Annotated in this window: 39 protein-coding genes and 2 tRNA genes; 28 read left to right on the forward strand and 13 right to left on the reverse strand. The window is 72.0% G+C overall.

The annotated features are described in order from the left end of the window. Positions 1 to 220 precede the first annotated feature (220 nt). The gene (locus tag AB0P06_RS30550; protein WP_363613019.1) at positions 221 to 1,558 is read left to right on the forward strand and encodes an MFS transporter; all 1,338 of its coding nucleotides are present in this window, start codon (positions 221 to 223) and stop codon (positions 1,556 to 1,558) included. Between the two features lie 106 nt (positions 1,559 to 1,664). After that, entirely contained in the window at positions 1,665 to 2,300 is a 636-nt protein-coding gene (locus AB0P06_RS30555; protein WP_363613021.1) for a hypothetical protein, read from the forward strand. 99 nt (positions 2,301 to 2,399) lie between these two features. Here the strand turns inward: AB0P06_RS30555 and AB0P06_RS30560 are convergent, their stop codons facing one another. Both AB0P06_RS30560 and AB0P06_RS30565 read right to left on the reverse strand, forming a co-directional pair. Then, positions 2,400 to 3,119, reverse strand: a complete 720-nt coding sequence (locus tag AB0P06_RS30560) for a restriction endonuclease (RefSeq protein ID WP_363613023.1) — start codon at positions 3,117 to 3,119, stop codon at positions 2,400 to 2,402. A gap of 153 nt (positions 3,120 to 3,272) precedes the next feature. Then, positions 3,273 to 4,697, reverse strand: coding sequence for a CCA tRNA nucleotidyltransferase (locus AB0P06_RS30565; RefSeq protein ID WP_363613084.1), 1,425 nt, complete (start codon positions 4,695 to 4,697; stop codon positions 3,273 to 3,275). A 372-nt stretch (positions 4,698 to 5,069) separates the two neighbouring features. On the opposite strand from AB0P06_RS30565, the gene AB0P06_RS30570 reads away from it, so the two are divergent. The 7 genes from AB0P06_RS30570 to trxA all read left to right on the forward strand — a co-directional run bounded on the left by AB0P06_RS30570 (position 5,070) and on the right by trxA (position 15,713). Then, the gene (locus AB0P06_RS30570; protein WP_363613025.1) at positions 5,070 to 7,505 is read left to right on the forward strand and encodes a DUF6049 family protein; all 2,436 of its coding nucleotides are present in this window, start codon (positions 5,070 to 5,072) and stop codon (positions 7,503 to 7,505) included. A 57-nt stretch (positions 7,506 to 7,562) separates the two neighbouring features. Further along, the gene (gene murJ / locus AB0P06_RS30575) at positions 7,563 to 10,058 is read left to right on the forward strand and encodes a murein biosynthesis integral membrane protein MurJ (RefSeq protein ID WP_363613027.1); all 2,496 of its coding nucleotides are present in this window, start codon (positions 7,563 to 7,565) and stop codon (positions 10,056 to 10,058) included. 309 nt (positions 10,059 to 10,367) lie between these two features. Continuing rightward, on the forward strand, positions 10,368 to 12,314 hold the full coding sequence (locus AB0P06_RS30580) for a protein kinase family protein (RefSeq protein WP_363613029.1): 1,947 nt from the start codon (positions 10,368 to 10,370) through the stop codon (positions 12,312 to 12,314). 63 nt (positions 12,315 to 12,377) lie between these two features. After that, positions 12,378 to 13,124, forward strand: a complete 747-nt coding sequence (gene sigM / locus AB0P06_RS30585) for an RNA polymerase sigma factor SigM (protein ID WP_363613031.1) — start codon at positions 12,378 to 12,380, stop codon at positions 13,122 to 13,124. Continuing rightward, positions 13,121 to 14,113 (forward strand): hypothetical protein, encoded by a 993-nt coding sequence (locus AB0P06_RS30590; RefSeq protein WP_363613033.1) that lies wholly within the window; start codon positions 13,121 to 13,123, stop codon positions 14,111 to 14,113. Before sigM ends, AB0P06_RS30590 begins: the two co-directional genes overlap by 4 nt. Positions 14,114 to 14,286: 173 nt before the next feature. Then, positions 14,287 to 15,252 carry a thioredoxin-disulfide reductase gene (gene trxB / locus AB0P06_RS30595; protein WP_363613035.1) on the forward strand — a complete coding sequence of 322 codons (966 nt, stop codon included), beginning with the start codon at positions 14,287 to 14,289 and terminating at the stop codon, positions 15,250 to 15,252. Between the two features lie 134 nt (positions 15,253 to 15,386). Beyond that, positions 15,387 to 15,713: a thioredoxin gene (gene trxA, locus AB0P06_RS30600; RefSeq protein WP_363613037.1), complete on the forward strand. Its 327-nt coding sequence runs from the start codon at positions 15,387 to 15,389 to the stop codon at positions 15,711 to 15,713. A gap of 114 nt (positions 15,714 to 15,827) precedes the next feature. On the opposite strand, the gene AB0P06_RS30605 is transcribed toward trxA, so the two are convergent. From AB0P06_RS30605 to rpmH, 9 genes are all read right to left on the reverse strand, one after another. Next, positions 15,828 to 16,445, reverse strand: a complete 618-nt coding sequence (locus tag AB0P06_RS30605) for a GNAT family N-acetyltransferase (protein WP_363613039.1) — start codon at positions 16,443 to 16,445, stop codon at positions 15,828 to 15,830. Positions 16,446 to 16,568: 123 nt separating this feature from the next. After that, positions 16,569 to 17,684: a ParB/RepB/Spo0J family partition protein gene (locus AB0P06_RS30610; RefSeq protein ID WP_363613041.1), complete on the reverse strand. Its 1,116-nt coding sequence runs from the start codon at positions 17,682 to 17,684 to the stop codon at positions 16,569 to 16,571. Then, the gene (locus AB0P06_RS30615) at positions 17,681 to 18,658 is read right to left on the reverse strand and encodes a ParA family protein (RefSeq protein WP_363613043.1); all 978 of its coding nucleotides are present in this window, start codon (positions 18,656 to 18,658) and stop codon (positions 17,681 to 17,683) included. Before AB0P06_RS30615 ends, AB0P06_RS30610 begins: the two co-directional genes overlap by 4 nt. Positions 18,659 to 18,881: 223 nt before the next feature. Continuing rightward, the gene (gene rsmG, locus AB0P06_RS30620) at positions 18,882 to 19,715 is read right to left on the reverse strand and encodes a 16S rRNA (guanine(527)-N(7))-methyltransferase RsmG (RefSeq protein ID WP_363613045.1); all 834 of its coding nucleotides are present in this window, start codon (positions 19,713 to 19,715) and stop codon (positions 18,882 to 18,884) included. A gap of 198 nt (positions 19,716 to 19,913) precedes the next feature. Further along, positions 19,914 to 20,444, reverse strand: coding sequence for a R3H domain-containing nucleic acid-binding protein (locus AB0P06_RS30625; protein ID WP_363613047.1), 531 nt, complete (start codon positions 20,442 to 20,444; stop codon positions 19,914 to 19,916). An 82-nt stretch (positions 20,445 to 20,526) separates the two neighbouring features. Continuing rightward, the gene (gene yidC / locus AB0P06_RS30630; protein ID WP_363613049.1) at positions 20,527 to 21,684 is read right to left on the reverse strand and encodes a membrane protein insertase YidC; all 1,158 of its coding nucleotides are present in this window, start codon (positions 21,682 to 21,684) and stop codon (positions 20,527 to 20,529) included. Beyond that, positions 21,681 to 22,052, reverse strand: coding sequence for a membrane protein insertion efficiency factor YidD (gene yidD, locus AB0P06_RS30635; protein WP_363613051.1), 372 nt, complete (start codon positions 22,050 to 22,052; stop codon positions 21,681 to 21,683). The genes yidC and yidD overlap by 4 nt, the downstream gene beginning before the upstream one ends. Continuing rightward, a complete protein-coding gene (rnpA, locus tag AB0P06_RS30640; protein WP_363613053.1) occupies positions 22,049 to 22,477 on the reverse strand; it encodes a ribonuclease P protein component in 429 nt (142 codons plus the stop codon). Before rnpA ends, yidD begins: the two co-directional genes overlap by 4 nt. A gap of 18 nt (positions 22,478 to 22,495) precedes the next feature. Beyond that, positions 22,496 to 22,633, reverse strand: a complete 138-nt coding sequence (gene rpmH / locus AB0P06_RS30645) for a 50S ribosomal protein L34 (protein ID WP_030392420.1) — start codon at positions 22,631 to 22,633, stop codon at positions 22,496 to 22,498. Positions 22,634 to 23,077: 444 nt separating this feature from the next. Here rpmH and dnaA point away from each other — a divergent pair, with 444 nt between their 5' ends. The 13 genes from dnaA (at position 23,078) to AB0P06_RS30710 (ending at position 38,580) form a co-directional block, all read left to right on the forward strand. Further along, a complete protein-coding gene (gene dnaA, locus AB0P06_RS30650; protein WP_363613055.1) occupies positions 23,078 to 24,952 on the forward strand; it encodes a chromosomal replication initiator protein DnaA in 1,875 nt (624 codons plus the stop codon). 929 nt (positions 24,953 to 25,881) lie between these two features. Next, complete coding sequence (gene dnaN, locus AB0P06_RS30655; protein WP_363613057.1) at positions 25,882 to 27,012, forward strand: DNA polymerase III subunit beta; 1,131 nt, start codon at positions 25,882 to 25,884, stop codon at positions 27,010 to 27,012. A gap of 166 nt (positions 27,013 to 27,178) precedes the next feature. Continuing rightward, entirely contained in the window at positions 27,179 to 28,054 is an 876-nt protein-coding gene (gnd, locus tag AB0P06_RS30660; protein WP_363613059.1) for a phosphogluconate dehydrogenase (NAD(+)-dependent, decarboxylating), read from the forward strand. Between the two features lie 41 nt (positions 28,055 to 28,095). Continuing rightward, positions 28,096 to 29,229: a DNA replication/repair protein RecF gene (gene recF, locus AB0P06_RS30665; protein WP_363613061.1), complete on the forward strand. Its 1,134-nt coding sequence runs from the start codon at positions 28,096 to 28,098 to the stop codon at positions 29,227 to 29,229. 124 nt (positions 29,230 to 29,353) lie between these two features. Next, the gene (locus tag AB0P06_RS30670) at positions 29,354 to 29,866 is read left to right on the forward strand and encodes a DciA family protein (RefSeq protein ID WP_363613086.1); all 513 of its coding nucleotides are present in this window, start codon (positions 29,354 to 29,356) and stop codon (positions 29,864 to 29,866) included. 257 nt (positions 29,867 to 30,123) lie between these two features. Continuing rightward, positions 30,124 to 32,148, forward strand: a complete 2,025-nt coding sequence (gene gyrB / locus AB0P06_RS30675; RefSeq protein WP_363613063.1) for a DNA topoisomerase (ATP-hydrolyzing) subunit B — start codon at positions 30,124 to 30,126, stop codon at positions 32,146 to 32,148. A gap of 119 nt (positions 32,149 to 32,267) precedes the next feature. Next, positions 32,268 to 34,829, forward strand: a complete 2,562-nt coding sequence (gyrA, locus tag AB0P06_RS30680) for a DNA gyrase subunit A (RefSeq protein ID WP_363613088.1) — start codon at positions 32,268 to 32,270, stop codon at positions 34,827 to 34,829. Positions 34,830 to 35,253: 424 nt separating this feature from the next. After that, complete coding sequence (locus tag AB0P06_RS30685) at positions 35,254 to 35,721, forward strand: DUF3566 domain-containing protein (RefSeq protein ID WP_363613065.1); 468 nt, start codon at positions 35,254 to 35,256, stop codon at positions 35,719 to 35,721. A gap of 267 nt (positions 35,722 to 35,988) precedes the next feature. Beyond that, on the forward strand, positions 35,989 to 37,395 hold the full coding sequence (locus AB0P06_RS30690; RefSeq protein ID WP_363613067.1) for a cyclopropane-fatty-acyl-phospholipid synthase family protein: 1,407 nt from the start codon (positions 35,989 to 35,991) through the stop codon (positions 37,393 to 37,395). A gap of 16 nt (positions 37,396 to 37,411) precedes the next feature. Continuing rightward, positions 37,412 to 37,485 (forward strand) — tRNA-Ile (locus tag AB0P06_RS30695). Positions 37,486 to 37,608: 123 nt separating this feature from the next. Next, complete coding sequence (locus AB0P06_RS30700) at positions 37,609 to 37,923, forward strand: DUF6191 domain-containing protein (protein WP_363613069.1); 315 nt, start codon at positions 37,609 to 37,611, stop codon at positions 37,921 to 37,923. A gap of 264 nt (positions 37,924 to 38,187) precedes the next feature. Continuing rightward, on the forward strand, positions 38,188 to 38,316 hold the full coding sequence (locus tag AB0P06_RS30705) for a DLW-39 family protein (RefSeq protein WP_014137031.1): 129 nt from the start codon (positions 38,188 to 38,190) through the stop codon (positions 38,314 to 38,316). Positions 38,317 to 38,507: 191 nt separating this feature from the next. Further along, positions 38,508 to 38,580 (forward strand) — tRNA-Ala (locus AB0P06_RS30710). 87 nt (positions 38,581 to 38,667) lie between these two features. Here the strand turns inward: AB0P06_RS30710 and AB0P06_RS30715 are convergent. Next, on the reverse strand, positions 38,668 to 39,510 hold the full coding sequence (locus AB0P06_RS30715) for a DUF5324 family protein (protein WP_363613071.1): 843 nt from the start codon (positions 39,508 to 39,510) through the stop codon (positions 38,668 to 38,670). Between the two features lie 289 nt (positions 39,511 to 39,799). Here AB0P06_RS30715 and AB0P06_RS30720 point away from each other — a divergent pair, with 289 nt between their 5' ends. Continuing rightward, on the forward strand, positions 39,800 to 40,705 hold the full coding sequence (locus AB0P06_RS30720; protein WP_363613073.1) for a rhomboid family intramembrane serine protease: 906 nt from the start codon (positions 39,800 to 39,802) through the stop codon (positions 40,703 to 40,705). A gap of 388 nt (positions 40,706 to 41,093) precedes the next feature. On the opposite strand, the gene crgA is transcribed toward AB0P06_RS30720, so the two are convergent. Beyond that, on the reverse strand, positions 41,094 to 41,342 hold the full coding sequence (crgA, locus tag AB0P06_RS30725) for a cell division protein CrgA (RefSeq protein ID WP_350560558.1): 249 nt from the start codon (positions 41,340 to 41,342) through the stop codon (positions 41,094 to 41,096). A gap of 180 nt (positions 41,343 to 41,522) precedes the next feature. Here crgA and AB0P06_RS30730 point away from each other — a divergent pair, with 180 nt between their 5' ends. The 5 genes from AB0P06_RS30730 (at position 41,523) to AB0P06_RS30750 (ending at position 45,348) form a co-directional block, all read left to right on the forward strand. Continuing rightward, positions 41,523 to 42,278, forward strand: coding sequence for a DUF881 domain-containing protein (locus AB0P06_RS30730; protein ID WP_363613090.1), 756 nt, complete (start codon positions 41,523 to 41,525; stop codon positions 42,276 to 42,278). Positions 42,279 to 42,402: 124 nt separating this feature from the next. Continuing rightward, positions 42,403 to 42,579, forward strand: a complete 177-nt coding sequence (locus AB0P06_RS30735; RefSeq protein WP_363613076.1) for a hypothetical protein — start codon at positions 42,403 to 42,405, stop codon at positions 42,577 to 42,579. Between the two features lie 55 nt (positions 42,580 to 42,634). Next, positions 42,635 to 43,297, forward strand: coding sequence for an aminodeoxychorismate/anthranilate synthase component II (locus tag AB0P06_RS30740; RefSeq protein ID WP_363613078.1), 663 nt, complete (start codon positions 42,635 to 42,637; stop codon positions 43,295 to 43,297). A gap of 5 nt (positions 43,298 to 43,302) precedes the next feature. Then, the gene (locus AB0P06_RS30745) at positions 43,303 to 44,487 is read left to right on the forward strand and encodes a class E sortase (RefSeq protein ID WP_363613080.1); all 1,185 of its coding nucleotides are present in this window, start codon (positions 43,303 to 43,305) and stop codon (positions 44,485 to 44,487) included. A 51-nt stretch (positions 44,488 to 44,538) separates the two neighbouring features. Further along, a complete protein-coding gene (locus AB0P06_RS30750) occupies positions 44,539 to 45,348 on the forward strand; it encodes a class E sortase (RefSeq protein WP_363613082.1) in 810 nt (269 codons plus the stop codon). Positions 45,349 to 45,602 lie beyond the last annotated feature (254 nt).

A 45,602-nucleotide genomic window follows, 5' to 3' on the forward strand; every position in this document is an offset into this window, starting at 1 on the left:
TCCACCGCCCACAGTTCGGCGCCCGCGCCGGCGAACGGCAGCGGTCCTTGGAGGTGGACGGGTACGGCGGGGTGCAGGCCGGGGCCCTGGGCCCCGGCACCAGGCGACGGCGGTGCACCACCTCCGTGGAGGGCCCGCGATCGGACGATCGCGGGCCCTCCGGCGTTTCCGGCGAATGTTTCACGTGAAACACCGGCCGGTTCCATGGCAGTCTGGGCGGGTGGCGATCACGGAGAACAGCAGCACCCACCAGTCCGCGCAACGCGCCACACTTCTCGATCTGCTGCGCGGCCGCGACTTCCGCCGGCTGCTGACCGCCCGGGTGCTCTCCCAGCTCTCCGACGGCGTCTTCCAGGTCTCGCTCGCCGCCTATGTGGTGTTCTCCCCGGAGAAGCAGTCCTCTCCCGCCGACATCGCCTCGGTGCTGGCGGTGATGCTGCTGCCGTTCTCGGTGATCGGCCCGTTCGCCGGTGTGCTGCTGGACCGCTGGCGCCGCCGCCAGGTGCTGTACTACGGCAACCTCGCCCGGTTCGGGCTCGGCCTGCTCACCGGCGCCCTCCTCCTGGCCGAGGCCCCGAGTTGGCTGTTCTTCGCCTCCGCGCTGCTGGTCACCGCACTCAACCGGTTCATCCTGGCCGGTCTCTCGGCCGCGCTGCCCCGGGTGGTGCGGCAGGACCAGTTGGTCACCGCCAACGCGCTCTCCCCCACCCTCGGTACGGTCGCGGCGGCCTCCGGCGGCGGCATGGGCTTCCTGCTGCACCAGGTGATGTCCCCCGGGCCGACGGCCGACGCGGCCCTGGTGACCGTCGCCGCGCTGCTCTACCTCTCGGCGGCGCTGGCCGCCCGCCGGATGGACCCCGACCTGCTCGGCCCCGAGCAGCACGCCGGCCACCCGCCGCTCGGCCAGGCCCTGGTCCGGGCCGCCCGCGGGCTGAACTCGGCCCTCCGGCACCTGGTCCGGGACTGCCGGCCCGCGGTGCACGCGCTGACCGCCGTCACCGCGGCCCGGTTCTGCTACGGCGTGCTGATCGTCGTGCTGGTGATGCTCGCCCGCTACACCTTCAACGATCCGGCCGACAGCGCGGCCGGGCTGGTCACCCTGGGGCAGGCGGTCGGCCTCTCCGCCGCCGGGTTCTTCATCGCGGCGGTGATCAGCCCCTGGTGCACCCGCCGGGTCGGGCTGGCCGGATGGATGACGGCCTGTCTGGCGGCGCCGGTGGTCTTCGTGCCCGCGCTCGGCCTGGGCTTCTCACTGGTGCCCTGCCTGATCGCCGCGCTGCTGCTCGGGGTGGTCACCCAGGGCACCAAGATCTGCGCGGACACCATGGTCCAGGAATCGGTCGAGGACGAGTACCGAGGCCGGGTCTTCGCCATCTACGACGTGCTGTTCAACGTCGCCTTCGTCGCCGCCGCGCTGGTGACGGCGCTGGTGCTGCCGCTCTCCGGCCGGTCGGCCGCGGTGGTCTCGGGTGTCGCCCTGGTGTACGCGCTCACCGCCGTCTTCTACCTCCGGGCGGCCCGGCGGACCGGCCCGCTCCCCGGTGACCGGTCCTCCTGAGACCCCGTGCCCCTCAGAACCGGTCGCGTCCGGGCGAGGCGCCAAGGGTCGCTAAGGTACGTCAGAACTGTCGGAGCGACAGCACCCGGTCTCGAGGGACAACCTGATGAGCACTCCACCCCAGCACCCTGGGCAGCCGCCGCAGTTCGGCCCGCCGCAGGGGCCGCCAGGGGCGCAGCCGGTGCCTCCGCAGCACGGTGCTCCGGCTCCGCAGTTCGGCCCGCCACCGGCGTACGGCTATCCCGGCGCGCCCCAGCCCGCCCAGCCCGCGCCCCCGTACGGTCAGCAGCCGTACGGACAGCAGCCGCCGACGTACGGCCCACCGCCCCAGTACGGCTCTCCGACGTACGGCCCGCCGCCCGACCCGGTGCCCGCCGAGCCGACGCCGGGGACCGGCCGGAAGGCCAAGCTGAAGATCGTCGGTGCCGTGCTGGGCGGCCTCGCTCTGATCGTCGGCTACTTCGTCAGCGGGCCGAGCGGCAGCAGCGCCAAGGTCGGCGACTGTGTGAAGGCGACCGGTACGCGCGACGTCGAAATCGTCAAGTGCACTGATTCCCAAGCGAATTACAAGGTCGTGGCGAAGTACAACGACACCACCGACACCGCCCGCTGCCGACAGACGACGGGGTCCACCAGCGCGGTCTCGGGCAAGAGCGGCCGGCGCTGGAACAAGAAGCGGTACGTCCTCTGCCTCGGCCCGCTGACCACCGGCACCGGCGTCCCGCCCGTCAAGAAGTCCTGACCTTCTCAGGCCGCCCACAGCCGACCCGACGCGCTGCGGCGATCGCAGGGGAGTGGCCCCGGAATCCCTCCGGAGCCACCCCCTTTCGCCTGCCCGTCCTCATCGCAGCAGCTCGTCAAGCTCCTCCGGCTCGGCTCCCTCGTCCAGCGCCCGCAGCAGGCGCAGCCGCCGCCGGGCCGCCGCCTTCTCGTCGTCGTCCAGCACGATCCGCTCCAGCCGGTCGACCCGGTCGCCCAGGGCGTCGAGCTTGTGGCTGTTGCGGCCGACCTCGGCCACCAGGGTGTTCAGCAGCGGGGTGACGGAGGTGGCGACGACCTGGCGGACGACCGACTCGGCGATCCGCACCACCGCCGCGTCGATGCTCCCCTCCGGCGGCAGAGGCCCGTCGTCCACAGGCCGGTCGACCGGGTTCTCCACCGGCCCCGGCCGGGCGACCCGCTCGGCGTCCAGCAGGTAGGACCGCACCTGACGTGCGGTTTCGCTGTCCCGCAGGAGCATCGCGACGTTCAGCACGGTGCGCCGGGTGAACAGCGCGAGGGACTTGGCCCGGGTCTTGATTCCACAGACCTCCTTCAAGGAGGCCAGTCGGGCCCCGGTCGCCACCGAGTACCCGTTCATCACCAGCTCGGCGCGGTGATCGATGACGAGCGAGTACACCGCCTTCTCACCCACCCCGAAGTACCGCGCGACGCCCTCCGTCGTCACGTGCACGCCGTCCGGCAGCAGGCTCAGTGCCCGCACCCGGTCCAGCGTCTCCACCCGGTCCGCCACGCTCGCGCGCATCGTGGGGGACTCCAACAGCACCGCTTCGATGGCCATGGCCTCGTCGCTCCTTCCGGAGGGGTACGTCCCCTCCCTCGGACGGAGCAACGAGGCCCTCACCCGAATGCCACGGCCACCCAGGCCGAACCACATCTTCGAGTGAATGTGCTAACGGATGCCTGACGGTTCGAGGCCCGGCCGAACCCGACCTCAGCCCTGCTGGACGTCCCACCAGGCACGGAGCGCGGCGACGGCCTCGTCGTGCTCCATCGGGCCGTGTTCGAGGCGGAGCTCCAGCATGTGCTTGTAGGCCTTGCCGACCTGGGGGCCCGGCTTCAGCCCGAGCAGTTCCATGATCTGGTTGCCGTCCAGGGCGGGGCGGACGGCGTCCAGCTCCTCCCGGGCCCTCAGCTCGTCGATCCGCGTCTCCAGCCCGTCGTAGGTGCGGGAGAGCGCGGTGGCCTTCTTGCGGTTGCGGGTGGTGCAGTCGGAGCGGGTGAGCTTGTGCAGGCGCTCCAGCAGCGGCCCGGCGTCGGTGACGTAGCGGCGCACCGCGGAGTCGGTCCACTCGCCGCCGCCGTAACCGTGGAAGCGCAGGTGCAGCTCGACCAGGCGGGAGACGTCCTCGGTGAGCTCCTTGGAGTACTTCAGCTCGCACATCCGCTTGCGGGTCATCTTGGCGCCTACCACCTCGTGGTGGTGGAAGGAGACCCGGCCGTCCGACTCGAACCGGCGGGTGCGCGGCTTGCCGATGTCGTGCAGCACCGCCGCCAGCCGCAGGGTGAGGTCCGGGCCGTCCTGCTCCAGGTCGATGGCCTGCTCCAGGACGGTCAGCGAGTGCTCGTAGACGTCCTTGTGCCGGTGGTGCTCGTCACGCTCCAGCCGCAGCGCCGGCAGCTCGGGCAGCACGTGGTCGGCGAGCCCGGTGTCGACGAGCAGCCGCAGGCCCTTCACCGGATGGTCGGCGAGCAGCAGCTTGTTGAGCTCGGCCTGGACCCGCTCGGCGGAGACGATCGAGATCCGGTCGGCCATCGCGGTCATCGCGGCGACGACCTCGGGGGCGGGCTCGAAGTCGAGCTGGGCGGCGAAGCGGGCGGCGCGCATCATCCGCAGCGGGTCGTCGGAGAAGGACTCCTCCGGGGTGGCCGGGGTGCGCAGTACCCGCGCCTCCAGGTCCTCCAGTCCGTGGTGCGGGTCGACGAAGCCGCGGCCGGGCAGGTCGACGGCCATCGCGTTGACCGTGAAGTCGCGGCGGACCAGGTCCTGCTCGATGGTGTCGCCGTAGCTGACCTCGGGCTTGCGCGAGGTCCGGTCGTACGCCTCGGAGCGGTAGGTGGTGATCTCGATCAGGAAGGAGCCCTGCGGGGTGTCCTTGCGTGCGCCCACGGTGCCGAAGGCGATGCCGACGTCCCAGACGGCGTCCGCCCAGCCCTTGACCAGCTTGAGCACCTGGTGCGGACGGGCGTCGGTGGTGAAGTCCAGGTCGTTGCCGAGCCGGCCCAGCAGGGCGTCCCGGACGGAGCCGCCGACCAGCGCCAGCCGGTGACCGGCCGCCTCGAAACGGCGGGCGATCTCGTCGGCGACCGGAGAGACCCGCAGCAGTTCTTGCAGCCCGAGGGTCTGCGCCTCGCTCAGGCCTGGGACGACCTGGGTGGCGGTGCTGGAATGATGGGCGCCGGACTCGTGGGCAGTGGGCTCATTGACAGTGGACACGGCTCACAAGGGTACGTGCCCGGGCGGCTCAACCGCCCGCGCGTTTTCGGCGTCTCAGCTCAAGGGCCGCAACACCGCACCCCTGGCAGCATCGTTACCATGCCGGTGGAGCGGGTCGCGGGCACCGGGAAGCGGTTGCCGTGCCGCGTGCCGTCACGGCCGACCGGACGGCGGACGGCCGCGTTCCTCACGGCTACTCCTCACGGCCGCGCGTATCGGCCGGCGGAGCATCCGCAGCACCAAGCAGCGACAGCATCAAGCAGCGAGCGATCGAGAACGGCGAGGGCGAAGCGCGTGGGCGAGCCGGCACGGCACTCGGGCCTGGAGGCGTACGGACAGCCTGGACGGACCGGGCATGCCGCCGACCGGGGGGAGCCGGGGCGCCGCGCGGCGCGCACGGCCCGGCGGTTCGCGGCCGCCGTCGGCGCGGCGCTGGCGCTGCTGTCGGCCGCGCCGGCCGGCGCGCTGCCGAACGGCGGCAACCTCCCGGCCGCCGACTCCACCGTCTCCGCGGAGTACCCGGTGGTGATGACCATCGAGACGATGACCCCCATGGTCACCGCGCAGAACGGCACCGTGACGATCACCGGCCAGGTCACCAACGGTGGCAAGTCGGTGCTCAAGTCCGCGCACGCCGCGGTGCGCAAGCCCTGGTCGGGCAAGCCGCTGACGGCCCGCAGCGAGCTCTTGAACGTGGCCGGCCGGACCAGCCCGACCGGCTCGGACGGCGTCGAGCTGGACAGCCCGCAGTACGCGCTCAACGAGCTGGGACCGGGCCAGACCCAGCAGTACACCCTGGGGGTCGCGGTGAACGACCTCCAGCTCTCCGGAGAGGGCGTGTACGAGCTGGCGGTGGACGTCTGGGGTTCGACCGCGGACAACCAGCGCGACCGGCCGCTCGGCATCGCCCGGACGTTCCTGCCGTACAGCCCGACGCCGGCCGACGCGCAGCCGTCCAAGGTCGCCATCCTGTGGCCGCTGGTGCACGCGCCGGTGCTGGCCGCGCAGACCATCTCCGAGAACGAGCAGACCGTCTCGGTGCTGCGCGACGACAGCCTGGCCGCCGACTTCTCCCCCGGCGGTCGGCTGTACGAGCTGGTGGACACCGGATCCAAGCTGCCGGGGCTGACCTGGGTGGTCGACCCGGACCTGCTGGACACCGCGTTCGCGATGACCAGGCCGTACCGGGTGCAGAAGCCGGGCACCGAGCATCAGGCGGCGAAGGAGGACAACACCGTCCAGGGCACCGGCCAGGCCGCCGCGACGGCCTGGCTGGAGAAGCTGCGCACGGCCGTCGCCAAGCCGACCAGCCAGGTGGTGTCGCTGCCGTACGCCGACCCGGACCTCGCCTCCATCGCGCACAACGGCGCCGACCTGCAGGGCATGGACGCCGCGCTGGGCAAGGCGGCCACGGCGGGCCGGCTGACCGTCGAGGGCCGGCTGGCGGTGGACACCCGCTCCGATGTGGCCTGGCCGTACCAGGGGTATCTGGACCAGCAGATCGCGGGCGTGGCCCAGCGTGCGGGCGCCGGCCTGGTGCTGGTGAACGGGGCGAGCCTGCCGGAGTCGGACGCGCTGAAGTACACGCCGACCGCGGTACGCCCGATCGGCAACGGGCAGACCGGGGTGGTGGCCGACGAGACGATCGCCGGTCTGTTCCAGTCGGACCTGAACACCCCGCAGGCCCAGACCCTGGCGGTGCAGCGCTTCCTGGCCGAGACCTTCGTGATCAGCCGCCAGGAGCCGCAGAACCCCCGTGGCCTGCTGGTGATGCCGCCGCGCGAGCTGACCGCCGACACCGCCAAGGTGCTGGCCACGGCCCTGCAGACGGCGCAGACCGGCAAGTGGGTGGAGCAGGTCAAGCTGGACGTGGTGGCCCAGAGCGCCCCCGACCCGAAGGCGAACGGCTCCGTCCCGGCCGCCGCCGACTACCCGGCCCACGCACGCTCCTCGGAACTGCCGTCCTCGGACCTGACCGGCACCATCAAGATCCAGAGCGATCTGGACCTGCTGATGCGCGTCCTGACCCTGCCGCAGCGGGTGCGCGGTCCGTTCAGCGCGGCCATGGTCCGCTCGATGTCGACGGAGTGGCGGACCCAGGCGCCGGCCGGCAGCACCTACCGCGACGGGGTGTCGACCTACCTCGGCGATCTGACCAAAGCGGTGAAGGTGCCGCAGAAGAACGTCATCACCCTCGCCGGGGACACCGGGGTCCTGCAGGTCAGCGTCCGCAACGACCTCACCCAGCCGGTCACCAATCTCAAGCTGGTGCTGCGCCCGACCCAGCCCAACCGGCTCCGGGTCAGCGATCCGGAGGAGCTGGTCCTGCCCGCCTCGCAGAGCGTCACGCTGCGGTTCCAGGCCGAGGCGCAGAACAACGGGCCGGTCCAGATGACCGCCCAGCTCTGGACCACCGGCCCGGACTCCCGGCCGTACGGCGACGAACAGCGGTTCACCGTGGAGGTCACCTCGGTGACCAACGGCGTGCTGTACGTCTTCGGCGGCGGCCTGGTGCTGCTGCTGCTGGCGGCGCTGCGCTTCTTCCGCCAGCGCAAGCGGCGGGGGACCGACACCGAGGACCCCGACGCACCGCTCTCCGAAGAGCCCGCCCCGGCCGGGGACGCGGGCGACGGGGAGGGGCCCGAACGTGGAGGAGCCGCGCAGACACCGCGCGGCAGCGCCGCAGATGGCCGGGATCAGGCCACCAGTGATGAGAAGGTTGGTCCTTGATACCGCCGACACCCCCCGATTCCGGGGCGGCCTCCCCCACGACAGCGAAGAGGTGACATGACCGGGCGCAGCGAGGAGCGGCCGCCGGGCCGCGGTGAGGGCCGGCCGGCCGCGGAGTCGCCGTCCGGCGACTGGTACGTGGCCGACACCTACGCCCAGGACCCGTACGCGGCCAACGCGTACCAGGGCCACCAGGACGGTCAGGACCCGTACGGTCTGGGGGCCGCCCGGCCCGCCGCGCCGCAGCAGCAGGCCGCCGCCTACGACGTGCCGCCGCAGCTGCCGCCGCAGGGGGGCGGCTACCCGACGCCGGTTCCGCCGGTGCAGCCCGGCTGGGACGCCCCGGCCCAGGCGGGCTGGCAGGAGAACCGGCCCGGCTGGGAGCAGCCGGCCCAGGCCGACAACCAGGCCGACAGCCAGTCCGGCGCCCAGTGGGGCGGCCAGTGGGGCGGCCAGCCGCAGTGGCAGCCCGGCCCGGCGCACTCGGCGTGGGACTCCGAGACCACCGAGTACGTCGGGGTGGACGCGCTGTTCGGCGGCGGCCATGCCGCGGCGGCCCAGCCCCAGCCGCCGCTGGTCCAGCCCCCCGGGCCCCAGGCCTACGCGGCCCAGCCGCCGATGGTCCAGCCGCCGATGGTCCAGCCGTTCATGGGACAGCCCCCGCTGGGCCCGCCGCCCGTCGCACCCGCACCGTTCCCCCCGGGCGGCGGGTACCCGGGACAGCACGGACACCCGCACGACCCGGACGGGCAGCGCCCGTTCGTCCCGCCGATCGAGTTCGACCCGCCGCTCTCCGAGGAGGAGGCCACCAGGCAGGTGGCGGCGGTGCAGCTGCCGCCCGCGGTGGAGCCCCTGGAGGAGCTCGCCGCCGAGGAACGCACCGCCCCGGCGCCCGCGGCCGGTGGCGGCGGCAAGGTCACGAGCCTGCTCAACTCCAGCGCGATCATGGCGGCCGGCACCCTGGTCTCCCGGGGCACCGGCTTCCTGCGCACCATGGTGATCACCAGCGCGATCGGCATCGCCGTGATGGGTGACTCCTACAACGCGGCCTACACCCTGCCGACCCTGCTCTACATCCTGATCGGCGGCGGCGCGCTGAACTCGGTCTTCGTGCCGCAGCTGGTGCGCAGCATGAAGAACGACGAGGACGGCGGAACCGCCTACGCCAGCCGGCTGCTCACCCTGGTGATCGTCGGGCTCGGCGCCGTGGTGCTGCTGGCCGTGGTCGGGGCGCCCCTGCTGGTCCAGCTGATCTCGCACCCGATGATGGAGAACCCGACCCGGGCCGCGACCACCGTGGCGCTGGCCCGGTACTGCCTGCCGACCATCTTCTTCATGGGCATCCATGTGGTGATGGGGCAGATCCTCAACGCCCGCGGCCGCTTCGGCGCGATGATGTGGACCCCGGTCCTCAACAACATCGTGGTGATCTTCACCTTCTCCGCGTACATCTGGGTCTACGGCAGCTTCGGCAGCACCGAGGTCACCCCGGAGACCGTCTCGCCCGAGGGCGTCCGGCTGCTCGGCATCGGCACCATGGTCGGCCTGGTGGTCCAGGCGCTGGCGATGATCCCGTACCTGCGGGCGGCCGGTTTCCGCTTCCGGCCGCGCTTCGACTGGCGTGGCCACGGTCTGGGCAAGGCCGGCCGGCTGGCCAAGTGGACCTTCTTCTTCGTGCTCGCCAACCAGGCCGGCTTCCTGGTCATCACCCAGCTGGCCACCGCCGCCGGCAGCGCCGCCGAGAAGACCGGCCACCGCGGTGTGGGCCTCGCCGCGTTCTCCAACGCGCTGCTGATCTGGCAGCTGCCGCAGGCCGTGATCACCGTCTCAATCATGAGCGCGGTACTTCCCCGGCTCTCCCGGGCCGCCGCCGACGAGGACGCCGGCGCGGTCCGCGACGACCTCTCGCACGGTCTGCGCACCACCGCGGTGGCGGTCGTCCCGGCCGCGTTCCTGTTCCTGGCCCTCGGCCCGGCGATCGGCCGCGCGATCTACGCGGTGGGCGGCGACCGGACCGTCCTGCTCAGCGCCACCAACGTCGGTCTGATGCTCTCCGCCTTCGCACTGGGCCTGATCCCTTACTCGGCGCAGTACGTGATGCTGCGCGGCTTCTACGCCTACGAGGACACCCGCACGCCGTTCTCCAACACCGTCTGGGTGGCGGCCTGCCAGGCCGTCTTCTCGGTGCTCTGCTGGTTCGTGCTGCCGCCCGAGTGGACGGTGACGGGCATGGCGTTCGGGTACGGTCTGGCGTACGCCATCGGAGTGATGGTGGCCGTACCGAAGCTGAAGCGGAAGATCGGCGGCCTGGACACCAAGCGGATCGGCAGGACCTACAGCCGGCTGGCGGCCGCCTGTGTGCCCGCCGCCGTGGTCGGCCTGGCCGTCAGCCTGGCGGTCCAGCGCGTTCTCGGCGGCTGGCCGGGCAGCGTGGTCTCGGTCGTCCTGGCCGGCGGGCTCCAGCTGGCCGTCTTCGTGCTGATCGCGAAGCGGCTGCGGATCGAGGAACTGAACGCCATGCTGGGGATGGTCCGCGGCCGACTGGGCCGCTGACCACACGTACCAACCGGCCGCACCGGCCGCCGCCCTGACCGGGCGTCAACCGGACGGACGGGGTTCTCCGCCCCACCGGGGCGGGCACTGGGCCGCCATCGGCTCCCGGGTCGTCCCGGGCTCCGCGATGGCGGCCCAGTGCCGGATCCGCACCACATCTCTCCACCACCGCGCAACCGCCCGGACCTTTCAGCGGTCGTACCCGGTGGAGAAGAGTGGGCACAATTGTCCTGGAGCGCTGGGCCTGCCCGCCCGCGTGCTCCAGCGACTCTCTCAGGCCGGGGCGACACAAGGGGAGGCAGGACCACGGTGGCTGATGGCACCAAGGCGGTCGTCGACACGTCAGCGGCTGACGGGACGACGGACGAGGCCGCGCTGGCCGCCGCGATCGACGAGCTCGCGGTCGACACGGCCGCCGGGACGGACGACGCCGACGACACCGCCGACCGCTCCCCCGAAACCGCCTCCAGCGGCGAGGAGACCTCGGAGATCACCGCACCGCTGTCGGCCGACGAGATCGCCGCCGAGCTGGCCGCGGGCGCCGCGCGCGCCGCCGCCGCGGACCGGCGCCGAACGGGCCAGGGGGCGGCGAAGCCGTCCGCGGGTGCGCCCTCGGGACACCCCGCCGGCCGCCCTCCGCAGGACCCGCAGCCCACCGTCGACCCCCGCGCCACCGGCACCCTCCCGCGTACCCTGCCGGCCCCCCTGCGGCACAGCGGCGACAAGATCGGCAACCGGTACCGGCTGGAGGAGTGCATCTCCCAGACCGAGACCTTCAGCAGCTGGCGGGCGGTCGACGAGAAGCTGCGCCGGGCCGTCGGCGTCCATCTGATGGCCTCCGGGCACCAGCGGGCCCGCGCCGTCCTGGCCGCCGCCAAGTCCGCCGCGCTGCTCGGCGACCCGCGCTTCGTCCAGGTCCTGGACGCCGTCCAGGAGGGCGAGCTGGTCTACGTCGTGCGGGAGTGGCTGCCGCACGCCTCCGACCTCGCCAAGCTGCTCGCCGACGGCCCGATGGAGCCGCACGAGGCCTACCAGATGGTCCGCCAGGTCACCGATGCCGTGGCCGCCGCCCACCAGCGCGGCCAGGCCCATCTGCGGCTCACCCCGCGCTGTGTGCTGCGCACCGACAGCGGCCAGTACCGGATCAACGGCATCGCGGTGGACGCCGCCCTGCGCGGCCTGCCCGCCGAGGACACCGCCGAGGACACCGAGCGCACCGACACCCGGGCCATCGGCGCCCTGCTGTACGCCGCGCTCACCCACCGCTGGCCGTTCCCCGAGGACCGCTACGACCTCCAGGGGCTGCCGAAGAACCTCCGCGAGGTGCCGCCGGACCAGGTCAGGGCCGGGGTCCACAAGGGTCTGTCCGAGCTGGCCGCCCGCGCCTTCTTCGACCACCCGCCGCACCACGCCGAGCCGATCACCACCCCCGAGCAGCTGGCCAGGGCCATCGCGCTGATGCCCCGCATCCGCCAGCCCGAGCCGGAGCTGCCGGCCTTCACCGCCCCGCCCCGGCACAACACGCACGCGCTGCCCACCGCGCCCAACCCGACCCGGGTGGTCGCCGCCCCCGGCATCGCCCAGCCGCTGGCCGGTCCCCGCCCGGTCCCCGCCCGGCGCACCCGGCGGCGGCTGCGCCGGGTGCTCAAGGTGACGGCCTGGACGGTCGCCCTCGGCGCGATCGGCGTCGCCTCCTGGCAGCTGGTCGACAGCCTGCGCAACAACCAGCCCGCCGTGGCGACCTCCCCGTCCGCGACCGTCACCTCACCGACGACACACGCCACCACCCACACACCGGTGCCGATCCCGGTCAAGGACGCGCAGTCGTACAACCCGCAGGGCGATGGCCCGGAAGGCGCCTACTCGACCGCCAAGGCCTTCGACGGGGACCCGAACACCGCCTGGGTCCCGCAGTGGTACAACGACCCGTTCGGTCCCAAGCCCCTCCTCAAGGAGGGCACCGGTCTGCTGATCGACCTCGGCACGCCGCAGGCGGTCAGCTCGGTGAACGTCCAGTTCCTCGGCTCCACCACGGCGGAGCTGCGGGTGCCGAACGCCCAGGCCGCCGCCGCCCCGCTGAAGGCGCAGCCGGGGGACTACACGGTGCTCGGCAAGCACAGCGGCCCCACGGCCGACTACACCCTGGAGAGCCCGGTCACCACGCGCTACCTCCTGATCTGGATCACCAGCCTGCCGAAGGATCCATCGGACGGCAGGTACCGCGGCGGGATCGCCGAGGTCAAGGTCTCCGGCTGACCGGACCGGCACGGCGGGGGCAGGGCCTGGCACACCGGAGCGCAGGACACGGGAGGGGTGGCGGTGGCGGACGGCGTGGACCGGACGGACGACGACGCGGCGCTGCTCGCCCGGCACGTCGCCGGCGACCGGGACGCCTTCGGCCTGCTGGTCAGCCGCCACCGCGACCGGCTCTGGGCGGTCGCGGTGCGCACCCTCGGCGACCGTGAGGAGGCCGCCGACGCCCTCCAGGACGCGCTGGTCTCCGCGCTCCGCTCCGCCCACACGTTCCAGGGCCGCTCGGCCGTCACCACCTGGCTGCACCGGATCGTGGTCAACGCCTGCCTGGACCGGGCCCGCCGCACCGCCACCCGCCGCACCGGACCGCTCGACGACGACCCCCGGCGGCTGGACGCCCTGGTCGGCTCCGCCGAACCGGCCGACAGCCCGGTGGTCCGCGCCGAGGTGCACCGGGAACTCACCGCCGCGCTGGCCGAGCTGCCGGTCGAGCAGCGGGCCGCCCTGGTCCTGGTCGACATGCAGGGCTATCCGGTCGCCGAGGCGGCCGAACTGCTGGGCGTGCCGGTCGGGACGGTGAAGAGCCGCTGCGCCCGGGGCCGGGCCCGGCTGCTCCCGCTGGTCCGCCATCTGCGCGGCGACGGCGGCGCACCCGCCGTTTCACGTGAAACAGCGCCCGCTCCCGGGACGACGGCACCGGCGGAACGGGGCGCCGCCGCCCCGCCGGGGAACCCCTCGGGGCCCCGTACCGTCCCAGGGACAGGCCTGGGCACCGGCCGACCGATCCTGGAAGGAGACGCGAGCGCGCGATGACGGCCCCCCTCTCCTCCCCCGACCCCACCGGACCGCACCCCGACCCGGACGAGCTCGCCGACCTCGCCGAGGGGCTGGTCGAGTCCGCCGCCACCGCCGGGGCCCTGCGACGGCACCTGGACGGCTGCGCCGAGTGCCGCGAGACGGTCGACGCGCTCGCCGAGGTCCAGGCACTGCTGGGCGCCGTCGAACCGCCGCCGATGCCCGCCGACCTCGCCGGGCGGCTCGACGCCGCCCTGGCCGCCGCGGTCGCCGAGGCCGTGGAGGGCGCCCAGGAGGCCGCTGCGGCCGACGACGGGGCCGGGCCCCCGGCCCGGCCGTCCCGCCCTGCCACGGCGCCGTCCACGGCGCCCGCACCCCCACTCGCACCGCCGCCCGGCCGTCCGTCCGCGGCCACGGCGCCCGCCGGTCCCGGCGCCACCGGAGCGGGCCGCTCCCGCCCCCGCCGACGACGGGCCGGCCTGCTGCTCGGCTCGGCCGCCGCCCTGCTCGCGATCGGCCTCGGCGGCGTCCTGCTGCTGCGCCCCGCGGACCGGCAGTCCGTCGACGGCACCATGGCGAAGGCCGACGCCCCGGCCGCCGCCGCTGCCACCACCGACGGCAGGGCGGAGCACGCCGCCGGCGGCACCGTCTACCGGGACGACCGGCTCACGGCCCAGATCCAGCAGTTGCTCGCCCGGACCGCCGCCGCCACCCCCGCTCCCCCGGCGGCCAAGCCCTCCGTCCCCTCCGGGCCCGCCGACGGAACGCCCGCCGACGGAACGCCCGCCGACGGAACGCAGGGGCTCGGCGGTGGCGGCCGCTCCGCCCCGGCCTGCCCGGCGCCCGCCGACGGACCGCCGCTGGCCACCGACCGCGGCAGCTACGCCGGCGCCCCGGTCGAGGTCCTGGTGTACCCGGTGCCGGACCGGTCCGGGCTGCTCGACGTCTATCTGCGCTCCCCCGGCTGCGGGCCGGTCCTGCTGCACCGCACGGTCCCGGCCCGCTGACCGGCCGTTCCCGAGCGATCCACGCCCAGCACGGCCCGGCGCTCCCGGACTGCGGGCACCTGGTACTGATCCGCCTGGGAATGCGAGACACTGGTCAGTCGTTGTCCCGGGCGGCGGAGCAGGACCGCCCTCCCCGCACCTAACGCGGGTCGCGATGCGAACCAGGAGATGCAGTGAGCGACGTCCGTAACGTGATCATCATCGGTTCCGGCCCGGCCGGCTACACGGCCGCGCTCTACACCGCCCGTGCCTCCCTCAAGCCTCTGGTCTTCGAGGGGGCCGTCACCGCCGGTGGCGCGCTGATGAACACCACCGAGGTGGAGAACTTCCCCGGTTTCCGGGACGGCATCATGGGTCCCGAGCTGATGGACAACATGCGGGCGCAGGCCGAGCGGTTCGGCGCCGAGCTGATCCCGGACGACATCGTCGCGGTGGACCTCACCGGCGACATCAAGACCGTCACCGACTCCGAGGGCAACGTCCACAAGGCCCGCGCGGTGATCGTCACCACCGGCTCCCAGCACCGCAAGCTGGGCCTGCCGAACGAGGACAAGCTCTCCGGTCGCGGCGTCTCCTGGTGCGCCACCTGCGACGGCTTCTTCTTCCGCGACCAGGACATCGCGGTGGTCGGCGGCGGTGACACCGCGCTGGAGGAGGCGACCTTCCTCTCCCGCTTCGCCCGCAGCGTCACGATCATCCACCGCCGTGACACCCTGCGCGCCTCCAAGGCGATGCAGGAGCGCGCCTTCGCCGACGAGAAGATCCGCTTCGAGTGGGACAGCGCGGTCGAGGCCATCCACGGGGACCCGAAGCTGACCGGCGTCACCCTGCGCGACACCACCACCGGCGAGACCCGCGAGCTGGCCGTCACCGGCCTGTTCATCGCCATCGGCCACGACCCGCGGACCGACCTCTTCACGGGCCAGCTGGACCTCGACGCCGAGGGCTACCTCAAGGTCGAGGCCCCCTCGACCCGGACCAGCATCCCCGGCGTCTTCGGCGCGGGCGACGTGGTCGACCACACCTACCGCCAGGCCATCACCGCCGCCGGCACCGGCTGCTCCGCCGCGCTGGACGCCGAGCGCTACCTGGCCGCGCTGGCCGACCTCGAGGCCCAGGCCGCCACCGTCGCGGTCTGACCTCCGCACCACCGACCGCCCCCGGCGGGGGTGTTCCACGTGAAACACCCCCGCCCCGGCCAGGCAGAAACAGAACGGGCCCGCCCGTTGTTCTTCTGGCAGCAGCCCTCTCCGTTCGATCCCGAGGAGTTCCCGTGGCCGGCGCCACCACCACCGTCACCGACGCGACGTTCAAGGCCGACGTCCTGGACAGCGACAAGCCCGTTCTGGTCGACTTCTGGGCCACCTGGTGCGGCCCGTGCCGCCAGGTCGCCCCGATCCTGGAGGAGATCGCGGCCGAACACGGCGACAAGCTGACCATCGCCAAGCTCGACGTCGACAACAACCAGCAGACCGCGGCTCAGTACAACGTGATCTCCATCCCGACGCTGATCGTCTACAAGGGCGGCGAGCCGGTGAAGTCGATCACCGGCGCCCGTCCGAAGGCCGCGCTGCTGCGCGAGCTGGCCGAGTTCATCTAGGTCCGGCCCGACCGGCACGACGAGGGCGGGGCTCCCCCATCGGGAGCCCCGCCCTCGTCGTGTTCCTCCCCCTCGGCCCGGCTCCGGGCGAGCGGCCGGGAACGGTCGGCCGGCTCAGAACGGCCGCAGCGCCGGCTCCTTGCGAGCCCCGCCCAGGAGCCGCTCCAGAGCCCCCTCCACATCGCCCCGCCAGGACAGCGTGGTCCGCGCCTCCAGCCGCAGCCTCGGGTAGCGGGGGTGCGGACGAACGGTCTTGAAGCCGACCGCGAGCAGATGGTCGACCGGCAGCACACAGCTCGGCGGCTGCCGTCCGACCGCGCCGAAGGCCTCGACCGCCCGGACCCCGCGGCCCAGCAGATCCTTGGCCACCGTCTGCACCAGCACCCGACCGATCCCCTGCCGTTGATAGCCCGGCAGTACCCGGCTGATCATCAGCTGGACGGCGTCCGGAGAGACCGGACTGGTCGGGAACGACTGCGAGCGGGGCACATAGGCGGGCGGGGCGTAGAGCACGAACCCGGCGGGCTGGTCGTCCACATAGACGATCCGGCCGCAGGACCCCCACTCCAGCAGCACCGCGGAGATCCACGCCTCCTTCTCCTGCTCGGGCTTGCCGGACTCGACCGCCGCCCGCCCGCTGACCGGGTCCAGCTCCCAGAACACACAGGACCGGCAGGTCGTCGGCAGATCTCCGAGGTTGTCCAGCGTCAGCGGAACGATCCGGCGTCCCATACCCCGCACCTCCTCGTCCACTCCACAGTCGAGCATTCCCCCCGAACGCCGATGGGTGCATGTTTCACGTGAAACACCGCTCACGTGGAACATGCACCCATCGGGATTCGCCTTCGGCCCGGCTCAGCCCTGCGACAGCCGTAGCCCGTCCTCGCCCGGGGCCAGGCTGTCCAGGATCCGGTTCAGGTCCTCGACCGAGCCGAACTCCAGCACCACCTTGCCCTTGCCCAGCTTGCCGCCGCGCTGCGAGACCTCGACCTTGACCCGGGTGTCGAAGCGGTCCGACAGCCGGCTCGCCAGATCGTTGACGGCCGGGGAGATCAGCTTGCCCGCCTTCGGCCCGGACTGGCGCTGCGGCTTCTCCTCGTGGTTCATCACCGTGACGATCTCCTCGGTGGTCCGCACCGAGAGGCCCTCCTCGACGATCCGCCTGGCCAGCCGCTCCTGCCGCTTGCTGTCCGGCACGCCGACCAGGGCCCGGGCGTGCCCGGCGGTCAGCACCCCGGCGGCGACCCGCCGCTGGACCGGCGGCGACAGCCTCAGCAGCCGCAGGGTGTTGGAGACATGCGGACGCGAGCGGCCGATCCGGTCCGCCAGCTCGTCATGGGTGCAGGAGAAGTCCCGCAGCAGCTGATCGTAGGCGGCGGCCTCCTCCAGCGGGTTCAGCTCCGCCCGGTGCAGGTTCTCCAGCAGGGCGTCCAGCAGCAGCTTGTCGTCCTCGGTGGCCCGGATGATCGCCGGGATCTGCTCCAGCCCGGCCTCCCGGGAGGCCCGCCAACGCCGCTCGCCCATGATGAGCTCGAAGCGCTCCGGACCGACCTGGCGCACCACCACCGGCTGCAGCAGGCCCACCTCCTTGATGGAGGCGACCAGCTCGTCCAGCTTCTTCTCGTCGAAGACCTCGCGCGGCTGGCGCGGGTTGGGCGTGATCGCGTCCAGCGGCAGCTCGGCGAACCGCGCACCGGTCACCTGGGCGAGGTCCGCCCCGACGAGCTCAGCCGCCGCCTCGCGCTCCCGGACCGCCTGCTCCCGCAGGCTCTCCGCGGCGGCCTTCGCCGCCACCGTGCCGCGGCCGGTCGGCAGCACCGGCACCGCCGTCGGCGACACCGTCCCCGCGGCCACCACCGAGGCCGGGGCGGACGGGACCACCGCGGGCTCTGCCGCCGCCCCGCCGGCCCCCGGCGTGGCGGCCGGGATCAACGCCCCGAGCCCTCGTCCCAGACCCCTGCGACCACTCACCGATTGTCCTCCGTCGTACCGTGCTGTGCCGTTGGGGCGCCTTGCCCCGTACCGCCGTCGCGCTGCTGGCCCACCGTCGAGCCACCGACCCCGATGCCCACCGCGCGCAGCGCCAGCTCCCTGGCCGCCTCCAGGTAGGAGAGCGCACCCGTCGAGCCCGGGTCGTAGGTGAGCACCGTCTGGCCGTAGCTGGGTGCCTCCGAGATCCGGACCGAACGGGGGATCGCGGTGTGCAGCACCTCCTCGTGGAAGTGCGTCCGGACCTCCTCGGCCACCTGGGCGGCCAGCCTGGTCCGGGCGTCGTACATGGTGAGCAGAATGGTGGAGACGTGCAGCGTGGGGTTCAGGTGCGCCCGGACCAGCTCGACGTTGCGCAGCAGCTGGCCGAGACCCTCCAGCGCGTAGTACTCGCACTGGATCGGGATCAGCACCTCCTGACCGGCGACCAGGGCGTTGACCGTCAGCAGCCCGAGCGAGGGCGGACAGTCGATCAGGATGTAGTCCAGCGGCTGCTCGTACGCGGTGATGGCGCGCTGGAGCCGGCTCTCCCGGGCGACCAGCGAGACCAGCTCGATCTCCGCGCCGGCCAGGTCGATGGTGGCCGGGACGCAGAACAGCCCCTCGACGTCCACCACCGGCTGCACCACATCGGCCAGCGGCTTGCCCTCCACCAGGACGTCGTAGATCGACGGGACCTCCGCGTGGTGGTCGATGCCGAGTGCGGTGGAGGCGTTTCCCTGCGGGTCGAGGTCGACCACGAGGACGCGCAGTCCGTGCATGGCGAGCGAGGCGGCCATGTTGACGGTGGTGGTGGTCTTGCCCACCCCGCCCTTCTGGTTGGCCACCACGATCACCCGGGTGGCGGCGGGCCGGGGAAGGCCCTCGCCCGCTCGTCCGATCGCTCGGACCGCAGCCTGGGCAGCACGCGCGATGGGCGTGTCATCGATCTGGTCGATGGTCTCCGAGTCCTGCATGGGGGTCAGTGTTTCACGTGAAACCGGAGCGGCAACAGTTGCCGCCCGGATAAGGCCGAGCCCGCGGCGGAGCCGGAGGTCAAGACCGTCGGAGAGCAGGGAGCGACGTTTCACGTGAAACACCATGCCCGCTATGTCGGAATTCTGACGGTGCGACACTCCGTCGCGAAGCAGAACGGGCGGGCGGCCCGAAGAGGCCGCCCGCCCGTTCCCACGCGTCCGCTCAGCGGCCGCGGCGCCGTCCGCCGCGGCCCCGCTCGCCGACCCGCGAGGCGTTCGCGTTCCGCCCGGCCCGGGCCGCCTTGGCCCGCCGGGTCGCCGCCTTCACCCCGCCGGGGCTCTCCCCCGCCTTCACCTGGATCACCCGGGTGGAGGTCTCCAGGGTGCCCTCGCCCACCGAGATCACCGACCACTCCACGGCGCCCAGCTTGGTCAGCCCGGCCCGCGAGTCCGCCAGCTCCTGCTCCGCGCTGTCGCCCTTGAGCGCCAGCATCTGCCCGTGCGGGCGGAGCAGCGGCAGGCCCCAGCCGGCCAGCCGGTCCAGCGGTGCCACCGCCCGGGCGGTGACCACGTCCACCGCGAGCTTGCCGACCATCTCCTCGGCCCGCCCGCGCAGGACGGTGACGTTCTCCAGGTTCAGCTCGCGGACCACCTCCTCCAGGAAGGTGGTCCGGCGCAGCAGCGGCTCCAGCAGCGTCACCGAGACGTCCGGGCGGGCCAGGGCCACCGGGATGCCGGGCAGGCCGGCTCCGGAGCCGACGTCGCACAGGGTCGATCCGGGCGGCAGCAGCTCGGCGAGCACCGCGCAGTTCAGCACATGGCGGTCCCAGAGCCGGGGCACCTCGCGGGGGCCGATCAGCCCGCGCTGGACACCCGCCGTGGCCAGCAGCTCGGTGTACCGGACGGCGGCGTCGAAGCGGTCGCCGAAGACCTCCCGGGCCACGGCCGGCGCCTCGGTCAGCCCCTCGGCGGCCGGCCCCTCGACCGCCGGACCCTCAGCGGCCGAATTGCCGGCACCCGTCGCCGGCTCACCGGCAGCCGCGTTCTCCGTGTCCATCTCGACCTCTCCGCTCCCCGGATCCACCGACCCGCGCATCGCACCGTTTCACGTGAAACATCTCTCGCCGGGCTCTCGGCCCGGCGGCCCCGCAGAGGGACAACGACCCCGCCCGCACAAGGCGGACGGGGTCTGTCAGTCGCCATCCGGACAGTCCCGGCGCACCGGCCGTCTCGGCCGGGCACCGCTCTGCCGGTCTCAGGCCGGCAGCACGACCACACACCGCTGGGGCTCTTCGCCCTCCGACTCGCTGCGCAGACCGGCCGCGGCCACCGCGTCATGGACGACCTTGCGCTCGAACGGCGTCATCGGCCGCAGCTTGACCTGCTCCCCCGTGCTCTTCACCTGCTCCGCCGCCTCGGCGCCGAGCGCGGCCAGCTCCGACCGCTTGCGGGCCCGGAAGCCGGCAATGTCCAGCATGAGGCGGCTGCGCTCGCCGGTCTCCCGGTGGACAGCCAACCGGGTCAGCTCCTGCAGCGCCTCCAGCACCTCGCCGTCCTGGCCGACCAGGCGCTGGAGCGCACGGTCGTTGCCATCACTGACGATGGACACCAGGGCACGGTCGCCCTCCACGTCCATGTCGATGTCACCGTCGAGGTCGGCGATGTCGAGCAGACCCTCCAGGTAGTCCGCCGCGATGTCGCCCTCCTGCTCCAGGCGGGTGATGAGGCTCTCGTCGGCGCTGGCGACGGCCTCGGCCTCGATGGCGGAGGTGGTGCCTTCCGTCACTGATGGACTCCTTCGGAGATGGGGCCCAGGTGGTGGGCCGGGAACGAAGCTCTGTGCGCTGCCTTGACAGTCCGGGGGCGGGTCAGGACTTCTTCTTCGGGCGCTGGCCGCCCTGTCCGCCACCGCGCTTCGGCTGCTGCCGGGCGCCCTGCTGCCGGACGGTGCCCGGCTTGGCTCCGGCGGGCTTGGCCGCGCCCTGCTTGGCCGCGGCCGGCTGGTCGGCACCGGACTCGACGGTCTCCTCGGCCGGGGCCGGGGCGTCCTTGGTCAGGCTGGTCGTCTGACCGCCGTGCTGGCGCTGTGCCTTGGTCTGCTTGCGCGGCTGCTGGCGTCGCACCTGCACCGCGTCCTCGACGACGGCCTCGGCGGTCGTGGCCGTCTTCTTCGGGGGAAGCAGGCCCCACATACCGCCCTTGATCACCGAGCCGTCCGGGTTCAGTCGGCCCGCCTTCTTCAGCCGCACCTGGCGCTCGTCCCACGCCTTGCTGCCCGGCGTCGGGTTGTTGCGGATGACGACCAGCTGCTGGCCCATCGACCAGACGTTGGTGGTCAGCCAGTAGACCAGGACACCGACCGGGAAGTTGATGCCCATCACGGCGAACATGATCGGGAAGACGTACATCAGCATCTTCTGCTGCTGCATGAACGGCGTCTTGACCGTGAGGTCCATGTTCTTGGTCATCAGCTGGCGCTGCGTGATGAACTGCGACAGCGACATCAGGATGATCATGACCGCGACGACGATCTTGACGCTGGTCTCGGGGCTGCTCACGAAGGTCGCGGAGAGCGGGGCACCGAAGATGTGCGCCTTGCCCGCGCTGGTCAGCAGGGTGCCGTCGATGACCCCGATCGGCTCGCTCTTGGCGACCTTGGCGAGCACGCCGTAGAGCGCGGTGAAGAACGGCGCCTGCACGATGATGGGAAGGCAGCTGGAGAACGGGTTGGTACCCGCCTCCTTGTACAGCTTCATCATCTCTTCGGACTGGCGCTGCTTGTCGTTCTTGTAGCGCTCCTGGATGGCCTTCATCTTCGGCTGGATCGCCTGCATGGCCCGGGTCGCCTTGATCTGCTTCACGAAGAGCGGGATCAGGCAGATCCGGATGACGACCACCATGGACGCGATGGCCAGACCCCAGGCCCAGCCACCGTCCGGATCGAAGATGTGGCTGTACAGCGAGTGGAACTGGACGATGATCCAGGACACCGCTGTGTACAGGGGGTTCAGGAAGGAGAAGGTCACCGGTCAGGCTCCTTGGACATTGGGATTGGCCCCACAGAGCCAATGGTCGCCGGGCCCTCGGGGTCCGGACCGGCGGGGGGTGCGGTCACCGGCCGGTCGGCGGCGGACCTGCGGTTCAGCAGATCGCGCAGCCGGCGGTGCCACACCGGGTGCTTGCGCGGCGGAACATGATCGACCCCGCCGGGCGTCCACGGATTGCAGCGCAGGATGCGCCACACGGTCAGGCCGCCGCCCTTGACCGCCCCGTGCACTTTCACGGCCTCGTAGCCGTAGTGCGAGCAGGAGGGGTAATAACGGCAGACCGGACCGAGCAGTGGGCTGATGGTCCACTGGTAGACCCTGATCAGACCCATCAGCAGGTACTTCATCGACCTGCTCCCGTCGGCGCCGAGGCGGCGGGCTCCACCTTCAGCAGCCGCTTGAGCGCCGCGTCCAGGTCACGTTCGAGATCCTGGTACGAGGCGGACGCGGCCTGGGGCAGCGCACGCACCACTATCAGGCTACCGGCGGGCAGCCTGAACAGGCGATCACGGACAAGATGGCGCAGGCGGCGCTTGACCAGGTTACGGACGACCGCCGGACCGACGGCCTTGCTCACGACGAAACCCGCACGCGCCGAAGGAGTCCCCTCGGCGACGTGCGGGCGGGAGTCGCTGGTCCGGTCGGCCTGCCCCTTGGGGTCACCGTCTCTGCTGAGATGGACGACCAGAAGGGGCCGGCCGGCCCGGCGACCGCGTTTCACCGCGGTCGCGAAGTCCTGGCGCCGCCGCAGCCGATTCTCGGAGGGCAGCACAACAGACTCTGGCGCGGATCAGGCGGACAGGCTGGTGCGGCCCTTGCCACGGCGGGCGGCCAGGATGGCGCGGCCGGCGCGGGTACGCATCCGCAGCCGGAAGCCGTGGGTCTTCGCGCGACGACGGTTGTTCGGCTGGAAGGTGCGCTTGCTCACTCGGGGGCTCCTGAGGTGAATCGTAGGATGACGGGGGGTCGCTTGGCCGTCACCGTGCGTCCGCGTGATCTCCCCTGATACGGAAATCCGGCCCATCGCCCCAGTTCGGCTGGGGTCTGAGGCAATCCACGGCGCCCGTGCTGCGCGCCTTATGGAGCGGGCGGACCCGCGGACATGCGGCAGCGGCCATCGACAACTCGACCTGGTTACGGTACGCGGGACGGGGCGCGAGGGTCAAACCGGCCGTTCGCATCCGCCCCCGCCGCGGACCTCATGCCTCCGCCGTTGCCCACAGCCTGTGGACAACGACTTGATCCGGCCCTGTTCGCTGACTACCGTTGCAGGACTTGTCTGGTTTGTTCTTCACAACCGACCCATCGATCCACAGTCTCTTGATCCACCACCCCCTGCTGGAGCCGCGGGGAACCGAGAAAGCGTGCACCAGTGGCTGATGTCAACAGCGACCTCGTCCCGGTCTGGGCGAGAGTCGTCGAGCGGCTGGTCAACGACCCGGATGTCGGGGAGATGGACAAGCAGTGGGTGCAGCGCACCCAGCCGATGTGGATGATGCACGACACCGCCCTGCTGGCGACCCCCAACGAGCGGGCCAAGCAGGTGCTGGAGGGCCGGCTGCTGCCGCAGCTGACCGAGGCCCTCAGCCGCGAGCTGAACCGGCCGGTGCGGATCGCCGTGATGGTCGACGCCAACGCCGTGCCCACCACCCCGATGCCCGCCGCACCGGCCGAGCCGTACCCGGGCCCGGGCGGCGAGGACGCCGGCGAGTACGGGGAGCCGTCGTACGAGCGCCCCTACGAGCAGGACTACGAGCGCGGCCGCTACGGCGGCTACGAGCAGCGCCCCGCGCCCTACGGTGGCCCGGGCGGAGCACCGGGCTGGCCGGGCGGCGGCGAGAGCGCCCCGTCCTGGGAGAACCACCCCGGTCACCCCGGCCACTCCGGCTACGGCGAGCAGGGCCCCGGCTACCCCGAGTCCGCGCCCGGCTACCGCGAGCCGGCCGAGCCCGACCGCCCGGCGCCGCGCGAGAACCGCCCGCTGCCCGGGCCGCCGGCGACCACCCAGGGCGACCTCTTCGGCGGCGCGTACGGCCCCGGGCCGGGCGAGCAGCCGCGGGCCGGGGCCGGCCGCCGCTCCCCCGCCCCGCGCCCGGCCCCCGGCCGCCCCGCGGAGAAGTCCGGCGCCGAGCGCGCCACCGACCGCCAGGCCGTCCCCGGTGTACCGGCCCCGCCCGGCGCTCCCCCGGCCGGCGGCTCCCGCAAGGACGAGCCGGCCGCCCGGCTGAACCCCAAGTACCTCTTCGACACCTTCGTCATCGGCGCGAGCAACCGCTTCGCGCACGCGGCGGCGGTGGCGGTCGCCGAGGCCCCGGCCAAGGCGTACAACCCGCTCTTCATCTACGGCGAGTCCGGGCTGGGCAAGACCCACCTGCTGCACGCCATCGGGCACTACTCGCGCAGCCTCTTCCCGGGCACCCGGGTGCGCTACGTGTCCTCGGAGGAGTTCACCAACGAGTTCATCAACTCGATCCGCGACGGCAAGGCGGACGCGTTCCGCAAGCGCTACCGGGACATGGACATCCTGCTCGTGGACGACGTGCAGTTCCTGGCGAGCAAGGAGTCCACGCAGGAGGAGTTCTTCCACACCTTCAACACCCTGCACAACGCGAACAAGCAGATCGTCCTCTCCTCGGACCGGCCGCCCAAGCAACTGATCACGCTGGAGGACCGGTTGCGCAACCGCTTCGAGTGGGGGCTGATCACCGACGTCACCCCGCCGGAGCTGGAGACCCGGATCGCGATCCTGCGCAAGAAGGCGATCCAGGAGCAACTGAACGCCCCGGCGGATGTGTTGGAGTTCATCGCGTCCCGAATCACCCGCAACATCCGGGAGTTGGAGGGCGCCCTGATCCGGGTCACCGCCTTCGCCAACCTCAACCGGGCGCCGGTGGACCTGGAGTTGGCCGGCATCGTCCTCAAGGACCTGATTCCGGGCGGGGACGAGGATGCCGGACCGGAGATCACCGCGCAGGTCATCATGCAGCAGACCGCGGCCTACTTCGGGCTGGGCGTGGACGACCTCTGCGGATCCTCGCGCAGCCGGGTGCTGGTGACGGCTCGTCAGATCGCCATGTACCTCTGCCGGGAGCTGACCGACCTCTCACTGCCGAAGATCGGCGCCCAGTTCGGCGGACGCGACCACACCACGGTGATGCACGCGGACCGCAAGATCCGCTCGCTGATGGCCGAGCGTCGCTCGATCTACAACCAGGTCACCGAACTGACCAACCGCATCAAGAGCTAGGCCGTCCACGGCCGTTGGAGGGCGTCAGGAGCGGTCCTGACGCCCTTTTCGCGTATCCACAGGTGTGTACCGCCGTCCGGCTGGGCAGGGATGCCTGCGACAGACGCTCCGCCAGCCCGCAGGCCGCGCCGAACATCTGACCGGGGATTCGAACCGCCCCGGCGCGCAGGGCCGAAATCCACAGGCTGGACCGGTTCCCCGCCGTCCACAGGGCGGGGAACCGGAAGTTATCCAGAATTCCTCCACAGGCTGAGCGCCGCTACGCTCTTCCGCGCAGGTCAGGTGCCTGTGGACTTGTGCACAACCGTTATCCACAGGGTGTGGACAGTTGGCGGCCCGTCAGTGGGCCGTCCGGGTTATCCACCGGTTGTCCCCAGGGAGGGCGGGGTTATCCCCAGGTTGTCCACAGGCGCGTCCACAGTTCGACAAGCGTGTACCCACGTTCATGCCCTGGTGTGAAAGGCGTCACGAAATGTTGACCGGCGCCCGTGGATAACCGGGGCCGGATCTGGGGACAGCGCTGGGGATAACCTGTGGATACCCAGCGTGCCCTGTGGGTAACGCTCCGCCGTCCACAGCGGGCCGTGTTCGTCCACAGCCGCCGTCCACACATCCTGTGGACAAAAAACCCGGCCTGACCTGCGCGAACGGGGTTATCCACGGTTTCCACAGGCCCTACTACTACTGCTACACCTATAGACCCATCGACTCGTTCAAAAGCGGGTGGGGCCAAAATCTGTGGACAACGGATCCCCGACATCTGTTCGGGTTGCTTCCGCCCGTCTGCCCCGTCTGTCGGTGGAGTACGTCAGACTGTCCTCGGCGACTGGAAGCGGAGCGGCAGAGCTCGGCGGCCAGCCGAACCGACGATCAAGACCAGACGAACCAGACTTGCGAGCGGGAGCGCTCGATCCAGGAGGCGGTTACCGGTGAAGTTCCGGGTGGAGCGTGACGTCCTCGCGGAGGCGGTGGCCTGGGCTGCCCGCAGCCTCCCGGCACGGCCGCCGGTGCCGGTGCTGGCCGGCCTGCTGCTGACGGCGCAGGAGGGCAGCCTGGCGCTGTCCGGCTTCGACTACGAGGTCTCGGCCCGGGTCGAGCTGGAGGCCGACATCGAGGAGGCCGGCACCGTCCTGGTCTCCGGCCGGCTGCTCAACGACATCTCGCGCAACCTTCCCAACAGGCCTGTGGAGATCTCCACCGACGGCCAGCGGGTCAGCGTGGTCTGCGGCAGCTCGCGGTTCACCCTCCCCACCCTCCCGGTGGACGAGTACCCGGCCCTGCCCCAGATGCCGACCGCGACCGGCACCGTCTCCGGAGACGTCTTCGCCTCCGCGGTCAGCCAGGCCGCGGTGGCCGCCGGCCGTGACGACACCCTGCCGGTGCTCACCGGTGTGCGGGTCGAGATCGAGGGCGACCGGATCACCCTGGCCGCCACCGACCGCTACCGCTTCGCCGTCCGCGAGCTGCTCTGGAAGCCCGAGCAGCCGGACATCTCCGCGGTCGCCCTGGTGCCCGCCAAGACCCTGCAGGACATCGCCAAGTCGCTGGGCAGCGGCGACAACGTCTCGATCGCGCTCTCCTCGGGCGGCGCGGGCGAGGGCCTGGTCGGCTTCGAGGGCGCCGGCCGCCGGACCACCACCCGGTTGCTGGAGGGCGAGTTCCCGAAGTTCCGCAGCCTCTTCCCGACCGAGTTCAACGCCATCGCGGCGATCCAGACCCAGCCCTTCCTGGAGGCGCTCAAGCGCGTCTCGCTGGTCGCGGAGCGCAACACCCCGGTCCGGCTGAACTTCGAGGAGGGCGTCCTCACCCTGGAGGCCGGTTCGGGCGACGACGCCCAGGCCACCGAGCGGATCGACGCCTCCCTGGAGGGCGACTCCATCTCGATCGCCTTCAACCCGGGCTACCTGGAGGAGGGCCTCAAGGCCATCGACTCCGCCTACGCCCAGCTGAGCTTCACCACGCCGACCAAGCCGGCCCTGCTCAGCGGCAAGGCCTCGGTGGACGCCGAGGCGGACGAGGCGTACCAGTACCTGATCATGCCGGTCCGCCTCTCCGGCTGATCCCCGCCGGCGCCGCACGCGTTACCCACAGGCTGTGCACAGCCTGTGGAAGGCCTCCCCCGGTCGGCCCGACCGCGGGGAGGCCCTGTCGCTTCAGCGCGTAGGCTCAGGACAGCGCGGCAAGGGCGCCGCCGGCAGGCACGTCACCACAGGTAAGGACTTGGTCATGGAGCTCGGCCTCATCGGTCTCGGCAAGATGGGCGGCAACATGCGCGAGCGGATCCGCCGCGCCGGCCACACCGTCATCGGCTACGACCGCAACCCGGACATCTCCGACGTCGAGAGCCTCCAGGAGCTCGTCACCAAGCTTCAGGGCCCGCGTGTGGTCTGGGTCATGGTCCCGGCCGGGGCCGCCACCCAGGCGACCGTCGACGAGCTCGCCGAGCTGCTCTCCCCCGGCGACGTGGTGGTCGACGGCGGCAACTCCCGCTGGACCGACGACATCAAGCACGCCGAGGCGCTGGCCGCCAAGGGCATCGGCTTCGTGGACTGCGGCGTCTCCGGCGGCGTCTGGGGCCTGGAGAACGGCTACGCGCTGATGTACGGCGGCGACGCCGAGCACGTCGCCAAGGTCCAGCCGGTCTTCGACGCGCTCAAGCCCGAGGGCGACTTCGGCTCCGTCCACGCGGGCGCGGTCGGTGCCGGCCACTTCGCGAAGATGGTCCACAACGGCATCGAGTACGCGATGATGCAGGCCTTCGCCGAGGGCTGGGAGCTGCTGGAGGCCGCCCCCGAGGTGACCGACGTGCGCGAGGTCTTCCGCAGCTGGCAGGAGGGCACCGTGATCCGCTCCTGGCTGCTCGACCTGGCCGTCCGCGCCCTGGACGACGACGAGCACCTGGCCAAGCTCAAGGGCTGGGCCGCCGACTCCGGCGAGGGCCGTTGGACCGTCGAGGCCGCGATCGACCACGCCGTGCCGCTGCCGGCGATCACCGCCTCGCTGTTCGCCCGGTTCGCCTCCCGCCAGGACGACTCGCCGCAGATGAAGATGATCGCCGCGCTGCGCAACCAGTTCGGCGGCCACGCGGTCGAGTCCAAGTAGTCCCACCGGTTTTCCACAGAAGGCGAGCGCAGTCCACAGCCATGCACGTCGCGCATCTGTCGCTCGCCGACTTCCGTTCCTACGCCCGGGCCGAGGTACCCCTCGACCCGGGCGTGACGGCCTTCGTCGGCCCCAACGGCCAGGGCAAGACCAACCTGGTGGAGGCGATCGGCTACATCGCCACCCTGGGCAGCCACCGGGTGGCCACCGACGCCCCGTTGATCCGGCTCGGCGCGGAGCGGGCGGTGATCCGCGCCTCGGTGCTGGCCGGCGCCCGCAGCACCCTGGTCGAGCTGGAGATCACCCCCGGCAAGGCCAACCGGGCCCGGATCAACCGCTCCGACAACGTCCGCCCGCGCGACGTGCTGGGCCTGCTGCGCACCGTGCTGTTCGCCCCCGAGGACCTCAGCCTGGTCAAGGGCGACCCGGGCGAGCGCCGGCGCTTCCTGGACGAGCTGCTGACCGCCCGGGCCCCCCGGCTGGCCGGGGTCCGGCAGGATTACGAGCGGGTGCTCAAGCAGCGCAACGCCCTGCTGAAGACCGCCGCGATGGCCCGCCGGGCCGGTGGCGGCAAGGGTGCCGACCTCTCCACCCTGGAGGTCTGGGACGGCCATCTGGCGCGCGCCGGAGCGGAGTTGACCGCCTTCCGGATCCAGCTGGTGGCTGCCCTGCAGCCGCTGGTGGCGGCCGCGTACGGGCAGCTCGCGCCAGCCGGCGGCGAGATCGGGCTGGAGTACCGGAGCTCCTTCGAGGGCGAGCTGCCGGGCAGCCGGGAGCAGGCCGAGGAACAGCTGCTGCGGGCCCTCCAGGCCGCCCGTAAGCAGGAGGTCGAGCGCGGGCTGACGCTGGTCGGGCCGCACCGCGACGAACTGGTGCTCAAGCTCGGCCCGCTGCCGGCCAAGGGCTACGCGAGCCACGGCGAGTCCTGGTCGTTCGCGCTGGCGTTGCGGCTGGCCTCGTACGAGCTGCTGCGCGCCGACGGCGGGGAGCCGGTGCTGATCCTGGACGACGTCTTCGCCGAGCTGGACGCCTCCCGCCGGGACCGGCTGGCCGAGCTGGTCGCCGGCGGCGAGCAGGTGCTGGTCACCGCGGCCGTCGCCGAGGACGTGCCGAAGGCGCTGGCCGGGGCCCGTTACACGGTGGCGGACGGCGCGGTGCGCCGGGTCGACGCCTGAGGTCCGGCCGCTCCCGTACGCTGGACGGCTCACCGGCGCGCGACCGCGACGGTTGTCCACAGGCTGGGGAAAGGAGATCGCCGTGAGCGAGCCGGCGGAGCACTTCCCGAAGCCCTCCGGCCCGGTGCCGGCCGGCGCCCGGCTGACCGGCGCCGACCTGGCCCGCTCGGCGCTGCGGGCGGCCCGGGCACAGGCCCGGGAGCGCGGCGAGCAGGTCCGGGAGAAGCGCGAGGCGAAGCGGCACGGGCTGCGCAGCGGAGCGCGCTCGGACGGCCGTGACCCGGTGCCGCTGGGCGCCGCGCTGAACCGGCTGCTGACCGAGCGCGGCTGGGAGTCCTCGGCGGCGGTCGGCGGGGTGATGGGCCGGTGGAGCCAGATCGTCGGCCCGGACATCGCGGCGCACTGTGAGCCCACCTCCTACGACGACGCGGCAGCGGTGCTCACCGTGCAGTGCGACTCCACCGCATGGGCAACTCAACTGCGCTGGCTGGCCAGGCAGTTGGTGGCCCGCCTGAACCACGAGCTGGGCCATGGCACGGTCAAGGTGATCAAGGTGCTGGGCCCCGCCGCCCCGGTACGCGGTTACGGACGGCTGCGCGCGCCGGGGAGCAAGGGGCCGGGCGACACCTGGGGCTGAGTCCGGCCGGCCGGGTCGCGAGCGGACCGGGATCCTCCGGAACCCCTGACGGCCCTTCCAGGCGGTCTGGGCCCCCGGGGCGAGTATCGGGACACGTGCAGAGGGGATTCAGGGCGGCGTATCTGCCCTCAGAGGCTGCCAAACGCCCATCTATGTCAGTCGTACCGGTAGACTGAAGGCCAAACACTGTTGCTAGTGGCAACCGAGTCGAAACGCCGTGGTCGCACGCCCGCCCACACGGGGTGGGGATGCGGCCCGTGCTGTGCCAGAGAGGGCGCTTCGTGGCCGATTCCGGCAACCCCAGCCAGACCCCAGACCAGACCGACCAGGCGACCGAGAGCACCTACACCGGTAGCAACATCCAGGTGCTGGAAGGCCTCGACGCCGTCCGCAAGCGCCCCGGCATGTACATCGGTTCGACCGGTGAGCGCGGGCTGCACCACCTGGTGCAGGAGGTCGTGGACAACTCCGTCGACGAGGCGATGGCCGGGTACGCCGACACCATCGACGTCACGCTCCTCGCCGACGGCGCGGTCCGGGTGGTCGACAACGGCCGCGGCATCCCGGTGGACATCGTCCCAGGTCAGGACAAGCCGGCCGTCGAGGTCGTGCTCACCGTCCTGCACGCCGGCGGCAAGTTCGGCGGCGGCGGCTACGCCGTCTCCGGCGGTCTGCACGGTGTCGGCGTCTCCGTGGTGAACGCGCTGTCCACCAGGCTCTCCGTGGAGATCCACAAGGACGGCAGCATCTGGACCCAGGACTACAAGATGGGTGCCCCGACCGGTCCGCTGGTCAAGGGCGAGCCGACCGACCGGACCGGCACCACGGTCACGTTCTGGGCCGACGGGGACATCTTCGAGACCACCGTCTACTCCTTCGAGACGCTCTCCCGGCGCTTCCAGGAGATGGCCTTCCTCAACAAGGGCCTGTCCATCTCGCTGATCGACGAGCGCCCCGAGCACGCGGACGAGGAGGGCAGGCCGCTCTCCGTCACGTACAAGTACGACGGCGGCATCGCCGACTTCGTCGCCCACCTCAACTCCCGCAAGGGCGAGGTCATCCACCCCTCGGTGATCGACTTCGAGGCGGAGGACAAGGACAAGGCGATCTCGGTGGAGATCGCGATGCAGTGGAACTCCTCCTACACCGAGGGGGTCTACAGCTTCGCCAACACCATCCACACGCACGGCGGCGGTACCCACGAGGAGGGCTTCCGCGCCGCGCTGACCGGCCTGGTCAACCGCTACGCGCGGGACAAGAAGCTGCTCCGCGAGAAGGACGACAACCTCTCCGGCGAGGACATCCGCGAGGGTCTGACCGCGATCATCTCGGTCAAGCTCGGCGAGCCGCAGTTCGAGGGCCAGACCAAGGACAAGCTCGGCAACACCGAGGCGAAGACCTTCGTCCAGCGGGTGGTCCACGAGCAGCTGAACGACTGGCTGGACCGCAACCCCAACGAGGCCGCGGACATCATCCGCAAGTCCATCCAGGCCGCCACCGCGCGCGTCGCCGCCCGCAAGGCCCGTGACCTGACCCGCCGCAAGGGCCTGCTGGAGAGCGCCTCGCTGCCGGGCAAGCTCAGCGACTGCCAGTCCAAGGACCCGGCCGAATGCGAGATCTTCATCGTCGAGGGTGACTCCGCCGGCGGCTCGGCCAAGCAGGGCCGCGACCCGCGGATCCAGGCCATCCTCCCGATCCGCGGCAAGATCCTGAACGTCGAGAAGGCCCGGATCGACAAGGTGCTGCAGAACACCGAGGTCCAGGCGCTGATCTCGGCCTTCGGCTGCGGCATCCAGGAGGACTACGACGAGTCCAAGCTCCGCTATCACAAGATCGTCCTGATGGCGGACGCCGACGTCGACGGACAGCACATCCGCACCCTGCTGCTGACCCTGCTGTTCCGCTTCATGCGGCCGCTGGTCGAGTCCGGGTACGTGTACCTGGCGATGCCGCCGCTGTACAAGATCAAGTGGGGCAAGGACGACTTCGACTACGTCTACTCCGACCGCGAGCGGGACGCCACCATCGCGGCCGGCGTCGCGGCCGGCCGACGGCTGCCGAAGGACGACGCGATCCAGCGCTTCAAGGGTCTCGGCGAGATGAACGCCGAGGAGCTCCGGGTCACCACCATGGACCAGGCCCACCGGCTGCTCATGCAGGTCACCCTGGAGGACGCGGCCCGTGCCGACGACCTGTTCTCGGTCCTGATGGGCGAGGACGTCGAGGCCCGCCGCTCCTTCATCCAGCGCAACGCCAAGGACGTCCGCTTCCTGGACGTGTGACCGGGGCCCTCCCCGCCAGCACAGTCCAGTCACGCGTGAAAGGAAACTGACCACCAGTGGTCGACGACAACCGTCCCGACGGCGAGCAGCCGGACGCCAGCACCGCCACCGACACCTTCGTGTCCCGGGTCGAGCCGATCGAGCTCGAGACCGAGATGCAGCGCTCCTACCTCGACTACGCGATGAGCGTGATCGTCAGCCGGGCGCTCCCCGAGGTCCGCGACGGCCTCAAGCCGGTGCACCGGCGCGTGCTCTACGCGATGTACGACGGCGGGTACCGCCCCGAGAAGGGCTACTACAAGTGCGCCCGCGTCGTCGGCGACGTCATGGGCAACTACCACCCGCACGGCGACACCTCGATCTACGACACCGTGGTCCGGCTGGCCCAGCCGTGGTCGCTGCGGATGCCGCTGGTCGACGGCAACGGCAACTTCGGCTCCCCGGGCAACGACCCGGCCGCGGCCATGCGCTACACCGAGTGCAAGATGATGCCGCTGGCCATGGAGATGATGCGGGACATCGACGAGGAGACCGTCGACTTCGCCGCCAACTACGACGGCCGCTCGCAGGAGCCCACCGTCCTGCCCGCGCGCATCCCCAACCTGCTGATCAACGGTGCCACCGGCATCGCGGTCGGCATGGCCACCAACATCCCGCCGCACAACCTCCGCGAGGTCGCCTCCGGCGCGCTCTGGGCGCTGGAGCACCCGGACGCCTCCAACGAGGAGCTGCTGGAGGCCCTGATCGAGCGGATCAAGGGCCCGGACTTCCCGACCGGCGCCCTGATCGTCGGCCGCCGCGGGATCGAGGAGGCGTACCGCACTGGGCGCGGCTCGATCACCATGCGCGCCGTGGTCGAGGTCGAGGAGATCCAGGGCCGCCAGTGCCTGGTGATCACCGAGCTGCCGTACCAGGTCAACCCGGACAACCTCGCGCTGAAGATCGCCGACCTGGTCAAGGACGGCAAGGTCGCCGGCATCGCCGACGTCCGCGACGAGTCCTCCTCGCGCACCGGCCAGCGCCTGGTGATCGTGCTCAAGCGCGACGCCGTCGCCAAGGTCGTGCTGAACAACCTCTACAAGCACACCGACCTGCAGACCAACTTCGGCGCCAACATGCTGGCCCTGGTCGACGGCGTGCCGCGCACGCTCTCGCTGGACGCCTTCATCCGGCACTGGGTCAACCACCAGGTCGAGGTCATCGTCCGGCGCACCACCTTCCGGCTGCGCAAGGCCGAGGAGCGGGCGCACATCCTGCGCGCCCTGCTGCGCGCCCTGGACGTGATCGACGAGGTCATCGCGCTGATCCGGGCCTCGGAGAGTGCCGACGCCGCCCGCACCGGCCTGATGGGCCTGCTCTCCATCGACGAGCTCCAGGCCAACGCGATCCTCGAGATGCAGCTGCGCCGCCTGGCTGCCCTGGAGCGCCAGCGGATCACCGACGAGCACGACGAGCTGCAGCGCAAGATCGACGAGTACAACGCGATCCTGCGTTCGCCGGGCCGCCAGCGCGAGATCATCTCCGAGGAGCTCACCGCGATCGTCGAGAAGTACGGCGACGAGCGGCGCTCCACCCTGATCCCGTCCGACGGCGACCTCTCCATCGAGGACCTCATCGCCGAGGAGGACATCGTCGTCACCATCACCCGTGGTGGCTACGTCAAGCGGACCCGCTCCGACCTCTACCGCTCGCAGAAGCGCGGCGGCAAGGGCGTGCGCGGCGCCCAGCTGAAGCAGGACGACCTCGTCGACCACTTCTTCGTGACGACGACCCACAACTGGATCCTGTTCTTCACCAACAAGGGCCGGGTCTACCGCGCCAAGGGCTACGAGCTGCCGGACGCCGGGCGCGACGCCCGCGGCCAGCACGTGGCCAACCTGCTGGCCTTCCAGCCGGAGGAGCACATCACCCAGGTGATGGCGGTGCGCACCTACGAGGACAAGCCGTACCTGGTCCTCGCGACCCGGGCCGGTCTGGTGAAGAAGTCCCAGCTGAAGGACTACGACTCCCCGCGCTCCGGCGGCCTGATCGCGATCAACCTGCGCCAGGACGACCAGGGCCGGGACGACGAGCTGATCGGTGCCGAGCTGGTCTCCGCCGAGGACGACCTGCTGCTGGTCTCCAAGAAGGCCCAGTCGATCCGGTTCACCGCCACCGACGACGCGCTGCGGCCCACCGGCCGCGCGACCTCGGGCGTCAAGGGCATGTCCTTCCGCGAGGACGACGAACTGCTCTCGATGAACGTGGTGCGTCCAGGGACGTACGTCTTCACCGCCACCGACGGCGGTTACGCCAAGCGCACCGGGGTGGACGAGTACCGTGTCCAGGGACGCGGCGGCTACGGCACCAAGGCGGCGAAGATCGTCGAGGGCCGGGGCTCGCTGGTCGGCGCTCTGGTGGTGGACGACACCGACGAGATCATGGCGATCACCCTCTCGGGTGGGGTGATTCGTACAAGGGTTTCCGAGGTTCGTGAAACCGGACGTGACACCATGGGCGTCCAACTGATCAACCTCGGAAAGCGCGACGCGGTGGTGGGCATGGCCCGCAACGCGGAGGCCGAGGACGAGGAGGGCACGGAGGACGAGGCGGCGGGTACCGAGTCCGCCGAGTCCACCGGGTCGGCCGAGGGTATCGAGGGTGTGGAGACGGCGCCGGGCGGCGAGGACGCCCAGGCCTGATCCCGATCGCGTCGGCCGGTACCGCCGCGTCCGTACAGGGCGCGGCGGTACCGGCCGCCGACCAGTTCCGGGCAATCCCGCCGGGCGCTGGGGTGACGAGTGACGAAGCAGGCCGGCGCAGCCGTCCTGGCGGGAAGTGCGGGAGGACCAGGTGAGTGGAGCCACGGGTGCTGCGGGAGGAGCCACCGGCGGCCGTCCGGGCGCAGCACAGGGCGGCGGGGGGTACGGCGGGCCGCAGCCGCCGGCCGAGCACCCGGCCGCGTCCACCTCGCTGATGCCACCGGTCGGTGCGGCGGGTCAGGGCGGCGGGGGGACCTACGGCGGTCAGCCGACACCGCCGGCTTCGGGTGCGCCGGGGCAGGGCGGGTTTTCGCAGCCGACCACGTACGCCAAGGGGCAGCCGACGCCGCCCCGGGGGACCAGGGTGGGCAACACCCCGCCCGGCGGTACGCCCGTTCCCGGCGGGGCCGCCGCGCGTCGGCCGGCCGGCGCACCGGCCCCGGCCGGAGCGGGCCTGGGCCGGACCCGCAAGGCCCGGCTGAGGGTGACCAAGGCCGACCCCTGGTCGGTCATGAAGGTCAGTTTCCTGCTGTCGCTGGCGGTCGGGATCATCATCATCGTCGCGGCCGCGGTGCTGTGGATGACGCTGGACTCGCTCGGCGTCTTCGACTCGCTGACCAAGACCCTGAAGGACGTCACCGGCTCGGACACCACCGGCGGCCTCAACCTGATGGACTACGTCGGCTTCGGCAAGGTGATGACCTTCACCTCGCTGATCGCGGTGGTCGACGTGGTGCTGCTGACCGCGCTGTCCACGCTCTCCGCGTTCATCTACAACGCGGCGGCCGGCTTCACCGGCGGCATCGAGCTGACCCTGGCCGAGGAGGACTGATCCCGGCCACACCGGCCGGTTTCTGATCCCGGGTCAGATTTCCGTCCGCGGACGGAATGGGCGGGCCCCGCAGGCTGTTGCAGCCTGCGGGGCCCGCTGGCATTCGGGTGACAGCCGACTCCCGCGGCGTGCCGCCCGATTTGGGGCCGGGCGCGGTGGGATTAGCTGGGTGCGCCCGTTCCGGGCTCCGACTGCCGCAGGCCGCCCCCCGGTCCGACTGGCCGGGGCTGGTACGGCTGTGCAGGTACGGCTGGACGGAGGCGCGCGATGGCTCAGCTCGCAAGTCAACTGGTCGAGGCCCTGGAGGGGCTACTGGGGATCCCGGTGCCGCTGCGGGTGCAGGCGTGGGACGGCAGTGTCGCCGGGCCACCGGGGGCGCCCACCGTGGTGCTGCGCGGCCGCCGGGCGCTGCGCCGCCTGCTCTGGCAGCCGGGCGAACTGGGCCTGGCCCGCGCCTATGTCTCGGGGGACCTGGAGCTCGCCCCCGGCGCCGACCTCTACGAGGTGCTGGCGGCCGTGGCGCTCTTCGCCGAGCGGCCCGAGATCCGCCGGCTGCGGCTCGGCCCGGCCGATGTGCTCGGCCCCAAGGGCCGCCGGGTGCTCGCGGCCCTGCTGCGGGCCGGTGCGCTGGGCCCGCGGCCCGTCCCGCCGCCGGAGGAGGCCAGGGCCGTCCAGGGGCGGCTGCACAGCCGCAGCCGGGACCGCGCGGCCATCAGCCACCACTACGACGTCGGGAACGACTTCTACGCCCTCGTACTGGGCCCGTCGATGGCGTACTCCTGCGCGTACTGGGCGCCCGCCGCCAAGAGCCTGGAGGCGGCCCAGGAGGCCAAGCTCGACCTGATCTGCCGCAAGCTCGGCCTGCGGCCCGGGATGCGGCTGCTGGACGTCGGCTGCGGCTGGGGCTCGCTGCTGCTGCACGCGGCGGAGCACTACGGGGTCACCGCGGTCGGCGTCTCCATCTCGACCGAGCAGGTCGCGCTGGCCCGGCGGCGGATCGAGGAGGCCGGTCTCTCCGGGCGGGTCGAGGTCCGCCTCCAGGACTACCGGGAGATCCAGGACGGCCCCTTCGACGCGATCTCCAGCGTCGGCATGGCCGAGCACGTCGGCGCCGAGCAGTACCGCGTCTACGCCGAGGGCCTGCACGGGCTGCTGGTGCCCGGCGGCCGGCTGCTCAACCACCAGATCGCCCGCCGCCCCGACCACCCCGGTGAGCCGCACCGCACCAGCCCGTTCATCGACCGCTACGTCTTCCCCGACGGGGAGCTCTCCCCGGTCGGCAGCACGGTGGCCCGGCTGGAGGAGGCCGGTTTCGAGGTCCGTGACGTCGAGTCGCTGCGGGAGCACTACGGCCTGACCCTGCGCGAGTGGGTGGCCAACCTGGAGGCGCGCTGGACGGAGGCGGTCGGTCTGGCCGGTCGCGGCCGGGCCAGGGTCTGGCGGCTGTACATGGCGGCGTCCGCGCTGGCCTTCGAGCAGAACCGCATCGGGGTCAACCAGATCCTCGCCGTCCGTACCGGCCCCGAGGGCGAGGCCCGGTTCCCCGCCACCCGCGAGGAGTGGCTGCTGCGCCCGGCCGACACCCCCCACCTGCGGCCCTTCGCCACCGGTCCCGAACCCGCCGCCGCGACCCCCGCCGACCCGGATTTGGGAGATCGGCCATCGGTCCGCTAATCTTTCAGTGCGGCAAGGGCCTATAGCTCAGACGGTTAGAGCGCTTCCCTGATAAGGAAGAGGCCACAGGTTCAAGTCCTGTTAGGCCCACCGGCGCGAAGGGCCCGGAGTGATCTCACTCCGGGCCCTTCGACGTTTTCTTGGCCGCCGCCGGAACTGCGCGCCGTCCCCGGGTGTTGTCGGGGGTAGGGCGAGTGGAGGGATGGTGGCGGTATGGCGCTGTTCTGGGCGATGAGCATTCCGGGGCTGGTCTGTGCGCTGGTGGCCCTGGCCTTTCTCGATCAGCTGGCGCTGCGGGCGCGGAAGTCGCGCTGGGTGCCCTGGCGGGGGACGGGCCGGGAGGGGCAGGTCTCGGCGACGGGGTTCGAGCAGTTGCACGCGCAGTTCGCGGCCGGCAAGCAGCACGAGCTGGACGAGCGGCGGAGCACGCTGATGCTGCGCGACGAGGAGGGCGAGGGGGCGCCGCCCAGGACCAGGGTGGACCTGGCGGCCGGTACGGCGGTGGTGGTGCCGACGACGCGCCGGTAGCGGTTCGGGCGGCGGTCCCGGGGTGTCGTGGGCGGGCCGGCCGCAGGGCAGAAGGTGTGGCGTCAATCCTCCGGCCGGACCGGTTGGTTGGAGGCAGCGGCGGCTGGTCACGATTGGGACACCGGTGTGTATCATCGGCCGCAAGGGCAGTCCGGCACCCGACAGCCCGTTCGCACTCGAAACAACTCATGGACTCGTCGGCCCGGCCAATCCGGCCGGAGCACGGCTGTTGAGTCCGCAACGCAAGAAGGACGAGGTCCCGCGGTGAAGAAGCTTCTCCTGGTCGCCCTGGTCGCCCTCGGCGGCTTCTTTGTCTACCGTCAGGTCCAGGCGGACCGCGCCGAGCAGGACCTGTGGACCGAGGCCACCGACCCGGTCCCGGCCGGTCGCTGAGGCCCCGGACGATCTGACGATCGACGATCTTCGGAGGCGCCGGGCGGCGCCTCCCGGGTCGGCCGGCCCGGTCCTGCGACCGGGCCGGCCGACTTCCGGACACCGTCCCGGCGGAAGGTGCGGGGAGAGGGCGTGGGATTCGCGCCAGGACCCGGTACGCTAGTGCCCGTCGGTACGAGTGGTGCCGTCGAGGGGCTTTAGCTCAGTTGGTAGAGCGCTGCCTTTGCAAGGCAGATGTCAGGAGTTCGAGTCTCCTAAGCTCCACAGTTCACAGCTGTGGAAACAGCCGATCGGCCGCTGACCTGAATCCGGGTCAGCGGCCGATCGGCGTTCTCGCGCCCGTGCGGCCGGTCAGTGCGGCTTGCGCGGGTCGTGCGGCTTGGGGTGGTCGTCCTCCTCGCCGGGTGGCGGACCGGGCCTGGTGGCGTCGGTGGCCGCCTCGCTCCCGGTCTCCGGGTCCGATTCGTCCACCGGTGATCCGGCCGGAGCGCCGCCGCCCACGGCGTGGGCGCCGGTGTGCGGGGCCGTCGCGGCGGGGCCGCCCTCCCCGCTGGTCGTCGCGGACTGCCCGGCCGGCGGCTCGACCAGCCACTCGGGGTTGCTGCGGTGCCGCCACCACTGCCAGATCACGATGCCGCTGCCGATCGCGACGGCGCCGGCCACCGCCAGGCCGGTGGCCCAGGCGTTGCACTGCTTCTTCCTGAGGTTGCGGGCGGCGAGGTGGCTGATCTCGGCGGAGGTGACATTGCCCTGGAGCGCGGTCAGCGCGGCGGCGCCGCGGGTCTGGGCCTCCTGGGCGACCGGGGTGACGGCCGCGCGGGCCTCCTCGACCACCTGCACCACCTTGGGGCCGACGTTGCTCCTGGCCTGGTCGGCGGCGCGGGCCGCGGAGAGCCGGGCGGCCAGAGCGGCCTCCTGGGTGCGGTGCAGGGCCTTGAGGGCGTGCTGCTGGGCCTCGGGGGGCAGGCTGGCGAAGGCGTGACCGAACTGCGGGGCGACATGTCTGTCGTACTGGACGCGGACGCTGTGGGCGGCCTGGGCGGCCTTCGGGCCGAGTGCGTCCAGGGCGGGCCCCAGGCGTTGCTTCGCGTCGTCCGCCAGCTGTGCCGCGGTGTCCTTGGCGGTGGCGGCATAGGGCACGAGGGCGTCCCGGGTCTTGCCGGCCGTCTCACGGGCTGAGTCCAAACGGGTCACGAGTCTCTCCTCCTGGTGGCGTCCTTTATGCACATATCCACCTGAATGCTGATCATGCATGCTGATTTGTCCACCAGCACTCCGGAGTGGGCCGTACGCGGGGCGCGGGCGGCGCGGTGGCGGCGGTGGCGGCGCCGGGCGGGACGGGTGTGAACGGCCCGGGACGGGGTCACGATCGAGTCGACGGGGATCACCCCGTCGTTGATCCGGTCGCAGTACGCTGACGGTTCCGGTGGTACCCCGTTCGGCGGGTGGCGCCGGGTCCGCGCAGGAGAAGGGACGACCGCTGATGCTCCCGGACGAGCCAAGGCCGCCGGCCGATCCGACGCCGCGGCCCACGGGCGGGTCCGGGCTGCACCGGTGCTACCGGCACCCCGAGCAGGAGACCGGGATCGGCTGCGGCCGGTGCGGTCGGCCGATCTGCCCGCTGTGCATGGTGAGCGCCTCGGTGGGCTTCCACTGCCCGGAGTGCGTCAGCGGCGGCCACCGCGAGGTGCGGCGGGCGACCACCCGGTTCGGCGGGCAGCTGACCGCGGACGGCGCGCTGGTCACCAAGGTCCTGGTCGGGCTCAATCTGGCGGTCTTCGTGCTGGCCGCGTACGTGCTCAAGCCGTGGCTCGCCAATGACCTGTCGCTGTTCAGCGTCGGGCCGCAGATCACCGGCTTCCCGTCCGGCGTCGCGGCCGGGCCCGATCAGTGGTACCGGCTGCTGACCGCGACCTTCCTGCACACCGCGCCCTGGCACATCGCCACCAACATGGTGGTGCTCTGGGTGATGGGGCCGCCGCTGGAGATGGCGCTCGGCCGGCTCCGCTATCTCGGCCTGTACCTGGTCTCGGGCCTGGCCGGCAGCGCGTTCGCCTTCCTGGTGGCCGGTGGCTTCATGAACTCGCTGGGCGCCTCCGGCGCGGTCTACGGCCTGTTCGGCGCCACCGCGGTGATGTACCGCAGGACCAGGACGCCGCTCGCCCCGGTGATCGCGCTGCTGGTCTTCAATCTGATCGTCACCTTCTCGGTGCACTCGATCGACTGGCGGGCGCACATCGGCGGGCTGGTCGCGGGGACGCTGACCGCGATCGGGCTGATGTACGCCCCGCGCGAGCGCCGGACGGCCGTTCAGGGGCTCACGGTGGCGGTGATGGCGGGCGTGGTGCTGCTGCTGGTCCTGATCGGGACGGCCCGCTACGGCGGGTGACGCATCCGGACGTTTGTCCACAGCGGGTGCGGGGTTGTGCACAGCCGGTGGGAGAAGTGCGCGGTGGACGGCTGTTCTACGCGTGTCCTGCTGTGTGGATTTGCTATTCGGGGGAGGGCGCGCAGGGGTGCGGAAGGCGCGCCGGGCGCGAGTTATCCACAGCCTGGGGGAGCTTTTCCCCAGTGTGGATAACCATGTGGATAAGCCGGATAGCACGATAGTCGCGTTAGCGCGATTGTCGCGTCGGGGCAGGGCAGGGCACAGCGAGGGGCCCCCGACCGGGCCGGTCGGCGGAGTGCGGGCGCACCACCGAGCCGTCCCGGGACGTGACGTCCGGGACGGCGGGTGTGCTCGGGGCCGGAAGACGCTCAGGGGCGGGGCCCCGGCGTCACTTCCACTGGGTGGAGACGCCGAATCCCGCGGCGATGAAGCCGAAGCCCACCAGGATGTTCCAGTTCCGCCAGCTCTCCACCGGCCAGCTGCCGCTGGTCACGTAGTAGGTGACGATCCACACCAGGCCGACCAGGAACAGCGCCAGCATCAGGGGGGCGACCCAGCCGCGGCCCGAACTGATCTTCACCGTGGCCGTCGTCGGCGGGGTGTAGTCGGACTTCTTGCGGAGTCGAGACTTCGGCACGAGGAGCTCTCCTGTCGATGCGCTGTGAGACCGCGCAGGGGGTGCAGCGGAGGTGAGGCGGCTGGTGCTGACGGCTGTGCGGAATGCCATGGGGACCGGCCCCGCACATGCCACCGGCGTCCGTTAGCGTAGTGGCTCTGCGGGTCTGAAGGAGATAAGGGTACGGTGCCTAATTTGTCGATTCCCCCTCGGCCGGCCCGCACCCGGGCTTCCGGCACCCGAATTGTCGGCCGTGCCCTGACCTGCGCCGTCTTCGCGCTCGCCGGACTGCTCTTCTACATCAGCGCGCAGACCGCCCGCGGCACCGATCTGCGCACCGACAACTCCCTGCTGAGCCTCGGCGACGTGATACGCCAGCGGAGCTCGCAGAACCAGCAGGCCCAGGCCCAGCTCGCCGACCTCCAGGCCCGGTCCCAGCAGCTGACCCAGCAGCAGGGCCGCAGCCCGGCCGACGCCGCCCGGCTGGACACCCTGCACCAGGCCGCCGCGCTGGACCCGCTCCAGGGGCCCGGCCTGACCGTCACCCTCAACGACGCCCCGCCGAACGCGACCGCGCGCATCCCCGGGGTGCCCGCGCCCGGCGTCAACGACCTGGTCATCCACCAGCAGGACATCCAGGCGGTGGTCAACGCGCTCTGGCGGGGCGGCGCCGAAGGCGTCCAGGTGATGGACCAGCGGCTCGTCTCCACCAGCGCCGTCCGCTGCGTGGGCAACACCCTGCTGCTCCAGGGCCGGGTCTACTCGCCGCCGTACGTGGTCAAGGCGGTCGGGAAGACGGACGTGCTGCGGGCGGCGGTGGACGCGGACCCGGCGATCCGCAACTACCTGCAGTACGTCCAGGCGTACGGGCTGGGCTGGAAGGTCCAGGAGAGCGGCGACCTCACGGTGCCCGGCTACTCGGGCACCACCGACCTGCGCTCGGCGGGCGGTCAGTAGCGGCCGACCGGCCCGGCGTCCCCCCGGATCCGGCACCGCCCGGTGGGCCGTCTCGGCGGGCCGCCCCCCGGGCTCAGATCACGGGTCTACTCTTGACCCCAGTCTGTTACGTCGAGGGAGCACCATGTACGGCTGGATCTGGCGTCACCTTCCGGGGAATTCCCTGGTCCGGGCCATCATCTCGCTGCTCCTCGTCCTGGGGGTGGTCTACCTCCTGTTCACGTACGTCTTCCCGTGGGCGGAACCGCTGCTGCCCTTCGGCGACGTCACAGTGGACGGCGGCGACGGCGCCGTCGGCTGATCCGGCGGCCCTGCTCTTCCTCCCAGCCCCCGCATCCCACGGAGATAGCGCGCGAATGACCTCCCAGCCGGCCTCCCCCCGCATCCTGGTTGTCGACAACTACGACAGCTTCGTCTTCAACCTGGTCCAGTACCTCTACCAGCTCGGCGCCACCTGCGAGGTGGTGCGCAACGACGAGGTGACGGTCGAGCACGCGGTGCGCCGCGACGGCGAGGCGGGCTTCGACGGGGTGCTGCTCTCGCCCGGCCCCGGCGCGCCGGAGGAGGCCGGGGTCTGCATCGAGATGGTGCACCACTGCGCCAGGATCGGGCTGCCGGTCTTCGGCGTCTGCCTCGGCCTGCAGTCGATCGCGGTGGCGTACGGCGCGGTGGTCGGCCGGGCGCCGGAGCTGCTGCACGGCAAGACCTCGCTGGTCGAGCACGAGGACGGCGGGGTGTTCGAGGGCCTGCCCTCGCCGCTCACCGCGACCCGGTACCACTCGCTGGCGGTCGAGCCGGCCACCGTGCCCGACGAGCTGGTGGTCACCGCCCGGACCGAGAGCGGCGTGATCATGGGCCTGCGCCACCGGGAGCTGCTGGTGGAGGGCGTGCAGTTCCACCCGGAGTCGGTGCTCACCGAGGGCGGCCACCGGATGCTCGCCAACTGGCTGGCCGAGTGCGGCGATCCGCGGGCGGTGGGTCGTTCGGCCGGGCTCGCCCCGGTGATCGGCCGGGGCTGAGCGGGATGACCGCGGTGCGTCCGGAGGGGCGTTACCAGTCGGGGGCGGACGGGCCCGGGGCCGGCGACCAGTACAGCCGCACCGATCCGTACGGTGCCCACCAGGGCGGGCCCGGCGACCGGACGTACCAGGAGCGGCAGCTCCGGCTCGGCGGCCACATCCCGGTCCAGCAGTCCCACCCCTCGCAGCAGTCCGGTCCGCCGCAGGGCGGGGCCGACGACGGCTGGGGCGTGTACGAGCAGGCCGAGCAGCCCGTTCCGGGCGGCCAGGGCGGTGCGGACGACCAGGACGGCGCAGGCCTGCCCGAGTACCCCTGGCTGGCCGACCAGACCCTCCAGCTGCGCCTTCCGCAGGCGCGCGAGGAGGAACCGCCCACCGGTGGCCGGGCCGAGCGCCGGCGTGCCGCCCAGGGCCGGATGTCGGTACGCGCGGGCGGCGGGCGCCGCCGGGCGGGCGGCCGGGCCGGCGGAGCGGCGCGGGTGCGGCCCAAGGAGTCGCCGGTCGTGGTGGCCGCCCGGCTGGTCGGTGAGCTGTGCATAACGCTCGGCGTGGTGATGCTGCTGTTCGTCTCGTACCAGCTCTGGTGGACCAATGTGCAGGCCGACGCGGCCGCCGACGGTGCCCGCAACCAGCTGGAGCAGCAGTTCGACGCCGCCCCGGCCCCCGGCGCGCCGGGGCAGCCGGCGCCGGACCCGGCCAAGCCGGAGGTGTTCGAGCCCGGCAAGGGCTTCGCGATCATCCACCTGCCCAAGCTCGGCCTGAAGTTCCCGATCGCGGAGGGCACCGCCAAGTCGTCGGTGCTCGACAAGGGCCTGGTGGGCCACTACTCCGGCACCGGGATGCCGGCCGACAAGGCCGGGAACTTCGCGCTGGCCGCGCACCGCAACACCCACGGTGAGCCGTTCCGGCACATCAACCAGCTCGGCAAGGGCGACAAGATCGTGGTGGAGACCGCGACCGCGTACTACACCTACGAGGTCACCGGCGGCATTCCGGAGACCCCGCCGTCGAACGTCAGTGTGATCAAGCCCGTCCCCAACGGCGCCGGATACAACCAGGCGGGCCGGTACATCACACTGACCACCTGCACGCCGGAGTTCAGTTCCAAGGCAAGGCTGATCGTCTTTGGCAAGATGATCGAGGAACGGCCGCGGAGCCAGGGCAAGCCGGCCGGCCTCACGGTCAACTAGCACCATGGCGGGCGGCCCGTCGCACGGCGCTCAGGCAGAGGGGGAGATCACGTGACCCAGGACGAGACGGCGGAGTGGGCGGAACCGGCGGCAGAGGCCTTTCCGCCGCCCGCACCCGCCCGTCGGCGGCGGGGCCGCGCGCTGGCCGCGGTCGGTGTCTTCGGCGAACTGCTGATCACCCTGGGCCTGGTGCTCGGCCTGTTCGTCGTGTACTCGCTCTGGTGGACGGACGTGCTGGCGGACCGCTCCGCCTCCGAGGCCTCCGACAAGCTGCGCAGCGCCTGGGCGGCCGGGGCCGGTCCGGGCACCCCTCAGGCCGCCCCGGGCGCCCCCTCGGGGGCGCCCACAGGGCCCGGCACGGCCTACGCGGCGGGCGACGGGGTCGGCTTCCTGCACGTTCCCGCGATGGGCCGGAACTACCAGGTGCTGATCCGGATGGGTACCGACACCGACACCCTGGCCGAGGGCGTCGCCGGGGTGTACGAGCAGCCCTACCGCGCCGCGATGCCCTGGGACGAGACCGGGAACTTCGCGCTCGCCGCGCACCGGGACGGCCACGGCGCCAAGTTCCACGACCTGGACGCGGTCCACAAGGGCGACGCGATCGTGGTCGAGACCAAGGACAAGTGGTACGTCTACAAGGCGGACAGCACCCTGCCGGAGACGTCCAAGTACGACACCGGCATCGTCGCCCCCGTCCCCAAGGGCTCCGGCTACCAGGCTCCGGGCCGCTACATCACCCTGACGACCTGTACGCCGGTCTACACCTCGCGCTACCGGATGGCGGTCTGGGGCAGCCTGGTCCGGGTGGACGACATGGACGCCAAGCGCACCCCGCCGCCCGAGCTGCGTCACTCCTGACCGGTCGGCGCCGGCCGGTCAGGAGGGTCCGACCGACGGACGGCCGGGGGTCGCGGCGGGCCGCTGCCCGGCGTCGCGAGTGAGGCTGCCGGCAGGAACGCCCACGGGCCCGCCGAAGCCGTTCGTAGCGGCTGCCGGCGGGCCCGTGGGCGTTCCCTCAGAGAGCGGTTTGTGAGTGTTTGACTGGTTCTGGTGTCACCTGATGGTGTGAGTGTGGACTGGAGTTCGCTCGCTCGGCGCCGCTGCTCTGCTGG

Source organism: Kitasatospora sp. NPDC088351, assembly GCF_040685575.1.
Classification (GTDB): domain Bacteria; phylum Actinomycetota; class Actinomycetes; order Streptomycetales; family Streptomycetaceae; genus Kitasatospora.

Coding starts and splice junctions, on each gene's coding strand:
- recF (WP_363613061.1), top strand. CDS start 28,096: ATGCACGTCGCGCATCTGTCGCTCGCCGACTTCCGTTCCTACGCCCGG.
- AB0P06_RS30700 (WP_363613069.1), top strand. CDS start 37,609: ATGGCGCTGTTCTGGGCGATGAGCATTCCGGGGCTGGTCTGTGCGCTG.
- AB0P06_RS30560 (WP_363613023.1), bottom strand. CDS start 3,119: ATGGCCATCGAAGCGGTGCTGTTGGAGTCCCCCACGATGCGCGCGAGC.
- murJ (WP_363613027.1), top strand. CDS start 7,563: ATGACCGGGCGCAGCGAGGAGCGGCCGCCGGGCCGCGGTGAGGGCCGG.
- AB0P06_RS30720 (WP_363613073.1), top strand. CDS start 39,800: ATGCTCCCGGACGAGCCAAGGCCGCCGGCCGATCCGACGCCGCGGCCC.
- AB0P06_RS30590 (WP_363613033.1), top strand. CDS start 13,121: ATGACGGCCCCCCTCTCCTCCCCCGACCCCACCGGACCGCACCCCGAC.
- AB0P06_RS30735 (WP_363613076.1), top strand. CDS start 42,403: ATGTACGGCTGGATCTGGCGTCACCTTCCGGGGAATTCCCTGGTCCGG.
- AB0P06_RS30740 (WP_363613078.1), top strand. CDS start 42,635: ATGACCTCCCAGCCGGCCTCCCCCCGCATCCTGGTTGTCGACAACTAC.
- AB0P06_RS30605 (WP_363613039.1), bottom strand. CDS start 16,445: ATGGGACGCCGGATCGTTCCGCTGACGCTGGACAACCTCGGAGATCTG.
- gnd (WP_363613059.1), top strand. CDS start 27,179: ATGGAGCTCGGCCTCATCGGTCTCGGCAAGATGGGCGGCAACATGCGC.
- AB0P06_RS30690 (WP_363613067.1), top strand. CDS start 35,989: ATGGCTCAGCTCGCAAGTCAACTGGTCGAGGCCCTGGAGGGGCTACTG.
- rsmG (WP_363613045.1), bottom strand. CDS start 19,715: ATGGACACGGAGAACGCGGCTGCCGGTGAGCCGGCGACGGGTGCCGGC.
- yidD (WP_363613051.1), bottom strand. CDS start 22,052: ATGAAGTACCTGCTGATGGGTCTGATCAGGGTCTACCAGTGGACCATC.
- AB0P06_RS30745 (WP_363613080.1), top strand. CDS start 43,303: ATGACCGCGGTGCGTCCGGAGGGGCGTTACCAGTCGGGGGCGGACGGG.
- AB0P06_RS30555 (WP_363613021.1), top strand. CDS start 1,665: ATGAGCACTCCACCCCAGCACCCTGGGCAGCCGCCGCAGTTCGGCCCG.
- AB0P06_RS30615 (WP_363613043.1), bottom strand. CDS start 18,658: ATGCAGGACTCGGAGACCATCGACCAGATCGATGACACGCCCATCGCG.